We start from the raw sequence: 53,521 nt of genomic DNA, 5'->3' as shown, positions 1-53,521 counted from the left end.
GGACGGCGCCGGTATAGTGGACAAGGCGCGGAGCAAGGGCGCGTGTATCCAGACCGCTCGCGTCTGAATATGTGTTGAGAAGTAGCGCCATGGCCTCAAGATCTGACTCGTCCCACTTCCGCGCATCCGGCTTCACTGCAGCCCATCGTGCGGCGAGCGTCGCGAGGTCCCAGGTGGCATCGCCAATGCGCGCCATCTCCCAATCGACCACCATCACCCCTTCGGCCGATACCAGAACATTGTCGTGTTTGAGATCGCCATGGATCACCGTCATTTCCCGCCAAAGCCCGCGCGCGCGGCGCAGTCCCGCCACAAGGCGTTGATCGCTGCTGGCATTGGTCAAAAGGTGTCCGATAGCAGGCGACTGCCACAGTTCGGGCGAGGCGTCTTCATCCATAAGACGCAGCGGCCAGGGAACCGTTCGGGTAAAGCCGCCCTCGGTACCTTGACTCGCTGCGCTGCGTAATTGCCGGTGAAAAACCGCAAGTGGGGGAACAAGTCCTTCGATCAGAGCACTCCACGCTTGCTCCAAGCTTTTTTCACCTCCGCCTTCTGTATCAATCCGCCATGCTTCCTCTCCAGAAAAGGCGCGCGTCGCCACAATTCCACGTTCTGCTTTCCATGGCCACCGGCTGGGAACGAAACCCGCAAGTTTCGGGCGTGTTCGAGCCAGCGCAATAACGCGCGCCTCTGCCAAAGGATCGCCATCAGTCTCGCCCCGGTTTGGACCAAACTGCTTAACGAAAAACGCTGGTTTGTCTGCAATCGAAACCTTGAACACATTATGCGAGCGCCCGACCAGATCGATGCTAACGCCGCGTTCCACAACATCGCGAGCGCTCAGCGCTTCGGCCAAGAGCGCTCGCGACACCAAGTTGTCGCCGGTCAGTTCTTCTGCTTTGCCCGCATCGAGAACAAGACCGGCGACAATGGAGTTTTGCGTCACTTCGTCTGGCGCGCTTTCATTCAAGAGTCGAACTCATCGAAGTCTTCTTCGGCGAAGTCGAACCAGCTTTCATCATATTCGTAATAGCCGGAGTCAGGAAGTTGAGGTTTGATTGTGGCGCCCTGCTGCATCGCCGCTGCTTCGTCTTCGTCGTCGAAACCGAACTCCTCATCATACCCGAATTCCTCGTCGTTGCCGAAATCCTCTTCATCGAATTCGTCGAAATCGCGGCCAAATCGCGAGAACCCACCCCGACGTGGATTTATGCGAGGATCAAGCCGGGGATCGAACCGCCCACCAGGGATCCGGAAACCACCACCGGGGCGGCATCGGGCAACGCTAACGAATTGGCAGCCGCCTGGTGTGGACGGGCATCCGTCGACCACAGAAGGGCACCTTTGTGAGACTGACCGACAATTTATCGCGACGCTTGGGCGCGTTTGGCAATTCTGAATCGGAATTGTGGGACACCGCACCACAGACTGGAGACAGGTGATGCGTGGAACCGACGGTCTAGTGTTACAAAGCCGAGTGATTACGGTCGGACGGATGCTGCATGATGTGCGTGGTACACTGAGGCAGGCTGTGACCACCGATGGTCGACAAGCTGGTCCAACCAAAGACGGAAGCGGTCTGACTCCGGCCGCTGGAACACAATCCACCGCCTCTTTCGTGTCGAGTTTACCTGCACCCCAAGCCGTATTGGGAACAGGACCAGTCTGTGCATCTTGGGCCGCACTGCTGATTAGGCAATTGCGGATCTGCTCCTGATTGCGTGCTGCGTTCTTCTGGAACATCAGCGCGATGGTGCCTGTAATATGCGGCGCAGCCATCGATGTACCGCCGGTGGACCTGTACGGATCACCGCGTGAGCTTTCACCGTCGGCAGAGATTATGAACTGTCCCGGCGCCGCCAGTGTTGGAGCCGCACGCCCATCTCGCGTTGGCCCTCGGCTCGATGAGCTCGCCAAGCCACCCACACCTGAGCCACGCGTGATATAGCTTGCCGCTGTGATCACCTCTCGCGCAGTACCTGGTGTCGAAATGGTCATCGCAGCGCTTGCATGAGGTGCGATGAACGCGGGGACAACTCGTCCGCGTTGAATCCACGCATCAAATCGCCCGCCGCTCGCGGCCGAAATACCACGTAACCGGATGCTCCAGTTGCCTGAGGCCATAGATCCGGCTGTGCCGCGCAACAGTGTGACGAAGACCCGGCGGTCGCCGTTAAAAGGATCGGCGTCGCGGTGGTCAATGCGTACAATGTTGCCTGAAGGCAAAGTGGTGGTCTGCGCGCTGCCAACGTTTATGACTGGTGTAGAGTCGCCGTTTGGATCAACGATTGAGACGCTGGCAGTATCGCTCCCTTCATACCAGAGATCGATCTGGTTGGGCGTTCCGTCTCCGGCAGGCTGATTGAACCGAACGGTCTCAGTCCGGCCCGCCGTAAAGCTGCCTTGTGCATGCGTGCGCGCAAATCCTGCATTGCCCGCAGATTTGACGAACGCCCGACCATTGCGGCCAAGCAAGTTGTCGAGCCCGCGTTCCAACAAGCTGGTTCCGTCATGAGGCCCGAGATTATCACCAAGGCTCATATTGACAACACAGGGGCGGCTCAGTTCTTCTGCCCGACGGTACATATAGTTGACCGCGTCGAGTGTGCTGGCCGACGTACCAAGCCCCTCATTGCCATTGGGTGCTACAGCTACAATGATGAGATCAGCTTCCGGTGCCACTCCTACAAAGGTGTTAGCGGGTTCGCCTTGGCCCGCGACAGAACCATCACCTGCAGCGATGCCAGCGACATGTGAGCCGTGTCCGCCTGGATCGCGGTGACGCACTGAATTGAAGGGAGAAGCTGTCGCAAGCGCTGCGTCGATGTCTACCTTGTTGTATTCCACACCATAGCTAAAGCCGCTGGGTGAGCTTTCGCCGCTTTGCGGGCGCAAGCCTTGATCCCAGATAAACAAGATCCGGCTTGTGCCGTCAGCGTTGCGGAAACTAGGATGTGTAAAGTCGCATCCGGTGTCGCAAATACCAACGATTACACCTGCTCCGCGTCGACCCGGAGGGCCTGTATGGACTTCATCCGCGCGGCATTCGACGATCGAGCGATCAAGCTCAGCATGCATCGGACGGGCAGCTTCCAAGCGCTCAATCTCGGCCAGTTTAGCGAGCTTGTTGACGTCTTTCAGATGGATGAGGCCGGAAACAACGTCGCCAGCGATCGTCTGTACATCGAGACCGGCCTTGGCGAGATCGTCGTGGTCTCCATCATGCAGCGCAATAACGGATACCTTTTCAGCCGATTTGCGTTTGTCGACTTCTTCGCTCTCGGCCAAACCTAGGCCAATACCGAAGCGCCGCTTTGTCAGCGCAGTTTCTTCGGTTTCTTCGAGCTGCTTAGCTCCACCATCGATAAGAAATTGAAGTTGTGGGTCGAGTTTGGTCATGACATTACTTCCTGTCCAAGAGAAAAGTTATGGCGCGACCCAATAAGTCTGTTTTAGCTAAATAGTTAATCTATCTAAATTGATTCGATAATTGAAAGATACCTTAGTTTGACCCTTAAGATTGTATGGATCGGACTTATTTAGGAGATAATGTTTTGGCTATTCTGTAAAGTCTGACTTTTCTTCAAAGAGACCTCCTGAACCTTCAACTTTGATGACCTGATCGTAGGCGGCAATCTGCGAAACCTGCGAGTAGGCGGCTTCGCCGGTTACGATGTCGCCAAGAATGCTATTGATGGTCATGCCCCGTTTCTTGAGCTCCGCCTCAATCCGCTCATCAATTGGTTCGCGCAGGGCGATGATGATTGCTGTCTGGTCATCGGCAGACGGATCGCTGCGTTGCTCAATCTCAGCCAAAAGCCTCGGGTCAATTTTCTTCATAACTGTGTTCTCCTGATACGAATTGGAAGCCAATGCTGCCGCTATGCCTGCAACAGCCAAGGCAAAGAGGACAGCGACGGGTTGGCTGGCTTTGCTCATTCTCGCAAAACAGCAGCTGAGTAAGCTCGCGCCACATGCCCAAATATCGCCAGACACGGATTGTCCGCTGGTAGTCCAATGCGTGCCCCACGTTTGGTCGTTGCGATGCACGCTAATTGCAATGGCGGATGCTGTTCCTAACGAGCCCCAATATCCCAGTCCTGTGCAACACCGCGAACCTTGCCGTATTCAATCAAGCATCGCATGTAGCGCTTGTGGAACTCCAGCGGTTGGTCAATCGCGTCATCTTCTGCAAGCCATTCATTACATGTGCGCGCCGTCCCGAATTCCGGCAGCTGAAACGCAAATTGCGGATCTTCCAAATCCTGCTCTCCAATACGGACAAAGAACATTTGGCCAGGCAAATCCTCAGCCCGATCAGCCGCTCGCGCAATGGACAAGCGCTGGACTTGATCGGTCAACAGATCGAGCGATCGGAATGCGAGCCCCAACAAATCCCAATCCTCGCGTTGACCAATAGTCGAAGAGATCGGCGTGCAATTGGCGGGATCGACTTTGGCGCATTCTTCTTTTGATGCACCGTCGCTGTTCAGCACAATGTAGAGAGATGGGCCAATCTCTTCCAGCGTAGGATCAGGCTGACGGTCAAGCAGCAATTGACCAATTCTGTCATCAAAAACTGCGTAGCGGACACCGCCATCAACATACATGCGGTTGTCGATAAACACAGGTCGCGCACCAGGCGGAACAATCGACGAAGCCAAGAGAGCCTCAATATAGCATTCCTTGAGGCGAGCCCTCATTTCGCTGCCTTCGGGCTGCAGGGCGTATCTGCTGGCTAACTCTGTCATATCGAACGCGACAGCACGGCCCAAATCCACGTCTGTTGCCCCCGCCAGCAAATATGCTCCGCTGCCAGTCGGATTATATCGAGCCGCCACGGCCTCCAAAACCGCGGGCGTCAAAATCTCATCCAGTCGTTTGCGAAGAGGAATGAGGTCCGCAATTGCCCCATTCCTTACCGCGGTTAATGCCGGCCCCAGCCCGAAACCTTCATCCAATGCAGACCCGCTCACATATGTCTCGAGGAGGTCTCCTTCGTCATTGATCGTGTAGCCGTCGACCGTGATTTCAGGTCTGCCAATAAATGCGCCCGTCGCTTGCAGCGCTCCAGTGCTAATGCCAGTTACCAGTGCAAATTCTGGCATATCACCAGTCGAATGCCAGCCTTGCAGAAATCCCGCACCGAAAGCACCATTTTGGCTGCCCCCAGAGAGCAAGAGCATATCGCCCCGCCTGTCTCCAAGGATGCTGGTCATCTCACTCTCACCCGGGAGCGGCTGCTCCAAGACGTAGCGCTTAATCTCGCATCGTTCACTGGTTTGAGTAAGGGGCGGTGTATGCTGGCAAGCCGAAAGAGCAAGCAGGCTCAGTAGTGCAAGGATAAGGGATTTCATCTCGTCCTCCGATACGCGCATTATTGGGATAACCAGACTTCGAGAACACCCGGTCTGATCACGTCGAATTCTTTGATGACCACTCTTCGATTGAGGAGGTTCTGGGCGTTGATTGCGTCTGCAAGAGCTTGCGCGCTCGCGCCTCCATCCGTCGGATTGTAGCGAATTTCATTTTGGTTGGGAGCGGTCTTCACTCGCTCACCGCTTGGGCTTTGAATGTTCCATCCCGCCTGTTTGAGCCCAATTTGAAGATCAATGATTTCAGTACGCTCAAGCGCGCCAGCGAAATGAACATAAACAAGCTTGTCCGAAAATTGCCGTGGAGCTCTAGCAATCGTGACAGATGGCGAAGTTTGCGCTCTGATCGCAAGAGCCCGCTCAACCTCGGGTGCAATGGTCGTCTGCGGAACTACGCCAGAGTTTGTTTGGTAATCTGTCACTTGCTCCGAGTTTGCCAATACAATGTCGCTCGTGCGCTCTGCTGCGACCTCTTGTTGATCAATCGAAATTTCGAGAAGCTCGCGGGCTTCTTGGATATTCTCATCTTCTAAGGCGAACTTTACGGCTTCGAGTGTGGCTGCTGTGGAATTGGCAAGTGCCGATGTTTCGTTATGCGCCTCCTCGGCCAGCGCACGTTTTTCTTCAGCCTCTTCGCGCAGCCCATTCAGGTAGAAACTCAGGATAAGCAGCGCGGCAACAACCGCTGCTATACCCAGAATCAAGATCGGCCGTCCTAGGCGCGTCATGCGTTCAGTGCGTTCGACCCTCTCAAGGAGTTCGTCAGAGATGCTCACTCGCTACCTCCCTGACTTAGCAGGACCTCACGAAGAAGCGAAAAACTCCGATTCAGCAACAGCAGAACGGCCCCACCGGTGATCGCGAAAAGACCGCCTGAGCCAAAAACCAGACCAAGAAATTCGGTGTCTGCCTGATCTGCTTCAATTGCTTTATAAACGGCGTAGAGGAGAAGCCCCATCCCGGCAGCCGCGCCGAGAAGATAAACGATCCTCTCGAACACAAATATCCGCATTACACGTTCTATGGCTGCAAGCGCTCGTTCAACGCGCTCGGTCTCTCCGCCCATGTCAGTCTCTCCGTCAACAGTGCAGCGACCTATTGCGGAGGCTTTGGCCCCTCTCAGAGTTACCATAACAAACAATTGAGTAAAAAGCGAAGTGGAATGACAAGTTCCGATTATTTCGTTAGCTCACAAGTCTAACAACAATCAGATTTTCACAGGGATTTCGAATTTCAATTTAAAACTATAAATGATCGTAATTTTGTTATACAATTCAAAAATCAGACTAAATCAAAAAAGCAGATTTCTTTCTCGGGCCGCACTGTCAGATTTGCAGGGAACGACACCTTGGAGGGGAATATGGTATCTTTGGAGACGCAGTGGAAGCGCGCGGCCACGCGCTGGAGCAAGCACGAAGATGAGCGCGAAAAGCGCATCTATGAGCTTGAGAAAATCGGAACCGCTGAGGCATACAGCGTCGACTGGACCGCGATCGATAGCAAGGCCAGACTTCAGAACAGGATGAACAGTCTTGGCCTTTATGAAAAGGCCGAGAAGCTCGCCGACAAGGATGTGATTGAACCTGAAGTGTTCGAACGCATTTTGAATGAAGACCAACTAACGGACATTGTCTTTTTCGAACGCGGCCTGATCGCGGCGCGATCAGTAGGCAGGGTTTTGATCTTCTCCTCTCCATCCCAGCGCGAAGGTTTCGGTTCCGGTGTGCTGGTCTCTCCCCGACTGTTTCTGACTAACAATCATGTTCTGGAAAATGCAGCGGCGGCGGAAAACTCGATGGTTGAGTTTGGCTATCTGACATCTGTTGGCGGGATGAGGGAGGCCCGTTCTTTCAAGCTGAAGCCCGATGAATTCTTTATGACAGATGCCGATCTTGATTTCACGCTCGTGGCTGTTGAGACGACAAACGAGGCGGGGATTTCCCTGCGTTCGCGCGGGCATTGCCCCTTAATTCCTGCAACGGGGAAGGCAGTTGCAGGCCAGCGGGTCAACATCATCCAACACCCACGAGGCGAGCGCATGCGTGTCAGCGTGCGAGAGAACCGCATACTCGATATTCCCGGAGACTTTCTGCACTACGAAACTGACACCGAGCCGGGTTCTTCAGGAAGCCCCGTTTTCAATGATCAGTGGGAAATGGCTGCGCTGCACCATGCAGGTGTGCCCGCCCGCAATGAAAATGGGCGCATTCTGCTTAAGTCTGGCAGAGTTTGGCGCAACGCATCCGATAACAGCGAGATCGATTGGGTCGCGAATGAGGGTGCCCGCATTAGCCGTATCGTTGAGCATATTGAGAACCTGGAAATGACGGCGGCTGAGCGGCGTCTGTTTGAACAAACCACTCGGCCACCTGATGCACTGGATCTTTGGGATCTGATGGAAGGGCTCGGAGGCTCAAATGTTCTGAACCCAATCGAAATGGCCGGTTTGCCATCGGGTATGTCAGGACCAGTGCCTGACAAAGATGGCAACCTATCCTGGTTGTTTAGACTTCGCTTTGGACCGGAGGGCTCAGCATGAGACATCTGCGAACCTCATCCGCATTAGCATCCGTCATACTCCTTAGCGGATGCCACCTTTTTGATAACTCAGGGCAAAGTGCCGCCAATAGCTGCTCCTTGTCGAACACACCCTTGGCTCAAAATGTTGCGGAAAACGGCTTGGATGCCGAAGAGATGCTCAATTGGGCGCAGCAATCGCAAGGCTCACGCCTGCTTCCACGAGCTTGGTTTGATGCTCTAGAGCGACCTGAGGGCGAAAGCGGCGATTTCGCTGATCCATCCCATTTGGCTGGCTTTGGTTTTGTGACCGATGACGCGCTGTCTTACCCCATTGGTATGGCGCTTGACTGCCAGGACGAGAGCGAACTGAACAAGACAAGACTGGGTTGGTATGAAGGACAGTCGGAAACCTTCGACGAGGAAACGGGCACTGCGCCAGAGGCGTGGATCGGCCTCAACTGCGCAGCGTGTCATTCAGGTGTTGTAACAGTTGATGGGCAGCGCAGTCTGATTGCAGGTGCTCCTGCACGCTTGGATTATCAGAGTTTTGTCGAACGCCTCGATCTCGCGCTCGAACACACGAAACCGGAAAACAATCCAGATCGTTTTGCGCGCTTTGCTGATGCGGTGTTTGCGGCCAGCGACCAGCCCAACAATGAGGAAAACAGAAACAAGCTTGCTGAAGCGCTCGAACAGCTGATCGGGTGGCAAAGGCTGACTGAAGAGCGAAACTTTCCGCAAGGTGATGATCGGCCAAGGTATGGCTATTCTAGAGTCGATGCGTTTGGCCATATTTACAATAAGATCACGATGTTTGCTGGTGCGCAGGGGGTTGAGAATCCTTCCAATGCACCTGTGAGCTATCCTTTCCTTTGGGGTATTCAGGATCAAAACACAGTCCAATGGAATGGGCGCGTAGCCAATGCGCGATTGAACAATCCGCTGCCCGTCGGAAATGATGAGTTGATTGATTACGGTGCGCTGGGACGCAATGCCGGTGAAGTTCTTGGCGTATTTGGCGATCTGTCAATCACTCCGCGCCCCGGCGAGCGGCCGAACTATGCTTCAAGTGTTAGAGTAAACAATCTTATGCGGTTTGAGGAACTAGTCGGCGCTCTGACCGCACCGAAACTGTCAGACTATATGGTGCTCGCAGTGGACACAGATCAGGTTGACGCTGGCAGAGTACTGTTTGCTGACAATTGTGCATCATGCCATTTTGTTGATGGTCGTAAGAACGATGAGGGCGGAACCGAAGTCAACGTGACATTCGCGTCGATGGTGCAGGAAGACAATCTCACTGACATGGGCATGGCGTGCAATGCGATGCTGTACACCAGTTTGACCGCGACCATGATGGATACAAAAACCGAATTGGTCGGTGGGCGCGAGCTGATGGAGAACGAAGCCGTTGGCACTATGCTAGAAGTGGCTGTGAAGGGCGTGATGGTGGATCGCGTCAGCCAATTGGCAGCAGAAGCCTTAAAGAACCTGTGGGGCGTTGATCCGGGTTTTGATGAACCAGTCTTTATCGAGTCCGCGCCTAGTTTTGAGCAGACATGCCGAAGTAAGATCAACACTCCCGCTGGCATGGAAGCATTGCAGTATAAAGCACGCCCTTTGGACGGTATCTGGGCCACTGCCCCCTACCTGCATAATGGTTCAGTTCGCACACTGTATCAATTACTTCTGCCGCCTGCAGAGCGTGAGACGACTTTCTGGGTTGGAAGTACCCAGTTCGATGCGGAGCAAGTGGGCTTTGCCTCACAACCATCAAGCGATGGCACCACCTTCGAATTTGACACCCGCAAACAAGGCAACAGCAACATGGGTCATGTCTATGGTGCGGATGCCTTCACGCCTGAGGAGCGTTGGGCGATCGTAGCATATATGAAGACACTCTAGCAGCGCTTGACGCTCCGTCGCGCGTTGGAACCACCTTACGATCGCGTTGATCTCACTTCTTCGGACCATGCGCGAATATTGTAAGGATAAACCCTCCTTGGGAAGCCTTCGCGGGAACGGCCTTGCCGCCAGAAATCCTCATTTTTTAAGGGGCTAAGTGGCGGAGAGACAGGGATTCGAACCCTGGGTACTCGTGAGAGCACAACGGTTTTCGAGACCGCCCCGTTCGACCACTCCGGCATCTCTCCGCAATCCTGAACGCGATTTCGCTCGTCCGCATTTTCAAACGGCGAAAGTCGCTGTGTCTTGGTCAATCTGACGTCAGGAAGCGCGCCAGTTAGCTCAGCCCTGCTTGCTTGCCAAGACCAGAATGCAGACAAAATGCGGGCATATCTGGGGCGGGTGTGGCCTGATTTGCTTGTTTTGCGGAAGCGAAGGTCCATATTTACACCTATGGAACGCGCGAACTTCTTCTCAAGTCAGGCAGGACGCACCATCGATGCTCCTCGCCAAATTCGCAGCCGCTTTGGAATTGGTGAAGTGGTCCGGCACAGATTGTTCGATTTTCGCGGTGTCGTCTTCGATGTCGATCCGGTCTTTGCCAATAGTGAAGAATGGTATGAGGCAATTCCTGAAGAGATCCGCCCACCTCGCGATCAGCCGTTCTACCACTTGCTCGCGGAAAATGAGGAATCGAGCTACGTCGCCTATGTCAGTCAGGGCAACTTGATTGCTGACATGGATGGCGGCCCGATCGACCACCCCAAGGTGCCGCAATTGTTTGAGCAGTTCAAAGACGGGCGTTATCGTATGCGCCGCTCGCTGACGCACTGATAGGCCTTAGCTCTTTAGCTTCCAGCCGCTGCGCAGAACCATATAGACGGTAATGGCGATCACAGCGTTGAGGATTGCAAGGCCAATCGCGGCGATTACAACCGCCCCATCTGATCCAATGTCGCTTTGCCCCAGGAACCCATATCGGAAACCTGAGATTACATAGAAAAACGGATTGGCGCGGCTCACTGCTTGGAATGCAGGGGCCAGATTATCGATGACATAGAATGTGCCCGACAACAGCGAGAGCGGGGCCACGATAAAATTGCTGATGGCGGCATTGTGATCAAACTTCTCCGCCCAGATAGAAGTCGCGAGCCCTATCAGGCCGAGCATTACGCTCCCCATCAAACCGAACCAAAGCACTGCCCACATATGCTCTACAGCCAGTGAAACGCCCGGCCACAGCAGCATAGCGAGCGCAACGGCGCCGCCGACCATGATTGCGCGCGTGACAGCTGCGCCAACGATAGCTGTCATCAATTCTCCTGGCGAAAGCGGCGGCATAAGATAATCAATGATCGTCCCTTGGATCTTACCGCCGAGCAGCGAGAACGAAGAATTGGCAAAGGCATTTTGCATCATGCCCATCACGATCAGACCCGGCGCGACAAAGCTTGCAAAGTCCACGCCTAGCACTTCACGACCACCACGGCCCAATGCGACGGTGAAAATCACCAAGAACAAAAGCGTCGTGACCGCCGGTGCCCAGATCGTCTGCGTCTGGACCTTGAGAAAGCGGCGCACCTCCTTCATATAAAGTGCGAACAGCCCAGTGCGGTTCACGCCGGTGATCACCGGAACGCCGCGAGGAGGGAACCGGGTGCTTTTGGCCGGGGGTGTCATTTCGGGAGCGGTGCCCACTTCAGGGCCTGCGGAAAGCTCGTCTGCCATGTTTTTGCGCCTAAGCCCTCTGGCATGATGTGACAAGCTGCCTATGTAGGACATGCACCGGCGCGAATCAGTATTTGGTTAGGCGCGCTGAGGAAAGAACGGGAAGAATATGAGCTGGACTGACGAGCGCATTGGAACGCTCAAAAAGATGTGGGAAGGTGGTTCAACCGCCAGCCAAATCGCTGAAGAGCTAGGCGGCGTCAGCCGCAATGCCGTAATTGGCAAGGCACACCGCCTTGGCTTGAAATCGCGCCCTTCTCCGGTGAAAGCCAATGAGAAGAAGAAAGCGGCGAAGAAAGCGGCTCCAAAACCAGCGGCGGCGAAGAAGCCCGCGGCCAAGGCGACGCCAAAACCCGCTGCCAAAGCGCCTGCGCAAGCCGCAGACGCGCCAGCAGCGCGCCCTGCCGTTACAGATGGCAATTCGCAGCCTGTCCCTAATCCAACGCCCGATTTGCCAAAGATTGTATCGGTTGGCCCAGGCGGGTTCCTGCGTCAGGGCCCAGGTGATCAGCAAGCGCCGATCCCCCCTGCCCCGCCGCGCCGCTTGGTCCCGGCCAAGCCCAGCCCTGAAATTGCAGACAAAACAAGCCTGCTCGACCTATCCGACAAGGTTTGTCGCTGGCCAATGGGGCATCCGGGCGAGCCGGACTTCCATTTCTGCGGAACGCCCGTGAACCCAGGTTTCCCTTATTGCGTAGAACATTGCGGTCGGGCTTATCAGGCACAATTGCCGCGTGGTGCGCGCAGACCGCCTCCACCGCTGCCCTTTGGCGGGCCACGAGTTAGGTAAGGCGCTTTCGCAGCATCTGTTACCTCACGAAAATGCGAAAAGGGTCGGACACCAGTCCGGCCCTTTTTTACGTGTTCTTCAGCAAATACTGCAAATCGTAAGCGCATGAGAATTCTCACACTCCTTCCCGCACTCGCGCTCAGCCTTACTGGTTGCGGCGCAGCTATTGACCTAAACGATCTGGAGTTTGACGGTACGATTGAGGACCGCGCGAAGTTTATCGCGACATTCATGGAACCGATGCTTCCGATGGAAGAAGATGGGTTCAAGTTTGTCGAAATTCATCCTGAAGGCAAAGAGCTTCGCCTCGTCGTCCACACGGATATGACCGGCAATATGGGCGATGTCAGCCCGTTTGCTTTCACCAAAATGCTGCGTCCAAGCGTCTGCAACGAAGGGTATCGCGGCTTTATCGAAGCGGGCGGCGTCATCAATTTCGATGTACGCGATCCCAACACGGGCAAGTCTCTACCCCCAGGCCGTGTGGCGAGCTGTCACGGGGTCTAATCCACCTCTGTTTCCACCCCTTTCGCCTCCTTGTCTTACCGTGTAACCGCGCCTCAAATCTCAGCCGCAGATCGCGCAACTGAGCTTTCTTGAGGAGACGACTACATGGCTTTGACACTGCATGAGGCATTGATCCCCAGCTTCCGACAGATTTTGGGCGGAATGCTCGCAATGATCGACAAAGCTGAGAGCCATTGCGCCGACGCAAGCATTCCCGCCAGTGAGCTGATCGAAGCCCGATTGGCCGATGACATGTGGCCCCTGCCCTATCATGTCTGCTCTGTCTGGGTGCATAGCAAGCTGGCGCTGGAGCAAGTCCCCTCCGGTGAGTTTAGTCCTGATTTCACTCAATTGCCGCAAGATTGGGACGCGATGCGCGCTATGATTGGCGATGCGATGACAGCGCTCGACGCTGCTACGCCCGACGAGCTCGAAGCAATCGCCGACAACCGCGTATTCTTCGTGCTGGGCGGGAAGCGCCTGATGGAATTCACCGTTCAAGAATTCCTGCTCAGTTTTTCGCAACCCAATTTCTATTTCCACGCAACAACCTTTTACGACATCCTGCGCATGAAGGGGCTACCGCTGGTCAAGCGCGATTACCTTTACGCACCGCGTGTTGTCGGGAGCTAACCCTTGCCCAAATTCAAATCCATCCAAGCCGGCGTCGCCGCAACCTTGCTCGCCGCCATTCCAACGGCGGCACACGCCGAATTGCCCGCGCCAGTGCGGGCCATGATCGAGAAAGCTCAGGAAGCCGACGATATCGAAGCAATGGCCGTCATCATTGATTTGGCTGATGAGACATTTCCCGGCAATTCAGCAGAGCTAAACGCGATTATGCGCGATACCCGCGCACGCGTGGAAGCCACGCAGCTCGCCCAAGCGCAGGCGGAAGAAGCCGCAGAAGAAGAGGCAATCCGCAGCGCTGGCCTATTCGACAATTGGACCGGCCAAGGCCAACTGGGCGCGTTTCGCAGCACCGGCAATTCCTCCAACACCGGCCTCACGGCGGGCCTGACATTGGAGCGGGTCGGCATCGACTGGCGACACAAACTCACCGGCCTTGCCGATTTCCAGCGCACCAATGGCGTCACCACACGAGAGCAATTCCTCGCCGGCTATGAGGCGAACTATAACCTCAATGAGCGTTTGTTCCTGTTCGGCCTCGCTCAATATGAACGCGACGTCTTTCAGGGCTTTTCAGCGCGCTATTCCGGCTCCGGCGGCTTTGGCTACCGCGTAATTGACAGCGACAACATGCAATTGTCGATCAAGGCAGGCCCAGCTTACCGCCAGACCGAGTTTGTTGACGGCACTTCGGACAGCTCACTTGCGGGCTTGGGCGGCGCCGATTTCGACTGGCAGATCGCAGAGAACCTGAAACTAACGCAAGACCTCTCCGCTTTCATTCAGTCCGGCAATTCCACCTATACCAGCGCCACGGGCATCAGCGCGGGCCTTGGTGGAGGATTGTCAGCAAGCCTTTCTTACACGGTCGAGCATGACACCGATCCGCCATTGGGCGCGGTCCAAACCGACACGCTAAGCCGGGTGACGCTGATTTACGATTTCTAGTGGGGTGAGAAACTGCGCGCTTCGCCCACCCTACTCCGGTCCAGTCATTCTCGTGTCATCGCCCAGAAAACGATGAAGGCTGCGATAATTTGCTCAAGCCAGGCAAGTGGTAGAGCGATCCAAACAAATCGGCTCGGAGCGAGACCCATGTTTGCAATTCCGATCCAAATGAGACCGAACACGGTGACGGTGAAGCCAAATGAAGCCAAGGCCACACTTTTCCAGTTTGCGCCAAATTGCCGCATATACATCCAGTAAAAGCCGGTTGCGGCAACGATCAGGATTGCATCCCAAAGCATCCAAGAGGCAAAAATTCCCGGAGAGACAGCGCCAATATGGACAGCGCCAGGGAAGGCCTCATGGAGCATCGGCTTTATTATCGCGAAATAGCGCACGACCTCAGATGCGTTAATCCAAACGAAATTTGCAATCAGGGCCAGCCAGAAAGCTTTGGGCACTTGGTTTGTTTTTGCGTCCAATTGATTTGTCATTGGGAAAGCCTCAGGTGAATCACATTCATCAGCGTGTCGACATATCCGCGTAGGTCGCTCGCTCGCGCTACAACGCGAGACATTGACCATAAGCCTTGCGCTAGAACGGTGAGAAAAGAGCTCAGCGCCTTTAGTTCTTGCTTCGGCAGTTCAGGTGCAGCCTTACCAAGCGCCAATGCAAATGCCGCCGTCAGGCGTGCGTTGTGCGCTTCCACTTTTGCAGCAACGTCGTCCCAATGAGGAGCGGTTTCCGTCATGGCGTTGGCTACCAAACAGCCAGGCCCCGGCAAGCCTGCGCGCTCGGCAAGACTGATTTGCGCCTCAAAGTAGGCGCGAATGCCAGCTAACCCCGTTTCGGCCGACCCCATTAGATTAATGGCCGGTGCGACAATCGTTCTTTGGTAGGCGTCAAATCCTTCAAGAAACAGTTCCTGCTTGCCGCCAACATCTGAATAGATGCCGTGTCGGCTGACACCAGTGGCCCGCACAAGATCGTCCATAGAGGTAGCTTCATAACCTACGCGCCAAAACTCATGCATGGCTGCTTCAATGAGTGAGTTTCTGGAGTGCTTTTTTGGACGAGGCATGCCGCAAGCAATAACAGAACGATCATTCTGTTACAAATACGTTTTCCAGTTCATGCCAACACGGCCAGAAAATGGGGGCAAGAAGATCTGTTAAATCTCAATTCGGACAGCTTAGATTGCCGTGCTATTCATTCTGAAAACCTGGACCAATACTCATTTGCGACATACTCTGGCGCCCTTGGGATCACGCATTTTCTTACCCGTTCACACCGCGATACCGCGCTCGCCGATCACTCGTTGCAAACCGCTTCCTACATCTTGACGCATGACCACGTCTCAATCGACGTTGGCGGCTTTACGTGAGCTGGGATTGCTTTTGCGCGCTTCAGCCAAGGCATCGGAGAGATTGGTGTATCGATAGGCACCAACGGCATAGCTCCCAACCAGTGTGAGGACGATTCCCATATCACGAAGTTCGCCCATATCTTGTGCCAATGCCTCACACTGGGAAGCATCTACGCCGCCTTCCTCGCCAAGCATATGCGGGTGACAGCGCGGGAGAAATGTGTCTGGCGTCATAGTGTGTTGTCTTTCTCTTGAGGTGAAATCGCGATGAGGCGCTTCTGCTCATGCGAAGCTTTGGCTTACTAAATGCAGCTTTGGTTTGCTCTTGCGCAGGCGAGCTAACGCTTCATCACGATCCATTTCGATCAGATAGGGCGCGACGAACCCTGCGTAGTCGTCTTTGCGTTGCTGAGGCAGATCCTGCCAGCCGGTGATTGACCCGCGACAATTCGCATGGCCGCACTCGCACCGGCCGGGAAAATGTTCGATCCGGTGATTGCGCATGGCATAGTCATATGTGGCTTCGTGTGTTGGTGCGATATCGCGCATCGCAACGATATTATGACCGCCGGTTTCGTTGATCACGATGCCACAATTGGGATTACATGAATGGTTGAACTTAGGCCCCAATCCCATGTGAAATCCAAATCGGGTCTTGCTGACTTGAGAGGCATGCGAGTGATTGCTGATAGACCTTTTATCGAGCACACCCACATACAGAACATCGCCTTTGCTGAATGATTGCAAAGCAAATATGCCTTGACCGCGACCATGGGCAATTCGCTCCTCGATAGTAGGCGTCATATAAGAATCCTTTGTCAGGAGTTGGTTGAATGGTGAGATGGCGAGTGCGCAGCTTTGATCTTCGCGACGGGATATTGCGCGACGCCTAACCGCTGACGGGCCTCTTGCAGCAGTATCTCGTGATGTTGAACACAGTCGCTTTGCGCGCGCACGAACTCCGCCGATGCAGCATGCATCAAGGCTATTTGGTGATTGTATAGGAGTTTGTTGAAGCTCAATTTGCGTATCCCTAATGCGGGAGCGCAATTGTCTCTCAGTCGAAGAGGCGCATTAAGGCATGCTCCCGATAAGACTTAGGTGGGGATGATCGTTCCGGTTTACAAGCTATTGCCTGTGGCAAGTTGCCCAGTGCTTTTGGTCAAGAAGATTGGACATCGGTTTTCTCTGTTGGACACCGACCAAGCCTCCGATATTTCTACTCGCGCCCCTCACCGCACCTTTCGCCCAAACCAGATTGTGTGATGGGCACCTTTGTTGTTAGGCCGTGATCGCACGCTGCGTTCTTCAACGTCGAAGCCTGCCTCTTTCATGCGTCTGCGAAAGCCGTGATCGGGGGCGGCGGACCAGACCGAAACGATCCCGCCGACCTTTAAAGCATCGCGCGCTTTGCCAAGGCCGGTGCTGGAATAAATGCGATTATTGTCTGCTCGCACCATGCCATCCGGCCCGTTATCAACGTCGAGCAGGATGGCGTCGAATTTGTCGCAAGTCCCGTCATTTGCATCGTCGATAAGCGCTGCTACATTGCAGATCTTTAGATCAAGCTTGGGATCATCGAGGCATTCACCTGTAAGATCAGCCATCGGCCCTTGCGCCCATTCGATGATCTTGGGCGAAATCTCCGCGACTACAACCTCGCCACCCTCAGCCAGCCGCGCCAACGCAGCGCGCAGAGTAAAGCCCATGCCATAGCCACCGATCAGAATACGCGGAGTGGGATTGTCGAGCCGGTCGAGCGTCATCTCCGCCAACTGCTCTTCAGAAAAGCGCATGCGTGTGCTCATCAGCTCATTGCGTCCCAGCACGATCATAAAATCGCGCCCATGGGAGAAGAGTTCGAGCGTTTCGCCGTCTTGGATCTCGGCAGTGTCTAGGAGTTCGCGTTTGAGCATGTGCAGTCTTCTAAAGGGGCTTCGCATGAGTGCCAAAGAAAAAGGGCCGCTCTTACGAACGGCCCCTTCTCAATATTAAAGGTGAATGACTTAGTCCTTCAGGAAGTCGGGCATCGCTGCGGGGCCATCGCCGCCGCCATTGCCGCCCTTGTCGCCGCCCCGACCACCACGGTCACCGCCACGACCACGGCCACCGCCGCCGCCACGTGGACGACGATCACCGCGACCGCCCTTGTCACCGCGCGGTTCGCGTGGTGGGCGGGTGTCTTCCAGCTCTTCGCCAGTTTCCTGGTCAACGACACGCATCGACAGGCGGACCTTGCCGCGATTGTCGATCTCGAGGACCTTGACCTTCACTTCTTGACCTTCGGAAACAACGTCGGTTGGCTTTTCGACACGCTCGTTCTTCATTTCTGAGACGTGGACGAGACCGTCCTTACCACCCATGAAGTTCACGAATGCGCCAAAGTCGACGATGTTGACGACCTTGCCATTGTAGATTTTGCCAACTTCGGCTTCTTCAACGATGCCTTCGATCCACTTCTTCGCAGCTGCAATTTCGTCTGCATTGGAAGAGCTGATCTTGATCGTGCCTTCGTCGTCGATATCGACCTTCGCGCCGGTTTCAGCGACGATCTCACGGATGACTTTACCGCCAGTACCGATGATGTCGCGGATCTTCGACTTGTCGATCTGCATGGTTTCGATGCGCGGTGCGTGTTTGGAAACTTCGCCGCGTGACGCGCCGAGAGCTTCGGTCATCTTGCCCAGAATGTGCGCACGTCCAGCTTTCGCCTGATCCAGCGCCTGTGTCATGATTTCCTGCGTGATGCCGGCAACCTTGATGTCCATCTGAAGGCTGGTGATACCCTTTTCAGAGCCAGCGACCTTGAAGTCCATGTCGCCCAGGTGATCTTCATCACCCAGAATGTCAGATAGGACGGTGAAGTCTGTGCCTTCAAGGATCAGACCCATCGCGATGCCGGAAACCGGACGCTTCAAAGGAACGCCCGCATCCATCATCGAAAGCGAGCCGCCACAAACCGTCGCCATCGAAGACGAGCCATTAGACTCGGTGATGTCTGACAGAACACGGATCGTGTAAGGGAAGTCCTCAACACTTGGCAGAACCGGGTGCAGCGCGCGGAAAGCGAGCTTACCATGGCCGGTTTCGCGGCGGCTAGTAAAGCCAAAGCGGCCCACTTCGCCGACCGAATAGGGCGGGAAATTATAGTGCAGCATGAAGTTGCTGTATGAGAGGCCTTCGAGCCCATCGATCATTTGCTCAGCGTCTTTGGTGCCGAGCGTGGTGGTGCAGATCGCCTGCGTTTCACCGCGGGTGAACAGCGCTGAACCGTGGGTGCGTGGCAGCAGGCCAACCATCGCCTCAATCGGGCGAACTTCATCGGTCTTACGACCATCAATGCGCTGACCATCCTTAAGGATCGCCTTGCGAACGATGTCGCTTTCCAGCTTCTTCACGAGCTTCAGACGGCCCATATATTCAGCCGGATCGCTCTCTGCGAGGTCAGCGTAGTGATCGCGCGCCTTTTCGCGGGCCGCATTCACAGCGTCCTGACGGGCCGATTTGTCGGTGATTTTGTAGGCAGCTGCCAGATCATCACCGATAACACCGCGCAGCTCTTCCAGAGCAGCGCTCTTGTCTTCGACAGGAGCAAGCTCCCAAGGATCTTTCGCAGCCTGTTCAGCCAGATCGATGATCGCGCCGATAACCTTGCGGCTTTCCTCGTGAGCGAACATCACCGCGCCGAGCATTTGCTCCTCGGTCAGTTCTTTCGCTTCGGATTCGACCATCATCACCGCGTCTTGAGTAGCAGCGACCACGAGGTCGAGATTGCCTTCTTCGCCCAGCGCATCGGTGATGGTTGGGTTGAGGACGTATTCGCCATCATTGTCAAAGCCAACGCGCGCTGCGCCGATTGGGCCCATAAATGGCAGGCCAGAAATCGTCAGAGCAGCAGAGGCAGCGATCATCGCAAGGATATCTGGCTCAGTCTCACCATCATAAGAGAGAACTTGGCAGATCACGTTGATTTCGTTGTAGAAACCTTCTGGGAAAAGCGGACGACAAGGGCGGTCGATCAGACGGCTTGTCAGCGTTTCCTTTTCAGTCGCGCGTCCTTCGCGCTTGAAGAAGCCACCCGGAATACGGCCAGCGGCTGAGAATTTCTCTTGGTAGTGAACGGTCAGCGGGAAGAAATCTTGGCCTTCCTTCACTGATTTTGCGGCGGTCACGGCGCACAGCACCACGGTTTCGCCATAAGTGGCCAGAACAGCGCCGTCGGCTTGACGGGCAATACGGCCTGTTTCCAGAGTGAGGGTTTTTCCGCCCCACTCCAGCGATACGGTTTTCGTGTCGAACATTGATTTTCCTTTTGAACCCGCATGACGCCTGATTGCGCGGCGGGGCCTACATGTGCCGGGGATTCCGTCCCGGTCCGGTGTGGGGCGTGCTTTTCAAAGCCCCAAGGCCGATCCGCCGAATTGCAGATCATGCCCCTACTTTTTTGGCGCTGCCCGTTCATTGAGCTTACGCGCCATATACGAAAAGGCGGCCCACTTTGGAGCCGCCCCTCGAAACTCTTACTTACGCAGACCCAGTTTCTGGATCAGGGCGTTATACCGCTCAACGTCTTTCTTCTTAAGATAGGCGAGCAGGTTACGGCGCTTATTGACCATCATCAGAAGGCCGCGGCGCGAATGGTTGTCTTTATGGTTGCCTTTAAAGTGATCGGTTAGGTTGCGAATACGCTGGGTCAGGATCGCGACCTGTACTTCAGGACTTCCGGTGTCACCCTTACCTTGGGCGTTGTCCTTGATGATCTTGGCTTTTTCTTCGGCAGTTACCGACATAATATTCTCTCTTACTCAGCGACATCGGAAAGGTTAAAGCCCCTCACCACTTTCGCGGTGCCAGCCTTGAGTTCCATCAGCGCTACCGGAACATTTTCCAGCATCGCACAATAGAGCCCATCGCTTTGGGGCAGTTCAGACAAGACCCGGCCCTGTCGGACCGCCTGCGCGTCTGTCTGAGAGAGTGAAAGGGCCGGGATGTCGTCCAGCCCTGCCTCCAACGGCAGGAGTAGGTCAGATAATTGCGCGCCATTAGCGATTTCGTTCAATTTGTCCAGCGAAATCGCGTGGGTCTGGAGGAATGGCCCGGCTTTTGTCCGTCTAAGGTAAGTGACATGGCCATAGGTTCCAAGGGCGCGGGCAATATCGCGGGCAAGCGAGCGAATATAAGTGCCTTTTGAAACATGGGCGGTGAGGGTGATTTCACTCTCTTTATCGTTCGCGCCGGTCACGCCAAGCGCATGGATTGTCACTGCACGCGTTTTAAGCTCCACAGCCTCCCCAGCGCGCGCCAGATCATAGGCACGCTTACCATCCACTTTCAGCGCAGAATACGCGGGCGGCACCTGTTCGATTGGTCCGGTGAACTGAGAAAGGACGGCTTCGATGTCGGCTTGAGTGGGTCGGAAATCAGAGCGCTCGATCACCTCGCCCTCAGTATCGAGAGTGTCTGTTTCCTCACCAAAGCGGATCGTGAAATCGTAAGTCTTACTTGCATCAAGCATCCGCCCGGCCAACTTGGTCGCCTCACCTAAGGCAATCGGCAGCACTCCTTCAGCCAGCGGATCAAGCGTCCCGCCATGCCCCACCTTCGTCTTGGCATAGCCCCCTTGGCGCAGATTACGCTTCACCGCTGCAACAGCCTGTGTCGAGCCAAGGCCCCGTGGCTTATCAAGAATGATCCAGCCATTGGGTGGAGGTTTAAGGTCGCTCATGTTTGGTGCGCTAGATGCTCGAGGCATCGGCCTCAAGCCTTTGTGCGTGAAGCGCTACAAAGTTCCGTTCAATTGGGACGCCATGTGTAATTTGGGCGCGCAACTTCAATACTTTCAAACTAAAACGGCAATTAGCTGGAGTTTTTGGTCAATTCGATCGGTTGTCTCTGGCCAAACCAATGCGACTTCGCCAATAGGTTGAGCGCGATGCAGGACATATATGACCTTCTGATAATTGGCGGCGGGATCAATGGCGCAGGGATTGCGCGCGATGCCGCTGGGCGGGGCCTGAGAGTGTGTCTGGTCGAGAAAGACGACCTTGCGAACCACACATCGTCTGCCTCTACCAAGCTGGTCCATGGTGGCCTGCGCTATCTGGAACACTATGAGTTCCGGTTGGTGCGTGAGAGTCTGATTGAGCGCGAGCGTTTGCTGGCGATTGCGCCGCACATTATCTGGCCGCTGCGTTTCGTGTTGCCGCACGACAAGGGGCTGCGGCCCAAATGGATGCTGCGGCTTGGACTGTTCATGTATGACCATTTGGGCGGTCGCAAAATCCTACCACCGACGCGCGATGTGAACCTGCGCGATGCTCCGCATAGCAGCGTGCTGAAAGATCGACTGACGCACGGATTTGAATATTCCGATTGCTGGGTCGAGGATTCGCGTCTCGTCGTGCTCAATTGCATGGATGCCGCTGAAAACGGCGCAAGCATCCGAACGCGCACAGAATGTATTGGGCTAGAGCGCGCAGGCGATACTTGGAGCGCAACTCTACGCACCAGCGTTGGCGAGGAAACGATCACTGCCAAAGCGGTCGTCAATGCGGCTGGCCCCTGGGTCGACAAAGTGCTGGGCCGCGCCCTCCCGGATGAAGCGCATGCAAATCTGCGCCTGGTTAAAGGCAGCCACCTGATCTTCCCCAAACTGTTCGAGGGCGATCATTGCTACATCTTCCAGAACAAGGATGACCGGATCATCTTTGCGATCCCCTATGAGCGTGACTTCACGCTAGTGGGCACCACCGATCAGGCGTTCAAAGGCGACCCGTCAGGCATCGATATCAGCCCTGAAGAGGCGAGCTATATTTGCGACGCGGCCAATGAATATTTCAAGACCTCGCTGACGCCAGAGGGTGCCGTGGCAAGCTATGCCGGTGTTCGCCCGCTTTACGAAAACAATGCGGCAAGCAATTCAACCGTCACACGCGATTATCAATTTGAGTTGGAAGATGATGGCCCCGCCCTGCTCTCCATCTTTGGCGGAAAGCTGACAACCTATCGCAAGCTTGCCGAACATGCGCTTGAAAAACTTGAGGTTGGCGGCACGTCTTGGACGGCAGACAAGCCCCTGCCCGGTGGCGATATCGACCCAACCAAATTTGACGCCTTTGTTGAGCAGCAAAGCGCAGTCTATCCGTGGCTAGCCCCCGAAACCGTGCTGCGCCTTGCCCGCGCATACGGCACGCGAATGGACCAAGTGATCGGGGATGCGCAAGGCACCAATGATATGGGCGCGCATTTGGGCGGCGATGTCTATGCGCGTGAACTCGAATATTTGGTGCGCGCGGAGTTTGCTACCACTGCCGAGGACGTCCTGCGACGACGCTCAAAGCTCTATCTTCACCTCACGCACGAAGAGCAGGCTCGGGTTGAGCAGTGGTTCGAGCAAGTTCCAGCTACGGTCTAAAAGATACCCGGATTGTAATCGACTAGGCCAAACAGCCCCGTCATCGCCCCTTCGACCAGCGGCCAAATGGTCACTTGCAGCCAGCCGGTGCCAAAGATCCAGCTATATCCAATCACGCCCAAGATCAGCAGCATTCCCCAGCGTTGCAAGCGATACCAGTGGTAACGCAGCTTGTCCGGCAGCAGCCCGCCAACAATATGTGACCCATCGAAGGGCGGAATAGGAAGCAGGTTAAACAGTCCGATAAACAGGTTGATCAGCACGAAATAGAGCAGCCCGCTTTCCACCCATTGCACATTGCTGGCAGCATCGGTGATAAGCGGCAGGATGCCGACGATGGCGCCCACTCCTACCCCGTCTCCGAAAGCGCCGAGCAGTAGGGTGCCTGTGATTGCCAGCGCAAAGTTCACCGCCGGCCCTGCCGCAGCCACTGCCATCATGCCAAAGCGCGGATTGGAAAGCCGCATCCGATTGACCGGCACTGGCTTTGCCCAGCCAAACGGCGGTCCACCCATCAGCGCCAGACCACCGGGAACCAGCAAAGTCCCAATCGGGTCAACATGCTTGATCGGATTGAGTGTCAAGCGGCCAAGGTCACTTGCGGTGGTATCGCCCAAGGACTTTGCGGCGTAGCCATGGCCAACTTCATGGAAAACAATCGCCATAATCAGGCAAGGGACAAGCACAGCGGCGACGATAAGGGTTTCGAGCATAGCCTATAAGTAGGAAGCCGAATGCGGCTCAACCAGTCCACTCATCGCGCAGCAGCCCAAAGACAGCTGTATCGCGGCGATATCCAGTCCAGGTGACCATGTTCTGTCGCAGGGTCCCCTCCTGACGAGCACCCAGCTTCAGCACCGCCGCCATAGAGCGCGCATTGCGGGTGTCGACGCGAAATTCGATCTTTGAAAACCCGCAGGCAAAGGCGTGTTCGATCATCACCTTTTTCATCGCGCGATTGAATGGCCCGCCGCGTTTGTCTGGATGAATATAGGTGCCGCCAATCTCAACCACGCCGAACATATTGGGACGGATATAGCTGGTCATGCCGACCACTTGATCATCAGTTGCATCAGTCACGGCGAACATCAAAAAGTCAGTTGTCGCCCGCATCATCGCCAAAGATGTCTGGAAGCCCTCGCCTGCGAAATTCATCGGGTAAATGTCCCACACTTGCGGGTCGGCAGCGCAGGCAATGCGCAATCCTTCGACATGATGATCTTCAAACGGTTCGAGCCGAACGGGCCTCTCTTCAAGCACCTGCAACAAGTCGCCGGGCCTAAGATCGGGGGTAGCCTCAGCCACCGAGCGCCTCGCTGAAGTGTTTGCGGCATAATGCCACATAGCGATCATTGCCGCCCACTTCGGTTTGCGCGCCTTCGCTGACCGCGCTGCCATCTTCGCTGACCCGCAAATTCATGGTCGCCTTTCGCCCGCAATGGCAAACCGCCTTCATCTCCACCAAGGCATCAGAAATTCCGAGCAAGACCGAAGATCCGGGAAACAATTTGCCCTGAAAATCGGTGCGAAGGCCGTAACAAAGCACCGGAATGCCAAGCTCATCGGCAAGCCCTGCAAGCTGCCAGACTTGAGCTTCTGACAGGAACTGCGCCTCGTCCAAAAGCACGCAATCGAGCGGTTCGACCCTGTGCGCATCCTCCACTTCGGCGCGCAAGTCGGTATCAGGCGTAAAAAGATGCGCGCCCGCCTCCAAGCCAATCCGGCTGCGCACTTGCCCCTCTGACCGCGTATCAAGCTCAGCTGTCCAAAGCATCGTGCGCATTCCGCGCTCGCGATAATTGAAGTCCGCTTGCAACATCGAGGACGATTTCCCCGCATTCATGCTGGCATAATAGAAATAGAGCTTGGCCATGGCGCATGCCTAACGCGCAGGCCTTTTCCTTTCCAGCGCGCCTGTTGATGACTCGGTTCATTAATCCCCATGACAGGCGCAATCGGCAATGCTAGCCCTTCGCCCTTGAGGGATTTGATAACGGGGATTGAAGATTATGGCATCGGCCGCCGACGCGACCACGACGCAAGGAATGACGGGATTTTTGGGATGGGTTGAACGCAGCGGCAACCGCCTGCCCGACCCTGTCTTCCTATTCTTCTATCTGATCCTCGCACTCGTTGCGATTTCCGTGATTAGTGAACTGCTCGGCGTTTCTGCCCTGCACCCCACCAGCGTAGACGAAGCTGGCTCTCCTGAGCGAATTGCGGCGATGAGCTTGCTTGCGCCTGAGAATATTCAGAAACTCTGGGTCGAAATGCCCAAGACCTTCACCCACTTCCACCCGCTTGGCTATGTGCTCGTCGTAATGCTGGGTGCAGGCGTGGCGGAGCGTTCGGGCTTTTTTGCAGCGGGCATGGCAAAGGCGGTAAAATCTGCGCCAAAGGCACTCCTTACTCCTGTGGTGGCCTTGGTCGCCATGCTGGGCAACCACGCCGCAGATGCGGGCTATGTAGTGCTTATTCCGCTTGCAGGTATCCTGTTTGCCGCTGCTGGCCGTCATCCAATGGCGGGTATCGCAGCCGCATTTGCGGGCGTGTCTGGCGGTTTCTCTGCCAACATTTCTCCGGGTCAACTCGATGCGCTGCTGTTTGGCATCACCGAAGAAGCGGTGGGAGCCTCCGCGCTTGACCCGACATGGACCGCGAACCTTGCGGGCAATTGGTACTTTATCAGCGCGATGACTGTCATCTTCCTGCCGATCATTTGGTATGTGACGGACAAGATTATTGAACCGCGCCTCGGCCCGTGGACCGGCGGTGCGTCTGCCGGAGCAGATGGCGACAGTCCCGATCCCACCGCCGACGATGGCGGGCTGGCAAGCAAAGGTCTGCGCGCTGCGGGTCTTGCCGCATTGTTCGTAGTCGGCCTGTGGGCTCTGATGGTGTTCGGCCCCGGTACGCCGCTTGTGAATGAGGCGGCGTGTGATGGCATTCCTGCCGCTGACTGCTCAATCCACAGCCAGTTGCGGCCCTTCTACCAGTCACTCGTTGGCGCGTTCTTCCTGCTCTTCCTGCTGACCGGCTGGGCCTATGGCCGCGCGTCTGGATCGATCAAGAACCACAAAGACCTCGTCAATATGATGGGCGAGAGCATGAAGGACATGGGCTATTACCTCGTCCTCGCCTTTGCTGCGGCGCATTTCGTGGCGATGTTCAGCTGGTCAAACCTTGGCCTGATTTCAGCAGTCCACGGAGCGGCGGCGATACAATCAACCGGGTTGCCTTTGCCATTGGTCATTGGTCTGATGGTGCTGTTCGCGGCGCTGCTTAACCTCTTCGTGGGCTCTGCCTCGGCCAAATGGGCATTGCTCGCCCCAATCCTTGTGCCGATGCTGATGCTGCTTGGGATCAGCCCAGAGGGCGCAACCGCAGCGTACCGTGTGGGTGACAGCGCAACCAATATCATCACGCCGCTGATGGTGTACTTCCCGCTGATCCTGGTATTTGCGCAGCGTTGGCAGCCCAGCTTTGGGCTTGGTTCGCTCACCGCGATGATGCTGCCTTATTCGGTCTGGCTGCTGATTTCGGGCACGGCGCTGATAGTGCTGTGGTTCTATCTCGGTATTCCGCTGGGGCCTGATGCGCCGGTCGTCTACACGTTGCCATCCGGCGCAGGGTGAAACCAATCGAGCCATAATGGCGAATAGGGGATCAGGAGAGAATGAAATGATGACCTTGCTTAAACGCGCCTTATGGCTTCCCCTTTTTGCAGCCTTGCTGGCCGCCAACAGCGATGCGCCGGTGAGTTATCGCCTGGATGAGGGCAATTCGCTGCTCACGGCAAAAGTGCCATTCTTTGGCCTCTCCAGCAAAACCGCGACATTTCCCAAGATGCGCGGCACAGCGACGATCGTGGGCAACGATCCCTCTCGCGCTGAGATTGATGTGACCTTCGATGCGACTGCAATTACGGCGCCCGACACGGTTACGTTAAACCGGTTGAGAGGGGAGAAATTCTTCTGGGTCGAACAGCACCCTAGTATCCGTTTCACAGGCCGTTCGCTCAATATGACAAGCGCCACCGAAGGCTCAATGACGGGGCGGCTGACTGCGCGCGGTGTGACGCGAGATCAAACACTCAATGTCACATTTGACCGCAATCCGCTCACCTCCGGTGCAGGAAACCCGATCAGCTTCACCGCGACTGCTCGAATTGACCGCAGAAATTACGGAATGAGGAGCTTTCAACTAATCGTCGGCAACAAAGTCGATATTCGCCTGCGTGCCCGGCTGGTGCCGCGCTAAACGTTCGCTCAGTTGCTGCGCTGATTGCCAGTGCCGCGATCCTTGGGTAGCTTTTGCTAGCTAGAAAAGCGGAGACCGCGAATGCCCAGATTGCGTGAAGTTCCAAGTCACGAGCTAACCGATGACTACCTAAAGCACCTCTACGCAACTCTATTTGGGGATCGAGATCCGGTGGCCGAACCGGGCACTGCTACCGGTACACCCGGCAATTGGTGGACCGTGTTTGCGCAGGTGCCGGACGCGTTTCGGCATACGACCGAAGGGTTTGGTTTTTACCGCTCACCCAAACGCATGCTTGATGACCAATTGAGAGAGCTTGGCCAGACGCGCGCGGGATACTTGGTTGGTTCGAAATTTGTCTATTCCCAGCATATGAAAGCCGCGCGATTTTCGGGCCTTTCCGAAAAGCAGGTGCAATCCATAACCCATTGGTCCGTCGCCACCTGTTTCGACGCAAAACAGCGCGCCGTTCTGGCCTATACTGACGCATTGGTGCTGCAATTTGGCCGGGTGCCCGACGCGTTGTTTGATGAGCTAAAGGAGCAGCTCAGCGAAACTGAGATCATCGAACTCACCTACATCACCTGCACCTATATGATGCATGGCGTTATGAGCCGCGCGCTTCGCCTTGAATATGATGATGTGGATGACCGCGTCGTCGAAGTGCCCGCTCCGGAAGGCACGAGCGCGGACGTGATGGGCATGGTCGATAAACGCAAAGGTCGAAAGGGCTAGGACAATGGGCTATCATCATCTGGCATTGGCAGCGAAGAACATGGCCGAAATCCATGCTTTTTACGAAGGCGTAATGGGTTTTGAACTCGTCAAAGTCGAAATCGCCCCAATCATGGAAGGCGGATGGGGTAAGCACTTTTTCTACCGAATGGACAAAGACGACACCACATTCATCGCGTTCTGGGAATTGCATGATGTCACCGGGCAAGAGGATCACGAATTTGACCTCAACAAAGCTGCAGGCATGCCGCGGGGCACCAATCATTTCAGCTTCGATGTCTCCTCCAAAGAAGAGCTCGAGCAATGGCGCAAGCGATGGAATGCCGCTGGTCTGGATGTGCTCGAGCTGGATCACAATTGGTGCCACTCGGTCTACACTCGTGACCCCAATGGCAATATGGTGGAGTTCTGTCTGACCACGGGGAGCTTTACGAAAGGCGACCGCGAGCGCGCCATTTCGGCGCTCAAAGAGACAAAAATGAACCCCTCTCCTCCCCCGGCCATGATGAAACAATGGCTGGCAAAGGATGCGGCGTAAAGTCGGCCTTATTCTTCGTCCTCGGCCAAGTCTCGTGCAACCTTAGGATCGCGCAGCAGCGCCTCAATACGATCTGCTTCGGCAAAGCTTTCATCCTTGCGAAATTTCAGCTTGGGCGCGAATTTCAGGCCTAGCCGTTTGGCGACCTCGCGCTGGAGAAAGGCTGTGTTTTGCCGCAGCGCTTTGACCACCTCGTCCTCGCTCACTTCACCGAGCAAAGGCTTTACATAAGCGGTCGCGTTGCGCAGGTCCGGCGTCATGCGCACTTCGGTGACGGCGATGTTTGATGCGCTCACGACATCGTCATGCACCTCTTGGCGCGCGAGCAGTTCGGAAAGGATATGGCGTACCCGCTCGCTCACCTTGAGCACGCGGACGCTGGCCTGTTCTGCGGTGAAGTCGTCGCGTTTTGCCATCTCACATATCCATCTTGGACACGATGTTCTTGAGCGAGTTCATATTGCGCGCGGTCCCTTTGACCTTGAGGCGCCGCTCTAGCACCTTGTTCGAAAGGTCCGACACACCAACGCCGTGGACATAGTCAAGAAACAGAACTCGGTCACCCAGCGCAAGGCGTTCGCTACCCTTGCTCGCATGTTCTTCGATCAGCGCATCAACTGCGGTCTTATCAGGCTGTTGGCTGAGAAAGATCGAATGCACCATCTTGTCAGAGCCGTGGCTAGGGCCTGTGCCGTGAAACGGGTTTTCGTCAACCGCAGCCTGCACTTCATCGCGTGTGCGGACCATGGCGCAGCTTTTGAAGCCAAACTCGCGATCAATCACGCTTTCAAGCTGGATTTCGAGCGTGGCCGGATCGCGGTCATCTGTGAGGATGAGATTTCCACTCGCTGCAACGGTCACCAGATCCTTGAAACCCGCCTTCTCAAAAGCAGCCTTTAGATCGACCATCTTTACCCGGTTCCCACCAATATTGATGCTGCCCAAAAGCGCAAGATAGCGCGTCATGAGCGGCTCATACCCGTTTCGGTGGGCGATGGTCGCGGGGTCGGCAGCGCCGTGGATGTCGAACGGGCAAACAGTGTGCCGTCCTCGCCCAGCAATTCCCCTTCGAGAAAAACAATGCGATTGCCGCCCTTCACCACCCGGCCCTTGCCAATAATGACAGTGCCTTCAGGGATTAGCCGGATAAGGCTCATCGAAATCTCAAGATTGAGCGGTGCCATCTCGCCGCCCGTGGCCGCGACATAGGCATAGCCCATCACATCATCGAGATAGCCCGCAACCAATCCGCCCTGCACACCGCCGCGCCACGTGCACATTTCACGCTTCACGGTAAAGCGCATGGTCGCAGTGGCCGTCTCCTCATCAAAGGAAACGAATTCAGAACCAAGCAGGTTCGAATGCGGAGAGCCTTCAGCCCCTGCTTGAATTTGGCTTTCCCAGCTCATGCGTGATGTCAGGCCTTAGCCTACCTCCAGCTTACGCTCGCGCTCTTCGACTTCGAAGACTTCGAGCTGATCGCCCGGTTGGATGTCGTTCGTGTCTTCGAGAACCACGCCGCATTCGAGGCCTGAGCGGACTTCATCCACGTCATCCTTAAAGCGCCGCAGCGATGCGATGGTCGTGGCAGAGACAATGACATCTTCGCGGGTGAGACGTGCGAACAGGCCTTTGCGGATAACACCCTCTTCGACGAGGAGACCAGCGGCCTTATCCTTCTTGCCCGATTTGAAGACCTCTTTGACTTGCGCCCGGCCAACGACGGTTTCGATCCGCTCTGGGCCGAGTTCGCCGGCCATTTCCTTGGCGACGTCTTCGGTCAGGTGATAGATCACATCGTAATACATCATGCGAACGCCATCGCGTTTCACTAGCTCGCGCGCTTTCGCATTCGGACGCACGCCAAAGCCGATGATCGGCGCGTTGGAGGCTGCTGCCAGCGTCACATCGCTTTCCGTGATCGCGCCAACGCCTGCATGCAGGACGCGCGCTTTGATATCGTCGGTAGAGATATTGTGGAGCGCGTTGACGATGGCTTCGACGCTGCCTTGCACGTCCGCTTTGACCAGAACCGGCCATTCGATGACGTTGCTCGCCAGATTGTTGAACATCGTATCGAAGCTGGTTGGTGCAAGCGCAGTGCGCTTTTCTGTCGCCTTTTCCTGACGATAGGCAGCCACTTCGCGGGCGCGCTGTTCATTTTCAACCACGGTGAGCTGATCGCCAGCTGACGGCACACCGCCAAGGCCCAAAACCTCAACCGGCATGGATGGACCAGCTTCTTTGATCTGCTTGCCCTGATCATTGACGATAGCGCGCACACGGCCGCTTTCAGTGCCGACCACAAAGGTATCACCACGCTTCAATGTGCCGCGCGTGACCAGAACAGTTGCAACAGGACCACGGCCCTTATCGAGCTGCGCTTCGATCACGGTTGCATCCGCATCGCGATCCGGACGCGCTTTCAATTCCAGCAATTCAGCCTGAAGGGCGATTTTCTCAAGCAGATCATCGAGACCTGTTTTCTTGGTCGCCGACACTTCCACGTCCTGAACGTCACCCGACATCGCCTCTACGATCACTTCGTGTTCGAGCAAGCGGCTGCGGATATTATTTGGATCGGCTTCAGGTTTATCCATCTTGTTGATCGCAACGATCATCGGGACACCTGCGGCCTTGGTGTGATTGATGGCTTCAATCGTCTGCGGCATGATGCCGTCATCAGCTGCCACAACCAGCACCACAATATCGGTCACATTAGCACCGCGCTGACGCATTTCGGAAAATGCTGCGTGGCCCGGCGTATCGAGGAAGGTGATCTTCTGCTTGCTCTTGGTCGTGATCTGATAGCTGCCGATATGTTGAGTGATGCCGCCGGCCTCACCCTTGGTCACATTGGCACCGCGCAGAGCATCGAGCAGCGAGGTCTTACCATGATCGACATGGCCCATGATCGTGACGACCGGTGGGCGTTCTTTCAGGGTTTCTTCTGGATCGACATCCTCTTCAGCAACAATGTCGATATCAGCCTCTGAGACCTTCTCGATATTGTGGCCAAATTGCTCGACCAGCAGCTCTGCTGTGTCCTGATCTATGGTCTGGTTGACTGTGACCATCATATCGAGATTGAACAATTCTTTGACGAGGTCAGCGCCCTTTTCACCCATACGTTTGGCTAGCTCGCCAACCGTAATGGCTTCAGGGACGACAACGTCGCGCACTTGCTTTTCACGCGGCTGATTGCTGCCACCGCCTTGCAGACGGCGCTCTTTCTCACGCGCACGTTTAAGCGCGGCGAGGCTGCGAGCCCGGCGGCCTTCATCCTCGTTAAGCGCTTTGGTAACGGTCAGCTTACCAGAGCGGCGTTTGTCCTTGCCGCCGCTGCCAGTGTCCTTGGCCGCGCGCTTGTCTTCTTTCTTCTTCTTTTCTGGACGCTTGGGCTCAGGCCGAGCAATCGGTGTGAATTTGCGAGCCGCGGGCGCAGGTGTGCCTTTTTCAGCGGGAGCATCTGCCGCTGGTTCGGCTTCAGGTTCAGCGTTAGCAGCAGCTTCTGCGGCCTTGGCTTCTTCTGCGGCGCGCTTTTCGGCTTCTTCTTCAGCCTTGCGGTTTTCCTCAGCGCGCTTTTTCTCGTCCTCAGCGTTCTTCTTCGCCTTTTGATCGTCGCGCTTACGCGCTTCTTCGGCGAGCTTCAGACGCTCTTCCTCAGCCTCACGCTGCATACGAGCAACGCGTTCCTGCGGGGTTTCCGCATCGGCGGCCTTGGGTGCAGGTTTCTTGGGCGCAGGCGCTTTTGCTGCCGGAGCAGGCGCAGGCGCTGGTTCCGGCGCAGGTGGTGGTGGAGGCGGTGCCTCACCCGGTTTTACGAGTTTACGGCGCCGCTTCACTTCAACCGCAACCTTATTGGTGCGGCCATGGCTAAAGGTTTGCTTCACCTCGCCAGGCTGCGCGCCTTTGAGGCTCAGCGGTTTACGTGCCGGTTTTTTCTCTTCGTCGCTCATCTAGCTCGTATGTCCTTCAAATAATCTTGTATCGCGCCGTGCAGAATTGCCCCGCACGCATGCGTAAATTCGTATGTTAGGGCCGCATGTTAGGGAGGATCGCTCCCCATGAAACGTGACAAGCGTGTAATCGCCTGCCCTACCCGGCCCGATGCCGACGCAGTTGATGCCCCTTTGCGCCTGCCGGTTTGGCCTGAAACGCCCAAATGGACGACATTTTCGCGGCCCAATGCCACAGACAGAGCATCGCGGTCCAGTGGCAAGACACATCCGCGCTTACCCGAACCTTCTTCATCCAGCCCCACACGCCATGCCTGATCGAGCTTTTTGCGCCCGTCTTCGCTCGCATCACTCGCGTGTAACAGCATTTCAATTCGGCCTGTGCGCGCCTGCTCTTCGATCCGCGAAGAGCCGAGCACAATATTGCCGCCGCGCATTTCCAATCCCAAGCGATCCAGCGTGTGCCGGGTCAAAGCGGTTTCAACCTGTTGAGGCAAATCGTCCGAGTAGGAAAGCTTTGCGTCTTTTGGTCCGCCCTTAAACGCGCGCATCAATGCCCGTTTGAAATGGCCATCTGCCATGGCAGTTTCAAGCGCAGGCCGATCAGGCGCAATCCATGCGCCGCGCCCGGGAGCTTTGCCTGCAGGATCGGGCAGCACCTCGCCGTCTGGCGAAATGGCAAGCCGAATTAGCTCTTCGCGCGGGAAACTCTCACCCGAAAGCACACACTTTCGAACAGAGCAGGACCGCTCACTCCCGGAAGCCTTGTCGGCATTCTCGGGAGCTGGCGTCTCAGCGATGGCGGAACTTACGCGCTCATTGGGTGGAGTCCGCATCAGCGGCCTCCTCGGGTTCTGGCTCAGCAGGAGCCGCCGCAGCGGGCTCCTCGTCTTCAAACCAGTGCGCGCGAGCAGCCATAATGATCTCGTTGCCCTGCTCTTCGGTCAAACCGTATTCGCCAAGCACACCGCCTTTGTCCTGCTCGCGCTGCGGACGACGCTGTGGCGGACCATCAGTGTTGTTGCGGCGACGCGGTGCTTCACGCTTCTTCGCGATCAGTTCGTCAGTGGCGAGGTCAGCCAGATCGTCGAGCGTCTTGATGCCGGCCTTACCAAGAACCACCAGCATAGCCTCGGTGAGATGCGGCATAGTGGCCAGGTCATCCTCAACGCCCAGTTCGCGGCGAGCGGTGCGGTGCCCTTCTTCGGCGCGCTCAATCGCTTCCAAAGCACGGCTTTGCAGCTCTTGGCCCAGCTCTTCGTCAAAGCCTTCGATCGCAGCAAGCTCTTCGAGTTCGACGTATGCGACTTCTTCAAGCTCTGCGAAGCCTTCGGCAACGAGCAGCTGAGACAGCGTTTCGTCGACGTCCAGCTCTTCTTCGAACATCTTAGAGCGCTCAGCGAATTCTTTCGAGCGCTTCTCTGATGCCTCTTCTTCGGTCATGATGTCGATCTGGTTAGCCGTCAGCTGGCTTGCGAGACGCACGTTTTGACCACGGCGACCAATCGCAAGGCTGAGCTGATCGTCAGGCACAACCACTTCGATGCGGCCATCTTCTTCGTCGAGAACAACGCGGGCAACCGTTGCAGGCTGCAATGCGTTCACGATGAAGGTCGCCGTGTCTTCTGACCACGGAATGATGTCGATCTTCTCGCCCTGAAGCTCCTGAACGACAGCCTGAACGCGGCTACCTTTCATACCCACACAGGCACCGACCGGATCGATTGAGCTATCGTGGCTGATCACGCCAATTTTGGCCCGGCTGCCCGGATCACGGGCGGCGGCTTTGATCTCGATAATACCGTCGTAAATCTCTGGCACCTCCTGCGCAAACAGCTTGCGCATAAAATCAGGCGCGGCGCGTGAAAGGAAGATTTGCGGACCGCGATTGTTGCGCTCGACCTTAGTGATGAGAGCACGAACACGCTCACCCACACGGGCAGCTTCGCGAGGGATTTGCTGGTCGCGGCGGATCACGCCTTCGGCGCGGCCAAGGTTTACAATCACATGGCCGAATTCGACCGACTTGATCACACCGGTGATGACTTCGCCTGCGCGATCCTTGAACTCTTCGAACTGACGCTCACGCTCAGCATCGCGGACCTTTTGGAAGATCACCTGCTTGGCAGATTGCGCATCAATGCGGCCCAGATCAACCGGAGGCAGAGGGTCGACGATAAAGTCACCCAGTGCAGCGCCATCTTGCAGCTTCTGAGCTTGCTTCAGATCGACCTGCTTGAAGTAGTCTTCGACCTCTTCAACCACCTCAACAACGCGCCAAAGCGTCAAGTCGCCCGTTTGCGGATCGAGCTTTGCGCGGATGTCGTTTTCCGCGCCATAGCGGTTACGAGCCGATTTCTGGATCGCTTCTTCCATCGCTTCGATCACGATGCTCTTGTCGATCATCTTTTCGGACGCAACGGCGTTTGCGATTGCGAGCAATTCAGCCTTGTTGGCGGAAATGGCACTGGCCATCAGTCGTCTGCCTTCTCTTCGTTAGTGTCTTCAACAATATCTTCAGCGCCGCTTGTATCGAGCGGCTGTGTCGCAGCGATCAACGCGTCTGTCAGGACGAGCTTTGCGCTATGAATTTCATTACGGGGCAGACTGGCTGCGCCCGTCTTGGCGTCCTCAATCTGCACCATACCATCGCTGATGCCGGAAAGCTCGCCCTTATATGTGCGCTTGACCCCTGCCTCTTCGGCATAGCTCTTGCGCAGCACGATCCGCGCCTCGTGCCCTGCCCAGTTTGTGAAGTCTTTTTCACGGGTCAATGGACGGTCAATGCCGGGAGAGGACACTTCAAGATGATATGCGCCCTCAATCAACACTTCCCCTGCCTCTTCACGTGCGTCCATCGCGGCAGAAACACGGCGTGATAGCTCAGCGCATTGTTCGATCACCAGCTGGCCCGTGGCAGGGTCTTCGGCCATGATCTGCAAAGCATCTCCGCCATCGCCCGCCTCAGAAGGCATCATGGCAACGCGCACCAGTTCAAAACCCAAAGCCTTTGCTTCGGGTTCTACAAGCTTAGTAAGGCGCGCAATATCGCTCACGGATATCCTTCGTAACAGGCATATATGACAAAGCCGATCGGTGCCGGCCCCGGTTGGCGCCAGCCCCTTCAAAGTTTCGACGATGTCGGGATGAGTGAGCAGATAGGCGGGCCGACGCGGTTTGGCAAGCCTTCAAAAGGGGCGTTAGTCCAAACCCGTAACCCATGCTTGGACTTCGCGTCGTAACGCACGGTTGGTCTCGTTCTGAAAGCTCTCAGCATAGTGGCGCATCGCGATCACTTCTTCATCGCTGAGCGGCTCCTCAAACTTGATCCCATTTAGGCCGCCTCTCAAACCTCGCGCCCTGCGTATCACAGTGCCGAATTGATCAAGACTGGCGATCTGGAGGAAAATGTCTGCTCCTTCGCGCAACGGTTCCTCCAAGCCAACTTGCGCACCGGTCCGTGACAGGTCGATCAGGATGCAGCGCCGCGTTTCGCTGATTGTGACGATGCGCGCTGGCAAAGACAGCCGTAGACGCGGGGCTGCCCGCCGCCCCATTGGCAGCGCTTCATCGTCAAAGTTTCCGTCTTTTGATAGCGCAAAGGCCCGGTGCATAATGCAATGGGACTACGCAGATATGACCAATGAAAAATCAGGAGGTGCCTCAGGCTTATCCCTTAGGCAAAGTGGCAATTACCAGGCCTTGTCTTCCTGCCCCAAAGCCCAGTCGCGCGCCGTCATGGCCATGTCTTCCAATTCGCGATCGGCAAATTGTTCTTGATAACGCCGGATGCCAAAGACGAATGCATCGCTGACGGGGATATCAAACTCAACTGCATTCAGCCCGTTTTCCTTCCTCGCGACAGTCACGAAGTGATCGATTGGACCGCAGCGCAGATAGCCTTGCCCACCCACATTAAGCGGATCTTCGATCGCTATCAGCACGCCGGTGCGTGAAAGGCTGGTTACAATGCAAGTGTGATTGGCGTGAACGGCGATCAACTTCCCCGGCAGGCTCAAAGCCATTCTTGGGGCCGTGCGGCGATTGGTCTGCAGTTCGTCTTTGGAAGCTTGAGGGAGCGCTTCCAGCTTACTGCGCATCGTCACTCCAGCCGGAATTGTCATCTTCGGACTGGTAGTCAGAGAAAGGATCCTCACCATAATCCGCGCTGGCTGGGCGAGATGAACGACCATTATTGGACGCCTCGATACGTTGAAATTCTTCGTCCATCGCCTGATCGACCGCATAGCTGCCCACGCTAACAAGGCCCACGCATCCAACCATCGTTAGCAGCACCAGAGCGCCGCAACCCATCAGCAGTGTTTTGACAATTTCCACGTCGTGCGTCCCTTTGTAACTGCACCGGTCAAAATCGGCGAAGTTACAGGTGTTTACCAGCAAGGTGTAAACAGAGCGTTGAGCCTATGATCCCCAGCCAGAATTGCGGCGAGCCTGCGTGGCTCTTAGGTCGTCCAATGCTTCATCGCGGCGGCGATCAGCGTCGGTCTTTTCAGCCACGGGGGCAGAATTGCCCCACCCATCTTTTCGCAAATTGCGCTCGCTTTCGAGGTCGATCTTGCGTTGCTCAGCATCAGCACGGCGTTCTGCCGCTTGCGCACGGGCTTCTGCCGCTTTGGGTGAATTGGCGCTGAGGTGCATTGAATAGGTCAACGCGCTCGCTCCGAACCCCAAGAGTATGACGAGCCCAAACCACATAAGCGCGCCGAAGCGCAACAGATTGGCCATCGCGCCGAAAATATCTTGAACTGCCCTCATGCTGCCCTCCTATTGCTCGCCAACACGCCTTTAGCGCTGACCCCAGCCCCGGCTGTCATCTTCAGGATTGCCCCAACCATCATCGGCCATTTCTACCGCGTGCGCGGCCTCATCAGCTTCAGGTGAGCCTGATGTATCCGCCAATTTGCGTGCCGATGCGGTCACGGGTTCGCTGGGTGCCAGCCAATATGTGACAGTGGTGATAAGCCCTGCGGAAAGCAGACCGCCAATCGCAATCACAAGCCAAACGGAATCCGCAAGGTCGAGCCCCCGGTTGATGCCTTCCCAAGCCTGCCCAAAGGGCGAAGTCTTGCTCTGTCTGTATCCACGCCTAGTCATGATGCGCTATTTAACGACTGTCAGTAAACAATCGGTTGAGTTCGGTGAGGCTGCACCAAGGGGCGCTAATCTCCCCAGCCATTGCTTACACCGCCATTGTCGCTCCATTTGTCTCGCGTGGCGCGCGAAGAGCTGTTTTGCCGGAGCCGCGACTTTTCCGCCTCGCTCAATTCTTCTTTCTCGCTCTGGGCGGTCTGGTGCGAAGAATTGCGCTCATGATCGATCTGGTATGAGAGGTAGCTCGTCCCAAAGAAGAAAAGCCCCATCAAAGCAATCATACCCCAGATAAACAAACCGAATATCAGTTTGAGAGGGCTAGCAAAAATGGACTGACTGTTGTTCGACATTTCGTGGACATCCCGGCCTAAGGGTACGAGATTGCTATTAGCATCAGTGTCTTAAGCTAAAGTTGCAGGTGCTGCGAAACGGTCACTCCGCTTCTTCCATCAGGCCGTGTTTTTTGATCGCGTGGCGCAGTTGATCGTAGCTCAGGCCGAGCGCTTTGGCGGTCTGGCGCTGGTTCCAGCGATGTTTGCCCAAAGCGTGTTCGACGATAGCGCGTTCATGCGCATCCACAGCAGATCGCAGATCATCGACCGCTTCAAAATCAACGCCAGGTGGCACAACGGCATTGGGCTGAACCCCGCCCGCTGGCGCATGACCTGCTGACGAAGAGGCCGCAGGCGCACCTGTTTCGGACCGCCTGTGCGAGGGCGCAGCTGGTTTCCAGGGGCTGTCAAAGGGGTCAAACTGCACATGAGCAATCGGTGCCTCGGGATCATCCCAGCGATAGACCGCACGCTCGACCACATTGCGCAATTCGCGGACATTGCCCGGCCAGCCATATTTGTCGAGCTGGCCCATCACATGATCTGCAAAGCCGGGCCAAGCATGCCATTCCAGCTCCGCTGCCATGCGCCGCGCGAAATATTCAGCCAACACACCAACATCGCCTTCGCGCACTCGCAAGGGCGGCAGAGTGATAACTTCGAAACTCAGCCGGTCGAGCAGGTCAGCGCGAAACTCACCGCTTTTGGCTAATGCAGGCAGGTCATCATTTGTCGCGGCCACAATCCGCACATCCACACGAACCGGGCGGGAGGAACCAATGCGCGTTACTTCGCCATATTCGACGGCTCTCAGCAGCCGTTCTTGCGCGCCCATCGACAGCGTGCCCAATTCGTCGAGGAATAACGTGCCCTTGTCGGCTTCTTCAAACCTACCTGCGCGCGCTTTGGTAGCACCCGTGAACGCGCCCGCCTCGTGACCGAACAATTCGGCCTCGATCAGGGTTTCGGGCAGAGCGGCGCAGTTCATTGTGACAAGCGGCTCTCCCCAGCGGCTGGATAGGCGGTGAAGACGCTCGGCGATCAGTTCCTTGCCGGTCCCACGCTCACCGATGATGAGGACGGGACGACTCATCGGGGCGGCTCTGGATGCCCGTTCGACCGCATCCAGAAAGGCGCCGGATTGGCCGATAAATTGGTTTTCGCGCTCCAGCCTTCCCTCCTATATCGCGGCTACACCCAACCTATAGTGAAATTTCCCAATGTTTGGCAATAGAAACCATTGGACTCATTTGTGGGTAACGCGGAAATGGCGGAATTCTGCGGTTTTTCGAGTTTGGCACGCCGGTTGCAAAACTGGATACAACAACTTGCAACTGACGAATTCTCGAAAGGCCCATCATGTACAACCGCACTTTCTTCGGCACCAAACTAGGCCAAGCCTCTCTCGCCAGCATCGCTGCAATGACTGCGATGATCGCGCTTTCCAGCCAAGTCACTTTGGCAACTCAGGATGCCAATATTGCCCAACCACAAGGCGGCAATACCTTCCTGGTTGAGCTTGCCTGAGACCGGCCTTGACCAAGCCTAACGATCTTCCCCTCGGGCCGGAGCGTGCTGCTCCCGCTGCGACAACCCCAACAGCTGACGCGCTTTCCCCGGAGCGTTCAGCCAAGGCGAGCAGCACTCCGGCCCACCCCTCTAAGAGTGTGCTTTCGCGCCTCGATGCAGAGATTGAAGCTTTGCGGACCAGTCCGATCCCAACTCAACAGGCGACCAGCCAGGCCTTGACGCCAGCCGATTGGACTGATCCAGATAAGGTCAACGCCAAGATAAACGAATTTATGTCAGGAGCACCCTTCATGGGCATTTTTAGCCGCACGCGTGACATCATCGCTGCCAACTTCAACGACCTGCTCGACAATGCCGATGATCCTTCAAAGATGATCCGCATGATCATCCTCGAAATGGAGGAAACGCTGGTTGAAGTTCGCGCGAGCGCGGCACGCACTATCGCTGATCAAAAAGAAATGCATCGCCACGTTGTAAAGCTCGACCGGCTTGAGGCGGACTGGGCAGAAAAAGCGCAGCTGGCGCTTTCGAAAGATCGCGAAGATCTGGCGCGTGCGGCGCTGGTTGAAAAGAAGAAGGCAAGCGGAATGGGCGAGCAATTGCGCGCTGAGATTTCGGTGCTGGATGATGCTCTTCGCGCTTACGAAGTGGACATTCAAAAACTTCAGAGCCGCCTGCGTGAAGCGCGCAGCCGCCAGTCGCAGATCGCAGCGCGCCTCGAAAGCGCTGAGAACCGCGTCAAATTGCGCACGCTGATGACGACCGAGCGCACCGATGAAGCGCTCGCCAAGTTCGACCAGCTCGAACGCCGGGTGGATTACGCCGAAGGCCGCGCTGATGCGATTTCAATTGGCGGCGACGGCCCACCATCGCTTTCAGAAGAGATTGCCGCGCTCGAAGGGGCAGATGCGATCGATGATGAGCTTGCAGAAATGAAAAAGGCGCTCGGCAAAGACAGCGCTGGTAAGAAGGATTAAGACCGATGTTCCCCTCAGAAATCGTAATTGTTCCCATCGTTCTCATCGGCCTGCCGTGGTTGATCCTGCACTATGTAACCAAGTGGAAGACAGCCGCGACGATCACCTCTGACGATGAAGTGCTGCTGGAAGAGCTTTATAACCTCGCCAAGCGCCTTGATGAACGGATGGACACAGTTGAGCGTTTGGTCGCGACCGATGACCCCGCATTCAACCCTGTAAAGCGCCTTCAGGCGGATCAGGAAACCGACAACCAGCAACTGCGTGAGCTTGAACAATTGCTCGCCGAGAAAAAAGGAGCCAAGCAATGAATAGCCCGCGCACAACCCTTTACCGCGATCCCGCTAATGCCAAACTTATGGGCGTCTGCTCTGGCATTGCTGAATATACCGGCGTCAACACGTTCTGGCTGCGCCTTGGCATGGTGGTTCTCACCGTCGCATTTGGCTGGCCGCTGCTCGCCTATTTCATCGCCGGTTTCGTGCTGAATAAAAAGCCCGAGCACCTTTATGTGGACCGCCAGGAACAGCAATATTGGCAGGGCGTGCGCCAAAGTCCGAAGCGCACCACCCGCGAAATCCGCGCCCGCTTCCGCGATATCGACCGGCGGCTGGCGGATGTGGAGACCTATTATGTCAGCAACAATCCGCGCCTGACCGCAGAGATCGAAGAGCTGCGCTGAGCTGCGAGCAGAGGGGACCAATACCATGCCGATAGAAGAAATGATCCTCAACATTCTGGTGATGGTTGCAGTCCTCACCGGTGTGCTGGGCCTGACCAGTATGTTTCTGAGCCATCGCCGACACATGGCCAGCATCAAGCATGAAAAAACCGGCAACGAGGCCATCGCTCGTGAGAATAACGAGCTGCATGAAACCGTCAGCCTTATGCAGGATCGGATCGTCGTCCTCGAACAGATCGCTACCGATCCAGCGAAGCGCACCGCGCTCGAAATCGAACAGCTGCGCTGAGCCGCCAACCCAGTGTGAAGGACCAAGAGCATGGAAACAGGAATTATGCTGGGGCTGATGTTTGCAGGCGTAGGCGTTCCGGCAGCTATCTATGGCATGTGGGACAGCTGGCTCAGGCATAAAGAACGAGCCATCGAGTTCACTCATAGCCGCCAGGTTGAGCGGCTCACTGACGAAAAGGCTCAGATGCAAGAACGCATGGAAATGATGGAGGACCGTCTCGCTGTGCTTGAAACAATCGCCACCGATCCGGCTCGCCGGACGGCCAAAGAAATCGAAGACCTGCGCTAAGCGCATTCGACAATATCAAGGGGTATTAAATGTTAGACGCAGGAACACTGGCACTCATGATCCCGATTATCGGGGTCAGCATCCCAGTTGTCGCGATCTGGGCCAAACATCAGCAGAAGATGGCCGAAATCAAGATGGACACTACCGCAGATGCGACCGCTGAAAAGGCTGCGCAATATGCCGCCAACATGAAAGCGCTCGAAGACCGCGTCCAAGTGCTCGAGCGCATTGTCACCGACCGCGGTTATGACATCGCGACCCAGATCGAAGCCTTGCGCGACATCAAAGAGGTCGAAGAGCAAACCAGCGGCGTGCCTCTCAACATCGAGAAGAAGGAACAAGTATAATGGATTGGGGTGGGCCCTCTTTCGTCATCGCTATCATCGCCGTGTCGTATGGCGCGTGGATCATCAACAATTGGATCCGCGCCAAGCATGGATACGAGCTTGAAGATGAGTGGGGCGGAAAGTCAGCAAAGAAGGAAGATACTCAGGAAACCAAGCGCCTAAAGGCCGAGAACCGCGAACTTCACGAGAAGCTCGACCAAGTTCAAGACCGCATGGTGGTGCTGGAAAAGATCGTGACTGATCGCGGATACTCGCTTTCAGAAGAGATCGAAGCTTTGCGTGATGTGCCCTCGTCCAAATCGGATAGCGGCGTGCCTCTAAACATCGGAAAACAGGAAAAGGCATGATGGGCGATTTCTTCGAATTCTTGCTTTTTGCCGTGCCGATTGGCGGCGCCGCGATTTACGGCGTCTATGCTGTGAACCGGCGGATCACGGGCCTGCGTGTTGAACTGGCTGAACAGCGCGGTTCCAACCGCACCGCGCAGATCGCGACCGAAAAGTCGGAATTGGAAGAACGCGTTCGAGTGCTGGAGCGGATTGTCACAGACAAAGGCTATTCGCTCTCTGAAGAAATCGAAGGCCTGCGCAATAGCCCAGTTGCAGTCGCCAATAACGGCACCCCCCTCAATATTCGCCAAAAGGAAACCCAATCATGAGCGTCGATGCCGCAGCCATTATCGTCCCTAACTTGCCGTGGATTATTGGTGGTGCCTTGGCCCTGGGTGCGATGAGTGTTGGTGGGTGGATCCACACCACTCGTCTTCGGATCAAGCATGGCTACCCACTCGAAGGGGCATGGGGCCAGACCATTAAACCATCGACGGACAACGAAGCCAAACAACGCGTCGCGCTTCTAACGCAAGAGAATGCGGAGCTGCGTGCTGAGCTGGGCTCGGTCAAGGATCGCCTCGCCAATGTAGAGCGGATTGTGACCGATGGCGGCTTCACGCTGACCAGCGAAATCGATGCGCTGCGTGACCGCGCGCTGGAACATCGCACGGATAAAGGAAACGCCTGATGTTCGGAGCAGACACCGCGCTTGTCTTTGACGCTTTGCAAATGGTCGGCGTTGCCGTGCTGGCGACTGGCGCGACCGTCTATCTGGTGATGCGTCGCCGCAAGCACGACCGCAACCGCGCGGCTATCGAGCGGGCCTCCACCGCAAGCCTCGAAGAGCGTGTGCAAGTGCTGGAACGCATCGCAACCGACCGGTCGATTGACCTTGCCGAAGAAATCGAGGCGCTGCGCGAGCCCTCCACCCCGACACATGCCAAACTGAGAGGGCAGAATTAATGTTTGACTGGTCCATCGTTGCCATTGTCGCGATTGTAATTTGGGGCGTGGTGAACATTGCCAAAGCGCGCGCCGGAATCATTTCCGACGAAGACGGCAACGAGACATTTGTTGGCCGCGAAGAACCGCAATCGCGCGCAGAACTGGAAGAGACGCGCCGCGAAATCGAGCAATTGCGTGAACGACTGCACGTTCTGGAACGCATCGCGACCGATGCAAACAATCCCGATGCGCGTGAACGTGCGCGCATCGCCTCTGAAATCGAAGCTTTGCGTGCGCCTCACGAACCCGCACTCAAACCACGGATCCCATCGCCTCAATTGGAACCCAAGGGGGAGTAAGCCAAATGATGATGTCACCTACCCTCGTCGTTGCAGTCACCTGCTTTTTTGGAATGTGCGTAGTCGCCTTTGTGGGCCTGCGCGCGTGGCAAGGCTGGCTTGAGCTAAAGCGTCAAGAGATCGAGCGCGTTGGCCATCATCAGGCAGGTCCCGCGCAAGAGATCGAAGGCGGCGCTGGCGTCGGAGCGGCACGTATTGAACTCGCCGACATGAAAGAGCGGATCAAAAAGCTGGAAGCGATTGCCAGCGGAGTTGAGTTGTAAGGCGCGCTTTTCGCGCACAAGCCTGGTCGCCCGCTCCACTGCGTCTAGGCAAACGTGAGCGCGGCCACTACATGGCCCGCATGCGAACTCTCGAAGACATTTTAGAAGAATATGAATTCCTCGAAGGCGATGAACGCTATTCGCTTTTGATTGAGCTCGGCCGAGAGCTGGAGGATATGCCCGGAGCGCTGAAGACCGATGCGACACTGGTGCGGGGATGTTCTGCCGCCGTGTGGGTCTACCCGACCGAGCAAACAGAGAGCTTGCACTTCCTGGCCGACAGCAACGCCGCGATTACCAAAGGGATTGTCGCACTGGTTATCGCCGCTGTGCAGGACAAGCCCGCTGGCGAAGTCGCAAATATGGATGTGATGGGCGCGCTCGCCCCGTTTGATCTCAAAAATCAGCTTTCCAGCAATCGCACGCAGGGCGTGCCCAATATGATCGCTTTGGTGAAAGAGCACGCGGCGCGGCTGGCAGCGGCATAGCCCCTTTCGCTTGGCCCATCATGCTTGGGCGCTGAGCGTTTTCCTACTTGCAATGCAGACCGTATGTTGAGGGTTTGTCCTCCTCACAGTGGTGGTGCGCGCGCTTGCGATACAGCTGGAAATTGGAAGGTTACAGTTACGCAGAGCAGATTGCGCCAAGAAGGCCGGTTTTCTGCGGGTTTGCGGGCATTCTGGATTTTTTCAAAGCGTACACTTGCGTGTCACACAGCCTCGTTCTGGACAGCCTCGTTCTGCACGGTGGCCTCTTCTACGCACACATCTTCGGAAACGGCGCGCATATTGCGGACCATCTCAAAGGTTCCGCGCCAATGGCCGATGCTCCATTCGCCCGTGATCATTTCGCCGTCTTCGCTGAGCGCGCCGTGATAGAGCACGGTTTCACGGTACTCCTCGCCCGCTTGCACATAGTCCTTGGCAAAGTGAACTGCGCCGCCAATGCGTTGACCCAGAATGACGGCATGAGCAGTGGTGCCACTGTCGAACTCATGTGGTTCGATCACGGTGCCCTCGATGACACCAGCACGATCGGTGATGGTCGCAAGGAAGGGCGTGATTGGCCCGGCTTCTGGCACGTCGGGATAGGCAAAAGTGCCATCCCAAGTACCGCTCAGATTTCGCTGTCCCCCCGACACGCCGCAGCAACTGGGCTATTCGGGCCGGGACATAGAGAACGTCCCGCTGTCATCGGGCAATGCCCAAGTGCCAGAGATCGTCACGCCATCCGCAGACAGCTCTCCGGTGTACACAACCGCGCGGCTATAGTCTGTTCCGGCTTCGGCGTAGCGTTTGGTGAAGCGCAGAATGCGACCGTTGAACTCGCCCGCAATCTCAGCCTTGATCGGCTGGCCAGAGATGTGATGATCTTCGATGATAAGGCCGCTAAGCGCGCCGTCGGTCACGCCAATGCGAGCCTTGAACGGGGTTTCGCCAATCTCCGCACTCGCGGAATAGCCGTATTGGCCCTGCCACAAACCCTTGATGTCTGGTGCGTCGTCCACGCCTCGGTAAGCCTGCGACTAGACCGAGGCGCTGTCGCGCAGTTGAGCGGTGCCCGCCTCGCGCTGCTCGCGCAGTTCTGCTTTGAGCTTGGCCGGATCACGCGCGAACACAAAGCCAAAGCTGACCCCGCCTTCCTTGCCGATGGTTGCATGGTGCAGCTTGTGCGCTTGCACCAGACGTTTGGCATAGCCGCCTTTGGGCACGTAGCGGAAGAAGCGTTGGTGCACGAGGCCATCATGGATCACGGCATAGACCACGCCATACAGGTTCACGCCAAGCGCAGCCCACCACAGCCATTCCCAATAGAGCGAACCGAAGATGTACATGGTCGCATTGATCGTACCAAAAACGACAGCGAACAGGTCGTTCTTCTCAAAGGTGTTGTCATGGGGTTCGTGATGGTCCTGGTGCCATCCCCAGCCCCAGCCATGCATGATGTACTTATGCGCGTACCAGGCGAACAGCTCCATCCCGATAAGAGCAGCCAGGGTAACAGCGATGCATTCGGCCCACGTCATACAGCAGGCACCTCCTTCTCGCTCGACTCCTGTCCCCTGAAGTCTGATCCAATACCAGCCGACTTTGCTCCCGGTAATGCCCACCATGGCACGTCTGGGCGGCGGTGATGTTCCAAGTGATAGCCGAAATGGAAGCACGTTGCGAGGCTTACAAACGAGCTGAAGGTCTCGCTACGCGCGTTGTTGCTATCTACGAAGGGTTTGTCGTCGGCGTGGTGATGCGGGCGATACGTGCCAAAGTAGAACAGCTGCAACGAGGACAGCAGTGCGGGCGCACCGTAAAGCAAGACGATTTGCATCATCGGTATGTCCAGAATCAACCAATACACACCCACGACCGCATGCACGAACAACAGGGATTGCCAGCCGAAATAGCGTTTGAAGAACGTCCAATACCACTTGACGAAATGCGAAGGGTTGTGCTCGTCAAAGTCAGGATCACCGGCATGCCCGGCAAGGCGATGATGCGTGTGATGGGCATCGCGCAATCGTTTCCATTCGAACCCTGCGTAAAGAAAGAGCAGCACCGCCGCGATGCCAGCGCTCAATCGTTTGTTCGATGGTGTGAGAGTGCCGTGCATGGCATCATGGCACAGGATGAAGACGCCGACCGAAAGCCAGCATTGTACCGCCGCCATCAGCAAAGCGTAGGGAAGCGTCGCCCAGCTCAGCTCAAACACAAACATCGCAAAGGCGTGGATACCAAGCCAACCGCCTGCAATCGCCGCAGTCAGCGCCAAACCGATGCGGGTCTGAGTCTTGGCATCAGGCAGTGTAAAGTCGCTGCGTGTCATAGTGTTAGATACGCTTTGGAAGAGCATTCGGGTGCGTATAGGTCAGACTGTGGCGCTCGCATAGAGGCAAGCATGGTTGCTGGCGTGCTTACTCGCCATCGGGGAAGAAGAATTCGCGCAAATGCTCACCAATGCGGGCAGGTCGCAGCGTCTTTGCATCAATGCAGCACCAGCTCGATTGCACCTCTGCCAGCACGTCCTCGCCGCGCCGGATTACGGTTCTGTAGAAAGCGCGCGCGCCGTTATATCGTTCAAGCACAGTCTGCGCGATCACGTCGTCTTCCAGAAAGGCGGGTTTGCGATAGGTAATCTCATGCTTGAGCGCGACCCACGCCTTTTCCGCCACATCCTCAGCTGGCGCAATCTTGTTCCAATGCGCAAGCACGGCATCCTGCACCCAATTGAGGTAACGAGCATTGTTCACATGCCCCATGAAATCGATGTCTTCGGGGGCGACAGTGATCGGGAAACTGAACGGCGTTGCTGACATGAGTGTAAGTTAGAGGATAATCTCTTTCAAATCTATAACCAATCAGACCAATTTCGTCCTATAGCTTGCCAGCCGCCCCCAGCCCCAGCTAATCGCATCACAAAGACGCAAACGAGTATTCAAAATGGCCAGCCGCCCCCGCACGCTTTACGACAAAATCTGGGACGATCATGTCGTCGAAACCCGCGATGATGGCACTGCGATCATCTACATCGATAGGCACCTTGTGCATGAAGTGACCAGTCCGCAAGCGTTTGAGGCTTTGCGAATTGCTGGCCGCAAAGTGCGCCGCCCTGAGCTAACATTGGCGGTACCTGACCACAATTTGCCCACAACCGCGCGGCGCGATGCGACAGGAGCCAAGGTTCCAATCGAAGATCCGCAAAGTGCAGCGCAATTGGCCGCGCTGGAACGCAATGCTCCCGAATTCGGCATTCGATATATCGGCGATGCTGATGCCGAGCAGGGGATTGTGCATGTTGTCGGCCCCGAACAAGGCTTCTCCTTGCCTGGCACCACGATCGTATGCGGGGATTCGCACACGGCGAGCCACGGGGGATTAGGTGCGCTTGCATTCGGTATTGGCACCAGCGAAGTCGAACATGTGCTCGCCACGCAAACGCTGCTGCTCCAACGCTCGAAGAGTATGGAGATCAGGGTCGAGGGAGAGCTTGGCCCCGGCATCACTGCGAAAGACGTAATTCTCCACATTATCGGGGTAATCGGCGCTGCCGGTGGCTCAGGCCATGTGATCGAGTATCGCGGCGCGGTATTCGAGGCGATGAGTATCGAAGAACGCCTTACGGTTAGCAATATGAGTATCGAGGCAGGCGCGCGCGCTGGACTTATTGCGCCCGATGAAACCACATTCGACTACCTCAAGGGCCGTCCTATGGCACCCAAGGGAGCGGCTTGGGACGCGGCAATCGCTTATTGGAAAACGCTGCACAGTGATACAGGTGCCCAATTCGACAAGTCAGTTACTATCGACGCTGCTGACATCGAACCGACAGTCACGTGGGGAACCAGCCCTGAAGACGTAGTGCCAATCAGCGGCGCTGTGCCTGCACCGTCAAGTTTTGCTGATGAGAGCAAGCAAGCCGCAGCCGCCAAGAGCTTAGACTATATGGGCCTGGCCGCTGGAACTGCGATGAATGCTGTGCCGATAGAAAACGTTTTTATCGGTTCTTGCACCAATAGCCGGATCGAGGATCTGCGTTCGGCAGCCAAGGTGCTCAAAGGCCGTAAAAAAGCGGACAATGTGCGCTGGGCGATTGTAGTGCCTGGTTCAGGCTTGGTGAAGCGTCAGGCAGAAGAAGAGGGCCTTGACCGTATCTTCACTGAGGCAGGCTTTGAATGGCGCGAACCGGGTTGCTCGGCCTGTCTTGGCATGAACCCCGACAAAGTACCTTCAGGAGAGCGCTGCGCATCGACAAGCAATCGCAATTTCGTTGGGCGACAAGGCCCGGGTGCCCGCACTCACCTCCTCTCGCCTGCCATGGCAGCGGCAGCGGCAGTCAAAGGACGACTAACTGACGTGCGTGAGCTTATTTGAGGCAAAACTCATCTACCCTTACTTGCATCATCCGCAAGGGGGCCCCAAGAGTATGGTATGACTGATAAAACCCCTCCTGAAAAGGCAGGCTCTGAGGAGCCAAAATCCTCCACCGCCCGCAATGCTGCTATCGGTGCAGCCGCAACCATTGGATCAGCGGCCATTGCAGCAGCGCTGCTCTATGCAGGCAAGCGCTTTCGCGAGAAATCCAAGAGCGGTGCTCTGGGCCCTGATCAGGCAAAGACGCCACCATCCGGTGAACCGCCCGAAACCGATTAAGGATCTAAAAATGGATGCTATCTCGCGGGTCTCAGGCCGCGCCATTCCACTGGCCGCGAAGAATGTTGATACGGATATCATCATTCCTGCCAAGTGGCTCAAAACGATCACCCGCGAAGGTTTGGGTGAAGGTGCTTTTGAGACGATCCGCGAACAAGATGGAAACGTGTTTGACGACCCAGCTTTCGCAGGCGCACCGATCCTAATCGCAGGCGATAATTTTGGCTGTGGATCGAGCCGTGAACATGCTGCCTGGGCGATGCTTGATCTTGGCATACGCGCGGTCATCGCCCCAAGTTATTCCGACATCTTTTCGGGCAATGCGGTGAAGAACGGCATTTTACCTATCGTCCTACCGCAAGATGCGGTGGACCGCCTGCTGGAGGTGGCTCGCGATGGTCACGAAATCGATATTGATCTGGACACGCAATCGGTGACCACGCCATTCCAAGATCGATTTGCCTTCGAAATTGACCCATTTCGCAAACACTGCCTGATGGGCGGCCTTGATGAAGTGGCGCTTACTTTGGAACGGCAAGAAGCCATCGGAACTTACGAAAATCGCCGGAAAGCCACGCAAGACTGGCTGATGACCGGAACCAACATTTAAGGGAGAGAACTCGCCATGAAAGCCATCCAAACGCACGAAGTGGGCGGCCCAGAAACACTCACATTAGATGAGATCGAGGTCCCAACCCCCGGCAAGGGTGAAGTGCTTGTCGCGGTAAAGGCTTGCGCGATCAACTATCCCGATACGCTGATGATCCGCGATCTCTATCAGTTCAAGCCAGAGCGTCCATATTCCCCTGGTGGGGAGCTCGCTGGCGTAGTCGAAGCGCTTGGCGAAGGGGTAGAAAACTTTAAGATTGGCGACCGCGTCATGGCAGGCATGGGCAATGGCGGATTGCGCGAAAAAGCGATCGTCCCTGCAAACCGCATGTTCCCAATTCCTGACAGCGTACCGTTTGAAAAAGCAGCATCATTGCTGATGACATACGGCACAACCATCCACGGCTTGAAAGATCGCGGCCACATCCAAGAAGGCGACGTGGTCCTTATCCTTGGCGCGGCTGGCGGTGTAGGGCTTTCCGCAATTGAGCTCGCAAAGGCGTTTGGTGCACGCGTTGTGGCTGCTGTCTCTAGCGAGGCGAAAGGCGAAGTGGCTCGCAAGGCTGGCGCGGACGAGGTTGTGATTTATCCGCGCGAGGAAATGGACAAAGCTGCTTCAAAGGAACTGGCAAATGCGTTCAAAGCAGCTTGCGGTCCAACGGGCGCGAACATCGTCTATGATATCGTAGGTGGCCAGTATTCAGAGCCAGCATTGCGCGCCATCGCTTGGGAGGGACGCTTCCTCGTAGTTGGCTTCCCGGCGGGCATTGCAAAAATGCCGCTCAATCTGACGTTGCTCAAGTCTTGCGACATTTGCGGCGTTTTCTGGGGCGCATTTACTGCGCGCGAACCGGCGAAGTTTGTGGAGCAGGTGAAGGAACTCTTCGGGCTTATGGCTGCAGGAAAGATCGATCCCCTTGTCTCAGAAACCTTCCCACTGGAACGCGCCGGCGAAGCAATTGCCAAGCTTGAGAATCGCGAAGCGGTTGGCAAGTTGGTTGTGACAATGGACTAATGCCCCATGCAGCGCTTGCCGCTGGCGGCGCTGCACCCTACTTTAGTCCCAACACTTTTCTAAGGGATCTGACCAATGACTGATTTCAAAGATCGCCAACGCGGCGAAGAAGCCAAATTCGCGATGGACGAGGAAACTGCCTTTAAAATCGCGGCCCGTCGCAACCGGCTGCTCGGTGAATGGGCCGCTAGTGAAATGAAACTCACGCAAGAAGAAACCGACGCCTACAAAAAGGCTGTTGTGCAAGCCGATTTTGAAGAAGCTGGTGATGAAGACGTGATCCGAAAACTGCTCGGCGATCTAACCGCAGCGGATACCGACATTTCAGAATCTGATATTCGAACAAAGCTTGAAGAAATGAGCATTGAGGCCAAACGCCAGCTAATGAGCGAGAGCTGATCCATCATGCCAATGGCAGGACCAGATATCAAAGCAGCGATCTTGGCTGCTATGCCCGGATCAATTGTGGAATTGCGGGACTTGGCCGGTGATGATGATCATTGGGCAGTCACCGTCACCTCTGCGGAATTCGCGGGCAAGAGCCGCGTGCAACAGCACAAAATGGTCTACGCCGCGATTGGTGAGAAGATGGGCGGCGAGCTACACGCCTTGCAAGTCACTACCGTGCTCCCCACCTAAATATCAGAATTACTCAACAAAACACCGAAGGCCCAAACCATGGCTGATGAAACCAATACCCGGATCGAAACCGTCGTAACCGGCAATGATGTTGTCCTTTTCATGAAGGGCACTCCGCTCTTCCCGCAATGCGGATTTTCAAGCCGCGCTGTGGCGATACTTGATCATTGCGGCGTTCAGTATGAAAGCGTTGATGTCCTACAGGACATGGAAGTCCGCCAAGGCATCAAAACTTATTCGGATTGGCCCACTATCCCGCAGCTTTATGTGAAGGGTGAATTTGTTGGCGGCAGCGATATCATGATGGAAATGTTCGAGGCTGGCGAGCTTCAGCAGATGATGGATGAAAAGCAGGTCGCCAAGATCGAAGGCTGACTATTTTCACCTCCCAGCGCAACGACGTTCGGCAAAGGTTCGATACAAAAAGAAAAACCGCCCCGTTGTACCAGACGGGGCGGTTTTCTCTTGCACGGGGAGGTGAGACCCAGAGACCAGGAAGGGCCCACCTCTAAAAATTGAAGACCACTTTCTTCACGACCTACTATGCACCGCGCGTGCCAAAAATGAATTTCTTCATACTTTCAATCGCTTGGTTGGTTTCCAGTAATTAACTTATTGCGGACTTGTAAGGTTTACCGACAGGCCTTGCTATTGCATTTCCCGCTGGCCCTTGGCTTTCCGATGCCAGATCGGCATCACCTACTAATGACCAGCGAATCTGCAACGCCGCTTGAAGCCGCACCTAAGGGTATTCCCGCAGCAACGATCATAATTTTTCGCGATGCCCCTGATGGCGGCGTGCCTGAGATATTGATGACAGTGCGTTCGCGCACAATGACCTTTGCTGGCGGCATGGCGGTGTTTCCCGGTGGCCGGGTTGATGATGCGGACTTTGGGTTAGGCGAGCAGCTTGTCGCCCAATCTAATTTGGCCATCGCATCGGACGAGGCTGCTCATCAAATTGCTGCGATCCGCGAGACACTTGAGGAAACTGGCCTTGCGCTGGGCTTGAGCGGTGAGCTGACAGCCCGGCGTGCAAATGAAGCCAGAGCGTTGCTGGCCGAGAAATCCGCATTGGCTCCTGTGTTAGATCACTTTGGTTGGCAGATCGACCTTGATCAAATCACGCCGTTTGCTCGCTGGTATCCCAAGAACGAGAACATTTCTCGCGTATACGACACGCGCTTTTACCTCGCCAATTTGGGCACGGGCGATGTAGAGGTTTCAGCTGACGAATCCGAAACGGCAAAGCTATTTTGGACAACAGCGCAAGGCGCTCTCGACATGGCAGAACAAGGCGAGATTAAGCTGATTTTCCCAACTCGTCGCAATCTTGAGCGGCTCGCCCTGTTCGCAAACTTCGAAGAAGCCCGCGCACATGCCGAAGCCATTCCCGTCAAAACGATTATCCCACAGATCGACACGAGCGGTGAAGCACCCATGCTTACAATAATGAGGGATGCCGGATACCCGATAACTTCCGAACTCTTGGAAACGGTTGCCCGAGGTTGATCCCGCACACGGTCCAACGACGATAAAAATGGCGCGCCCTGCAGGAGTCGAACCTGCGGCCTCAGGATTAGAAGTCCCGTGCTCTATCCAGCTGAGCTAAGGGCGCGCAGCCACACGCCCATAGCGATCTTTGCGAGGCTTTCAAATCACGCTAATGCCCTCACCCATGGAAAAGATCGATCCTGCCGCCGAATTTGACCAAGACCCCCATGATGGGATCCAGGCAACGAGCTACGCGCCTGTGACATTCCGATACTACGAATATGTCATGGCCGCCTTTGTCGCGATCCTGCTGCTGTCCAACATCATCGGTGCAGCCAAGCTTACATTTATCGAAATCAGTTGGTGGCCATCAGGTATGTGGCCCGCTCCCGATGGCGTGTTCATCTATGGCGCAGGGATTCTGTTTTTCCCATTGGGCTATGTGATTGGCGACATCCTGACGGAGATTTACGGCTTCGCGAGAGCCCG

Annotated in this window: 72 protein-coding genes and 2 tRNA genes (2 of these 74 cut by a window edge); 35 read left to right on the top strand and 39 right to left on the bottom strand. The window is 55.9% G+C overall.

The genetic code is table 11. The annotated features are described in order from the left end of the window. From AC0V6N_RS02405 to AC0V6N_RS02380, 6 genes are all read right to left on the bottom strand, one after another. Positions 1–970 carry the 5' portion of a phosphotransferase gene (locus tag AC0V6N_RS02405; protein ID WP_486169996.1) on the bottom strand. It extends 137 nt beyond the left edge of the window, so 970 of the gene's 1,107 nt are visible here — the first part of the coding sequence; it begins with the start codon at positions 968–970; the stop codon falls past the left edge of the window. Beyond that, positions 967–3,399, bottom strand: a complete 2,433-nt coding sequence (locus AC0V6N_RS02400; protein WP_486169995.1) for a S8 family peptidase — start codon at positions 3,397–3,399, stop codon at positions 967–969. Before AC0V6N_RS02400 ends, AC0V6N_RS02405 begins: the two co-directional genes overlap by 4 nt. Before the next feature lie 159 nt (positions 3,400–3,558). Next, entirely contained in the window at positions 3,559–3,840 is a 282-nt protein-coding gene (locus AC0V6N_RS02395; RefSeq protein WP_486169994.1) for a hypothetical protein, read from the bottom strand. 236 nt (positions 3,841–4,076) lie between these two features. After that, complete coding sequence (locus AC0V6N_RS02390) at positions 4,077–5,249, bottom strand: patatin-like phospholipase family protein (protein ID WP_486169993.1); 1,173 nt, start codon at positions 5,247–5,249, stop codon at positions 4,077–4,079. A gap of 128 nt (positions 5,250–5,377) precedes the next feature. Then, positions 5,378–6,151 (bottom strand): hypothetical protein, encoded by a 774-nt coding sequence (locus tag AC0V6N_RS02385; protein ID WP_486169992.1) that lies wholly within the window; start codon positions 6,149–6,151, stop codon positions 5,378–5,380. Then, positions 6,148–6,441: a hypothetical protein gene (locus tag AC0V6N_RS02380; protein WP_486169991.1), complete on the bottom strand. Its 294-nt coding sequence runs from the start codon at positions 6,439–6,441 to the stop codon at positions 6,148–6,150. The genes AC0V6N_RS02385 and AC0V6N_RS02380 overlap by 4 nt, the downstream gene beginning before the upstream one ends. A 294-nt stretch (positions 6,442–6,735) precedes the next feature. Between AC0V6N_RS02380 and AC0V6N_RS02375 the strand changes: the two genes are divergently transcribed. Both AC0V6N_RS02375 and AC0V6N_RS02370 read left to right on the top strand, forming a co-directional pair. Continuing rightward, positions 6,736–7,914, top strand: coding sequence for a trypsin-like serine peptidase (locus tag AC0V6N_RS02375; protein WP_486169990.1), 1,179 nt, complete (start codon positions 6,736–6,738; stop codon positions 7,912–7,914). A gap of 98 nt (positions 7,915–8,012) precedes the next feature. After that, positions 8,013–9,800 carry a di-heme-cytochrome C peroxidase gene (locus tag AC0V6N_RS02370; RefSeq protein ID WP_486169989.1) on the top strand — a complete coding sequence of 596 codons (1,788 nt, stop codon included), beginning with the start codon at positions 8,013–8,015 and terminating at the stop codon, positions 9,798–9,800. A gap of 158 nt (positions 9,801–9,958) precedes the next feature. On the opposite strand, the gene AC0V6N_RS02365 is transcribed toward AC0V6N_RS02370, so the two are convergent. Next, a tRNA-Ser gene (locus AC0V6N_RS02365) sits at positions 9,959–10,048 on the bottom strand. A gap of 205 nt (positions 10,049–10,253) precedes the next feature. Between AC0V6N_RS02365 and hspQ the strand changes: the two genes are divergently transcribed. Further along, positions 10,254–10,634, top strand: a complete 381-nt coding sequence (gene hspQ, locus AC0V6N_RS02360) for a heat shock protein HspQ (protein WP_486169988.1) — start codon at positions 10,254–10,256, stop codon at positions 10,632–10,634. Positions 10,635–10,640: 6 nt separating this feature from the next. Here the strand turns inward: hspQ and AC0V6N_RS02355 are convergent, their stop codons facing one another. Further along, on the bottom strand, positions 10,641–11,528 hold the full coding sequence (locus AC0V6N_RS02355; protein WP_486169987.1) for an ABC transporter permease: 888 nt from the start codon (positions 11,526–11,528) through the stop codon (positions 10,641–10,643). Between the two features lie 109 nt (positions 11,529–11,637). Between AC0V6N_RS02355 and AC0V6N_RS02350 the strand changes: the two genes are divergently transcribed. The 4 genes from AC0V6N_RS02350 to AC0V6N_RS02335 all read left to right on the top strand — a co-directional run bounded on the left by AC0V6N_RS02350 (position 11,638) and on the right by AC0V6N_RS02335 (position 14,403). Continuing rightward, positions 11,638–12,318, top strand: coding sequence for a GcrA family cell cycle regulator (locus AC0V6N_RS02350; protein ID WP_486169986.1), 681 nt, complete (start codon positions 11,638–11,640; stop codon positions 12,316–12,318). A 105-nt stretch (positions 12,319–12,423) separates the two neighbouring features. Next, on the top strand, positions 12,424–12,825 hold the full coding sequence (locus tag AC0V6N_RS02345) for a hypothetical protein (protein WP_486169985.1): 402 nt from the start codon (positions 12,424–12,426) through the stop codon (positions 12,823–12,825). A gap of 105 nt (positions 12,826–12,930) precedes the next feature. Beyond that, positions 12,931–13,458: a DUF1993 domain-containing protein gene (locus AC0V6N_RS02340; RefSeq protein WP_486169984.1), complete on the top strand. Its 528-nt coding sequence runs from the start codon at positions 12,931–12,933 to the stop codon at positions 13,456–13,458. Positions 13,459–13,461: 3 nt separating this feature from the next. Continuing rightward, a complete protein-coding gene (locus AC0V6N_RS02335) occupies positions 13,462–14,403 on the top strand; it encodes a DUF481 domain-containing protein (RefSeq protein WP_486169983.1) in 942 nt (313 codons plus the stop codon). Positions 14,404–14,447: 44 nt separating this feature from the next. On the opposite strand, the gene AC0V6N_RS02330 is transcribed toward AC0V6N_RS02335, so the two are convergent. The 8 genes from AC0V6N_RS02330 to truB form a co-directional block, all read right to left on the bottom strand. Next, complete coding sequence (locus AC0V6N_RS02330; RefSeq protein WP_486169982.1) at positions 14,448–14,894, bottom strand: hypothetical protein; 447 nt, start codon at positions 14,892–14,894, stop codon at positions 14,448–14,450. Then, a complete protein-coding gene (locus AC0V6N_RS02325; protein WP_486169981.1) occupies positions 14,891–15,481 on the bottom strand; it encodes a TetR/AcrR family transcriptional regulator in 591 nt (196 codons plus the stop codon). The genes AC0V6N_RS02330 and AC0V6N_RS02325 overlap by 4 nt, the downstream gene beginning before the upstream one ends. A gap of 276 nt (positions 15,482–15,757) precedes the next feature. After that, complete coding sequence (locus AC0V6N_RS02320) at positions 15,758–16,000, bottom strand: hypothetical protein (RefSeq protein WP_486169980.1); 243 nt, start codon at positions 15,998–16,000, stop codon at positions 15,758–15,760. A gap of 48 nt (positions 16,001–16,048) precedes the next feature. Then, positions 16,049–16,570, bottom strand: coding sequence for an SET domain-containing protein-lysine N-methyltransferase (locus AC0V6N_RS02315; protein WP_486169979.1), 522 nt, complete (start codon positions 16,568–16,570; stop codon positions 16,049–16,051). A gap of 428 nt (positions 16,571–16,998) precedes the next feature. Next, on the bottom strand, positions 16,999–17,682 hold the full coding sequence (locus AC0V6N_RS02310; protein WP_486169978.1) for a spermidine synthase: 684 nt from the start codon (positions 17,680–17,682) through the stop codon (positions 16,999–17,001). Positions 17,683–17,772: 90 nt separating this feature from the next. Beyond that, positions 17,773–20,067: a polyribonucleotide nucleotidyltransferase gene (pnp, locus tag AC0V6N_RS02305; protein ID WP_486169977.1), complete on the bottom strand. Its 2,295-nt coding sequence runs from the start codon at positions 20,065–20,067 to the stop codon at positions 17,773–17,775. Positions 20,068–20,286: 219 nt separating this feature from the next. Further along, positions 20,287–20,556, bottom strand: a complete 270-nt coding sequence (rpsO, locus tag AC0V6N_RS02300) for a 30S ribosomal protein S15 (protein ID WP_298468140.1) — start codon at positions 20,554–20,556, stop codon at positions 20,287–20,289. 11 nt (positions 20,557–20,567) lie between these two features. Further along, positions 20,568–21,491 carry a tRNA pseudouridine(55) synthase TruB gene (gene truB / locus AC0V6N_RS02295; protein ID WP_486169976.1) on the bottom strand — a complete coding sequence of 308 codons (924 nt, stop codon included), beginning with the start codon at positions 21,489–21,491 and terminating at the stop codon, positions 20,568–20,570. A gap of 207 nt (positions 21,492–21,698) precedes the next feature. Between truB and glpD the strand changes: the two genes are divergently transcribed. Further along, positions 21,699–23,180: a glycerol-3-phosphate dehydrogenase gene (gene glpD, locus AC0V6N_RS02290; protein ID WP_486169975.1), complete on the top strand. Its 1,482-nt coding sequence runs from the start codon at positions 21,699–21,701 to the stop codon at positions 23,178–23,180. On the opposite strand, the gene AC0V6N_RS02285 is transcribed toward glpD, so the two are convergent. From AC0V6N_RS02285 to AC0V6N_RS02275, 3 genes are read right to left on the bottom strand one after another with little or no spacing between them, the layout of a single operon-like run. Beyond that, complete coding sequence (locus AC0V6N_RS02285) at positions 23,177–23,893, bottom strand: site-2 protease family protein (protein ID WP_486169974.1); 717 nt, start codon at positions 23,891–23,893, stop codon at positions 23,177–23,179. The genes glpD and AC0V6N_RS02285 overlap by 4 nt on opposite strands. A 28-nt stretch (positions 23,894–23,921) precedes the next feature. After that, positions 23,922–24,485: a GNAT family N-acetyltransferase gene (locus AC0V6N_RS02280; RefSeq protein ID WP_486169973.1), complete on the bottom strand. Its 564-nt coding sequence runs from the start codon at positions 24,483–24,485 to the stop codon at positions 23,922–23,924. After that, entirely contained in the window at positions 24,478–25,053 is a 576-nt protein-coding gene (locus AC0V6N_RS02275) for a thymidine kinase (protein ID WP_486169972.1), read from the bottom strand. The genes AC0V6N_RS02280 and AC0V6N_RS02275 overlap by 8 nt, the downstream gene beginning before the upstream one ends. 136 nt (positions 25,054–25,189) lie before the next feature. Here AC0V6N_RS02275 and AC0V6N_RS02270 point away from each other — a divergent pair, with 136 nt between their 5' ends. From AC0V6N_RS02270 to AC0V6N_RS02255, 4 genes are all read left to right on the top strand, one after another. Beyond that, complete coding sequence (locus AC0V6N_RS02270; RefSeq protein ID WP_486169971.1) at positions 25,190–26,815, top strand: AbgT family transporter; 1,626 nt, start codon at positions 25,190–25,192, stop codon at positions 26,813–26,815. 46 nt (positions 26,816–26,861) lie between these two features. Continuing rightward, on the top strand, positions 26,862–27,440 hold the full coding sequence (locus AC0V6N_RS02265) for a YceI family protein (protein WP_486169970.1): 579 nt from the start codon (positions 26,862–26,864) through the stop codon (positions 27,438–27,440). Between the two features lie 81 nt (positions 27,441–27,521). After that, the gene (locus tag AC0V6N_RS02260) at positions 27,522–28,175 is read left to right on the top strand and encodes a carboxymuconolactone decarboxylase family protein (RefSeq protein ID WP_486169969.1); all 654 of its coding nucleotides are present in this window, start codon (positions 27,522–27,524) and stop codon (positions 28,173–28,175) included. A gap of 4 nt (positions 28,176–28,179) precedes the next feature. Further along, positions 28,180–28,713 (top strand): VOC family protein, encoded by a 534-nt coding sequence (locus tag AC0V6N_RS02255; protein ID WP_486169968.1) that lies wholly within the window; start codon positions 28,180–28,182, stop codon positions 28,711–28,713. Between the two features lie 8 nt (positions 28,714–28,721). Here AC0V6N_RS02255 and rbfA read toward each other — a convergent pair whose 3' ends face one another. From rbfA to pspF, 14 genes are all read right to left on the bottom strand, one after another. Further along, positions 28,722–29,129, bottom strand: coding sequence for a 30S ribosome-binding factor RbfA (gene rbfA, locus AC0V6N_RS02250; RefSeq protein WP_486169967.1), 408 nt, complete (start codon positions 29,127–29,129; stop codon positions 28,722–28,724). 1 nt (position 29,130) lies between these two features. Then, positions 29,131–29,679: a DUF1697 domain-containing protein gene (locus AC0V6N_RS02245; RefSeq protein ID WP_486169966.1), complete on the bottom strand. Its 549-nt coding sequence runs from the start codon at positions 29,677–29,679 to the stop codon at positions 29,131–29,133. Beyond that, positions 29,676–30,122, bottom strand: coding sequence for a PaaI family thioesterase (locus tag AC0V6N_RS02240; RefSeq protein WP_486169965.1), 447 nt, complete (start codon positions 30,120–30,122; stop codon positions 29,676–29,678). Before AC0V6N_RS02240 ends, AC0V6N_RS02245 begins: the two co-directional genes overlap by 4 nt. A 15-nt stretch (positions 30,123–30,137) precedes the next feature. Continuing rightward, positions 30,138–32,672, bottom strand: a complete 2,535-nt coding sequence (gene infB, locus AC0V6N_RS02235; protein ID WP_486169964.1) for a translation initiation factor IF-2 — start codon at positions 32,670–32,672, stop codon at positions 30,138–30,140. A gap of 89 nt (positions 32,673–32,761) precedes the next feature. Continuing rightward, positions 32,762–33,508 carry a DUF448 domain-containing protein gene (locus AC0V6N_RS02230; RefSeq protein WP_486169963.1) on the bottom strand — a complete coding sequence of 249 codons (747 nt, stop codon included), beginning with the start codon at positions 33,506–33,508 and terminating at the stop codon, positions 32,762–32,764. After that, the gene (nusA, locus tag AC0V6N_RS02225; RefSeq protein WP_486169962.1) at positions 33,489–35,147 is read right to left on the bottom strand and encodes a transcription termination factor NusA; all 1,659 of its coding nucleotides are present in this window, start codon (positions 35,145–35,147) and stop codon (positions 33,489–33,491) included. The genes AC0V6N_RS02230 and nusA overlap by 20 nt, the downstream gene beginning before the upstream one ends. Continuing rightward, positions 35,147–35,728, bottom strand: a complete 582-nt coding sequence (gene rimP, locus AC0V6N_RS02220; protein ID WP_486169961.1) for a ribosome maturation protein RimP — start codon at positions 35,726–35,728, stop codon at positions 35,147–35,149. Before rimP ends, nusA begins: the two co-directional genes overlap by 1 nt. Positions 35,729–35,872: 144 nt before the next feature. Further along, complete coding sequence (locus AC0V6N_RS02215; protein WP_486169960.1) at positions 35,873–36,286, bottom strand: PilZ domain-containing protein; 414 nt, start codon at positions 36,284–36,286, stop codon at positions 35,873–35,875. 78 nt (positions 36,287–36,364) lie between these two features. Then, positions 36,365–36,772: a hypothetical protein gene (locus AC0V6N_RS02210; RefSeq protein WP_486169959.1), complete on the bottom strand. Its 408-nt coding sequence runs from the start codon at positions 36,770–36,772 to the stop codon at positions 36,365–36,367. After that, positions 36,762–37,010: a hypothetical protein gene (locus tag AC0V6N_RS02205; protein WP_486169958.1), complete on the bottom strand. Its 249-nt coding sequence runs from the start codon at positions 37,008–37,010 to the stop codon at positions 36,762–36,764. The genes AC0V6N_RS02210 and AC0V6N_RS02205 overlap by 11 nt, the downstream gene beginning before the upstream one ends. A gap of 84 nt (positions 37,011–37,094) precedes the next feature. Further along, on the bottom strand, positions 37,095–37,448 hold the full coding sequence (locus AC0V6N_RS02200; RefSeq protein WP_486169957.1) for a hypothetical protein: 354 nt from the start codon (positions 37,446–37,448) through the stop codon (positions 37,095–37,097). Between the two features lie 30 nt (positions 37,449–37,478). Further along, complete coding sequence (locus AC0V6N_RS02195; protein ID WP_486169956.1) at positions 37,479–37,787, bottom strand: hypothetical protein; 309 nt, start codon at positions 37,785–37,787, stop codon at positions 37,479–37,481. A gap of 65 nt (positions 37,788–37,852) precedes the next feature. Further along, positions 37,853–38,134 (bottom strand): hypothetical protein, encoded by a 282-nt coding sequence (locus AC0V6N_RS02190; protein WP_486169955.1) that lies wholly within the window; start codon positions 38,132–38,134, stop codon positions 37,853–37,855. Between the two features lie 82 nt (positions 38,135–38,216). After that, the gene (gene pspF, locus AC0V6N_RS02185) at positions 38,217–39,287 is read right to left on the bottom strand and encodes a phage shock protein operon transcriptional activator (protein ID WP_486172409.1); all 1,071 of its coding nucleotides are present in this window, start codon (positions 39,285–39,287) and stop codon (positions 38,217–38,219) included. A gap of 188 nt (positions 39,288–39,475) precedes the next feature. On the opposite strand from pspF, the gene AC0V6N_RS02180 reads away from it, so the two are divergent. From AC0V6N_RS02180 to AC0V6N_RS02115, 14 genes are all read left to right on the top strand, one after another. After that, positions 39,476–39,643, top strand: coding sequence for a hypothetical protein (locus tag AC0V6N_RS02180; RefSeq protein ID WP_486169954.1), 168 nt, complete (start codon positions 39,476–39,478; stop codon positions 39,641–39,643). A gap of 140 nt (positions 39,644–39,783) precedes the next feature. Beyond that, positions 39,784–40,623, top strand: coding sequence for a phage shock protein PspA (gene pspA, locus AC0V6N_RS02175; RefSeq protein WP_486172408.1), 840 nt, complete (start codon positions 39,784–39,786; stop codon positions 40,621–40,623). Between the two features lie 5 nt (positions 40,624–40,628). Then, complete coding sequence (gene pspB, locus AC0V6N_RS02170; protein WP_486169953.1) at positions 40,629–40,934, top strand: envelope stress response membrane protein PspB; 306 nt, start codon at positions 40,629–40,631, stop codon at positions 40,932–40,934. Further along, positions 40,931–41,305, top strand: a complete 375-nt coding sequence (pspC, locus tag AC0V6N_RS02165; RefSeq protein ID WP_486169952.1) for an envelope stress response membrane protein PspC — start codon at positions 40,931–40,933, stop codon at positions 41,303–41,305. Before pspB ends, pspC begins: the two co-directional genes overlap by 4 nt. Positions 41,306–41,330: 25 nt before the next feature. Further along, positions 41,331–41,594 carry a hypothetical protein gene (locus tag AC0V6N_RS02160; protein WP_486169951.1) on the top strand — a complete coding sequence of 88 codons (264 nt, stop codon included), beginning with the start codon at positions 41,331–41,333 and terminating at the stop codon, positions 41,592–41,594. Positions 41,595–41,624: 30 nt separating this feature from the next. Continuing rightward, positions 41,625–41,885, top strand: a complete 261-nt coding sequence (locus tag AC0V6N_RS02155; protein ID WP_486169950.1) for a hypothetical protein — start codon at positions 41,625–41,627, stop codon at positions 41,883–41,885. Between the two features lie 29 nt (positions 41,886–41,914). Next, the gene (locus AC0V6N_RS02150; protein ID WP_486169949.1) at positions 41,915–42,232 is read left to right on the top strand and encodes a hypothetical protein; all 318 of its coding nucleotides are present in this window, start codon (positions 41,915–41,917) and stop codon (positions 42,230–42,232) included. Further along, complete coding sequence (locus tag AC0V6N_RS02145; protein WP_486169948.1) at positions 42,232–42,579, top strand: hypothetical protein; 348 nt, start codon at positions 42,232–42,234, stop codon at positions 42,577–42,579. The genes AC0V6N_RS02150 and AC0V6N_RS02145 overlap by 1 nt, the downstream gene beginning before the upstream one ends. Further along, the gene (locus tag AC0V6N_RS02140) at positions 42,576–42,890 is read left to right on the top strand and encodes a hypothetical protein (RefSeq protein ID WP_486169947.1); all 315 of its coding nucleotides are present in this window, start codon (positions 42,576–42,578) and stop codon (positions 42,888–42,890) included. The genes AC0V6N_RS02145 and AC0V6N_RS02140 overlap by 4 nt, the downstream gene beginning before the upstream one ends. Further along, a complete protein-coding gene (locus AC0V6N_RS02135; protein WP_486169946.1) occupies positions 42,887–43,252 on the top strand; it encodes a hypothetical protein in 366 nt (121 codons plus the stop codon). The genes AC0V6N_RS02140 and AC0V6N_RS02135 overlap by 4 nt, the downstream gene beginning before the upstream one ends. Next, positions 43,252–43,527, top strand: coding sequence for a hypothetical protein (locus tag AC0V6N_RS02130; protein ID WP_486169945.1), 276 nt, complete (start codon positions 43,252–43,254; stop codon positions 43,525–43,527). Before AC0V6N_RS02135 ends, AC0V6N_RS02130 begins: the two co-directional genes overlap by 1 nt. Further along, a complete protein-coding gene (locus AC0V6N_RS02125; protein WP_486169944.1) occupies positions 43,527–43,868 on the top strand; it encodes a hypothetical protein in 342 nt (113 codons plus the stop codon). The genes AC0V6N_RS02130 and AC0V6N_RS02125 overlap by 1 nt, the downstream gene beginning before the upstream one ends. 8 nt (positions 43,869–43,876) lie before the next feature. Then, on the top strand, positions 43,877–44,131 hold the full coding sequence (locus AC0V6N_RS02120) for a hypothetical protein (protein ID WP_486172407.1): 255 nt from the start codon (positions 43,877–43,879) through the stop codon (positions 44,129–44,131). A gap of 80 nt (positions 44,132–44,211) precedes the next feature. Next, positions 44,212–44,619, top strand: coding sequence for a SufE family protein (locus tag AC0V6N_RS02115; protein ID WP_486172406.1), 408 nt, complete (start codon positions 44,212–44,214; stop codon positions 44,617–44,619). A gap of 221 nt (positions 44,620–44,840) precedes the next feature. On the opposite strand, the gene AC0V6N_RS02110 is transcribed toward AC0V6N_RS02115, so the two are convergent. The 5 genes from AC0V6N_RS02110 to AC0V6N_RS02090 all read right to left on the bottom strand — a co-directional run bounded on the left by AC0V6N_RS02110 (position 44,841) and on the right by AC0V6N_RS02090 (position 47,441). Continuing rightward, positions 44,841–45,272: a hypothetical protein gene (locus AC0V6N_RS02110; protein WP_486169943.1), complete on the bottom strand. Its 432-nt coding sequence runs from the start codon at positions 45,270–45,272 to the stop codon at positions 44,841–44,843. A 15-nt stretch (positions 45,273–45,287) separates the two neighbouring features. Further along, positions 45,288–45,638 (bottom strand): hypothetical protein, encoded by a 351-nt coding sequence (locus tag AC0V6N_RS02105; protein WP_486169942.1) that lies wholly within the window; start codon positions 45,636–45,638, stop codon positions 45,288–45,290. A gap of 18 nt (positions 45,639–45,656) precedes the next feature. Beyond that, the gene (locus AC0V6N_RS02100) at positions 45,657–46,157 is read right to left on the bottom strand and encodes a sterol desaturase family protein (RefSeq protein ID WP_486169941.1); all 501 of its coding nucleotides are present in this window, start codon (positions 46,155–46,157) and stop codon (positions 45,657–45,659) included. Further along, the gene (locus AC0V6N_RS02095) at positions 46,154–46,951 is read right to left on the bottom strand and encodes a fatty acid desaturase (protein WP_486169940.1); all 798 of its coding nucleotides are present in this window, start codon (positions 46,949–46,951) and stop codon (positions 46,154–46,156) included. Before AC0V6N_RS02095 ends, AC0V6N_RS02100 begins: the two co-directional genes overlap by 4 nt. Before the next feature lie 88 nt (positions 46,952–47,039). After that, the gene (locus AC0V6N_RS02090; RefSeq protein ID WP_486169939.1) at positions 47,040–47,441 is read right to left on the bottom strand and encodes an acyl-CoA thioesterase; all 402 of its coding nucleotides are present in this window, start codon (positions 47,439–47,441) and stop codon (positions 47,040–47,042) included. A gap of 124 nt (positions 47,442–47,565) precedes the next feature. On the opposite strand from AC0V6N_RS02090, the gene leuC reads away from it, so the two are divergent. From leuC to AC0V6N_RS02050, 8 genes are all read left to right on the top strand, one after another. Continuing rightward, positions 47,566–48,996, top strand: coding sequence for a 3-isopropylmalate dehydratase large subunit (gene leuC / locus AC0V6N_RS02085; RefSeq protein ID WP_486169938.1), 1,431 nt, complete (start codon positions 47,566–47,568; stop codon positions 48,994–48,996). A 57-nt stretch (positions 48,997–49,053) separates the two neighbouring features. Further along, positions 49,054–49,275: an isopropylmalate isomerase gene (locus AC0V6N_RS02080; protein ID WP_486169937.1), complete on the top strand. Its 222-nt coding sequence runs from the start codon at positions 49,054–49,056 to the stop codon at positions 49,273–49,275. Between the two features lie 10 nt (positions 49,276–49,285). After that, positions 49,286–49,885, top strand: coding sequence for a 3-isopropylmalate dehydratase small subunit (gene leuD / locus AC0V6N_RS02075; RefSeq protein ID WP_486169936.1), 600 nt, complete (start codon positions 49,286–49,288; stop codon positions 49,883–49,885). 15 nt (positions 49,886–49,900) lie between these two features. Then, complete coding sequence (locus AC0V6N_RS02070) at positions 49,901–50,899, top strand: NADPH:quinone oxidoreductase family protein (protein WP_486169935.1); 999 nt, start codon at positions 49,901–49,903, stop codon at positions 50,897–50,899. A gap of 75 nt (positions 50,900–50,974) precedes the next feature. Next, complete coding sequence (locus AC0V6N_RS02065) at positions 50,975–51,298, top strand: DUF1476 domain-containing protein (RefSeq protein WP_486169934.1); 324 nt, start codon at positions 50,975–50,977, stop codon at positions 51,296–51,298. Positions 51,299–51,304: 6 nt separating this feature from the next. Continuing rightward, a complete protein-coding gene (locus tag AC0V6N_RS02060) occupies positions 51,305–51,538 on the top strand; it encodes a BolA/IbaG family iron-sulfur metabolism protein (RefSeq protein WP_486169933.1) in 234 nt (77 codons plus the stop codon). A gap of 39 nt (positions 51,539–51,577) precedes the next feature. Next, the gene (gene grxD / locus AC0V6N_RS02055; protein ID WP_486169932.1) at positions 51,578–51,913 is read left to right on the top strand and encodes a Grx4 family monothiol glutaredoxin; all 336 of its coding nucleotides are present in this window, start codon (positions 51,578–51,580) and stop codon (positions 51,911–51,913) included. Positions 51,914–52,243: 330 nt separating this feature from the next. Continuing rightward, the gene (locus tag AC0V6N_RS02050) at positions 52,244–53,050 is read left to right on the top strand and encodes an NUDIX hydrolase (RefSeq protein ID WP_486169931.1); all 807 of its coding nucleotides are present in this window, start codon (positions 52,244–52,246) and stop codon (positions 53,048–53,050) included. A gap of 29 nt (positions 53,051–53,079) precedes the next feature. Here the strand turns inward: AC0V6N_RS02050 and AC0V6N_RS02045 are convergent. Continuing rightward, a tRNA-Arg gene (locus AC0V6N_RS02045) sits at positions 53,080–53,156 on the bottom strand. A 60-nt stretch (positions 53,157–53,216) separates the two neighbouring features. Between AC0V6N_RS02045 and AC0V6N_RS02040 the strand changes: the two genes are divergently transcribed. Further along, positions 53,217–53,521, top strand: partial view of a queuosine precursor transporter gene (locus AC0V6N_RS02040; protein WP_486169930.1) — the start only. Its footprint extends 568 nt past the window's final position; only the first 305 of its 873 coding nucleotides appear in the window; the start codon lies at positions 53,217–53,219; its stop codon lies off the right edge, out of view.

The sequence above is a fragment of the Erythrobacter sp. S57(2025) genome (assembly GCF_057365055.1).
The sequence above is the reverse complement of the archived record's forward strand: the minus strand, read 5'-3'. Positions and strand labels throughout refer to the sequence as shown.

Coding starts and splice junctions, on each gene's coding strand:
- AC0V6N_RS02400 (WP_486169995.1), bottom strand. CDS start 3,399: ATGACCAAACTCGACCCACAACTTCAATTTCTTATCGATGGTGGAGCT.
- AC0V6N_RS02395 (WP_486169994.1), bottom strand. CDS start 3,840: ATGAAGAAAATTGACCCGAGGCTTTTGGCTGAGATTGAGCAACGCAGC.
- AC0V6N_RS02380 (WP_486169991.1), bottom strand. CDS start 6,441: ATGGGCGGAGAGACCGAGCGCGTTGAACGAGCGCTTGCAGCCATAGAA.
- AC0V6N_RS02375 (WP_486169990.1), top strand. CDS start 6,736: ATGGTATCTTTGGAGACGCAGTGGAAGCGCGCGGCCACGCGCTGGAGC.
- hspQ (WP_486169988.1), top strand. CDS start 10,254: ATGGAACGCGCGAACTTCTTCTCAAGTCAGGCAGGACGCACCATCGAT.
- AC0V6N_RS02355 (WP_486169987.1), bottom strand. CDS start 11,528: ATGGCAGACGAGCTTTCCGCAGGCCCTGAAGTGGGCACCGCTCCCGAA.
- AC0V6N_RS02350 (WP_486169986.1), top strand. CDS start 11,638: ATGAGCTGGACTGACGAGCGCATTGGAACGCTCAAAAAGATGTGGGAA.
- AC0V6N_RS02345 (WP_486169985.1), top strand. CDS start 12,424: ATGAGAATTCTCACACTCCTTCCCGCACTCGCGCTCAGCCTTACTGGT.
- AC0V6N_RS02340 (WP_486169984.1), top strand. CDS start 12,931: ATGGCTTTGACACTGCATGAGGCATTGATCCCCAGCTTCCGACAGATT.
- AC0V6N_RS02330 (WP_486169982.1), bottom strand. CDS start 14,894: ATGACAAATCAATTGGACGCAAAAACAAACCAAGTGCCCAAAGCTTTC.
- AC0V6N_RS02325 (WP_486169981.1), bottom strand. CDS start 15,481: ATGCCTCGTCCAAAAAAGCACTCCAGAAACTCACTCATTGAAGCAGCC.
- AC0V6N_RS02320 (WP_486169980.1), bottom strand. CDS start 16,000: ATGACGCCAGACACATTTCTCCCGCGCTGTCACCCGCATATGCTTGGC.
- AC0V6N_RS02315 (WP_486169979.1), bottom strand. CDS start 16,570: ATGACGCCTACTATCGAGGAGCGAATTGCCCATGGTCGCGGTCAAGGC.
- AC0V6N_RS02310 (WP_486169978.1), bottom strand. CDS start 17,682: ATGCTCAAACGCGAACTCCTAGACACTGCCGAGATCCAAGACGGCGAA.
- pnp (WP_486169977.1), bottom strand. CDS start 20,067: ATGTTCGACACGAAAACCGTATCGCTGGAGTGGGGCGGAAAAACCCTC.
- rpsO (WP_298468140.1), bottom strand. CDS start 20,556: ATGTCGGTAACTGCCGAAGAAAAAGCCAAGATCATCAAGGACAACGCC.
- truB (WP_486169976.1), bottom strand. CDS start 21,491: ATGAGCGACCTTAAACCTCCACCCAATGGCTGGATCATTCTTGATAAG.
- glpD (WP_486169975.1), top strand. CDS start 21,699: ATGCAGGACATATATGACCTTCTGATAATTGGCGGCGGGATCAATGGC.
- AC0V6N_RS02285 (WP_486169974.1), bottom strand. CDS start 23,893: ATGCTCGAAACCCTTATCGTCGCCGCTGTGCTTGTCCCTTGCCTGATT.
- AC0V6N_RS02275 (WP_486169972.1), bottom strand. CDS start 25,053: ATGGCCAAGCTCTATTTCTATTATGCCAGCATGAATGCGGGGAAATCG.
- AC0V6N_RS02270 (WP_486169971.1), top strand. CDS start 25,190: ATGGCATCGGCCGCCGACGCGACCACGACGCAAGGAATGACGGGATTT.
- AC0V6N_RS02265 (WP_486169970.1), top strand. CDS start 26,862: ATGATGACCTTGCTTAAACGCGCCTTATGGCTTCCCCTTTTTGCAGCC.
- AC0V6N_RS02260 (WP_486169969.1), top strand. CDS start 27,522: ATGCCCAGATTGCGTGAAGTTCCAAGTCACGAGCTAACCGATGACTAC.
- AC0V6N_RS02255 (WP_486169968.1), top strand. CDS start 28,180: ATGGGCTATCATCATCTGGCATTGGCAGCGAAGAACATGGCCGAAATC.
- rbfA (WP_486169967.1), bottom strand. CDS start 29,129: ATGGCAAAACGCGACGACTTCACCGCAGAACAGGCCAGCGTCCGCGTG.
- AC0V6N_RS02245 (WP_486169966.1), bottom strand. CDS start 29,679: ATGACGCGCTATCTTGCGCTTTTGGGCAGCATCAATATTGGTGGGAAC.
- AC0V6N_RS02240 (WP_486169965.1), bottom strand. CDS start 30,122: ATGAGCTGGGAAAGCCAAATTCAAGCAGGGGCTGAAGGCTCTCCGCAT.
- infB (WP_486169964.1), bottom strand. CDS start 32,672: ATGAGCGACGAAGAGAAAAAACCGGCACGTAAACCGCTGAGCCTCAAA.
- AC0V6N_RS02230 (WP_486169963.1), bottom strand. CDS start 33,508: ATGCGGACTCCACCCAATGAGCGCGTAAGTTCCGCCATCGCTGAGACG.
- nusA (WP_486169962.1), bottom strand. CDS start 35,147: ATGGCCAGTGCCATTTCCGCCAACAAGGCTGAATTGCTCGCAATCGCA.
- AC0V6N_RS02215 (WP_486169960.1), bottom strand. CDS start 36,286: ATGCACCGGGCCTTTGCGCTATCAAAAGACGGAAACTTTGACGATGAA.
- AC0V6N_RS02210 (WP_486169959.1), bottom strand. CDS start 36,772: ATGCGCAGTAAGCTGGAAGCGCTCCCTCAAGCTTCCAAAGACGAACTG.
- AC0V6N_RS02200 (WP_486169957.1), bottom strand. CDS start 37,448: ATGAGGGCAGTTCAAGATATTTTCGGCGCGATGGCCAATCTGTTGCGC.
- AC0V6N_RS02195 (WP_486169956.1), bottom strand. CDS start 37,787: ATGACTAGGCGTGGATACAGACAGAGCAAGACTTCGCCCTTTGGGCAG.
- AC0V6N_RS02190 (WP_486169955.1), bottom strand. CDS start 38,134: ATGTCGAACAACAGTCAGTCCATTTTTGCTAGCCCTCTCAAACTGATA.
- AC0V6N_RS02180 (WP_486169954.1), top strand. CDS start 39,476: ATGTACAACCGCACTTTCTTCGGCACCAAACTAGGCCAAGCCTCTCTC.
- pspB (WP_486169953.1), top strand. CDS start 40,629: ATGTTCCCCTCAGAAATCGTAATTGTTCCCATCGTTCTCATCGGCCTG.
- pspC (WP_486169952.1), top strand. CDS start 40,931: ATGAATAGCCCGCGCACAACCCTTTACCGCGATCCCGCTAATGCCAAA.
- AC0V6N_RS02160 (WP_486169951.1), top strand. CDS start 41,331: ATGCCGATAGAAGAAATGATCCTCAACATTCTGGTGATGGTTGCAGTC.
- AC0V6N_RS02155 (WP_486169950.1), top strand. CDS start 41,625: ATGGAAACAGGAATTATGCTGGGGCTGATGTTTGCAGGCGTAGGCGTT.
- AC0V6N_RS02150 (WP_486169949.1), top strand. CDS start 41,915: ATGTTAGACGCAGGAACACTGGCACTCATGATCCCGATTATCGGGGTC.
- AC0V6N_RS02145 (WP_486169948.1), top strand. CDS start 42,232: ATGGATTGGGGTGGGCCCTCTTTCGTCATCGCTATCATCGCCGTGTCG.
- AC0V6N_RS02140 (WP_486169947.1), top strand. CDS start 42,576: ATGATGGGCGATTTCTTCGAATTCTTGCTTTTTGCCGTGCCGATTGGC.
- AC0V6N_RS02135 (WP_486169946.1), top strand. CDS start 42,887: ATGAGCGTCGATGCCGCAGCCATTATCGTCCCTAACTTGCCGTGGATT.
- AC0V6N_RS02130 (WP_486169945.1), top strand. CDS start 43,252: ATGTTCGGAGCAGACACCGCGCTTGTCTTTGACGCTTTGCAAATGGTC.
- AC0V6N_RS02125 (WP_486169944.1), top strand. CDS start 43,527: ATGTTTGACTGGTCCATCGTTGCCATTGTCGCGATTGTAATTTGGGGC.
- AC0V6N_RS02120 (WP_486172407.1), top strand. CDS start 43,877: ATGATGTCACCTACCCTCGTCGTTGCAGTCACCTGCTTTTTTGGAATG.
- AC0V6N_RS02115 (WP_486172406.1), top strand. CDS start 44,212: ATGCGAACTCTCGAAGACATTTTAGAAGAATATGAATTCCTCGAAGGC.
- AC0V6N_RS02100 (WP_486169941.1), bottom strand. CDS start 46,157: ATGACGTGGGCCGAATGCATCGCTGTTACCCTGGCTGCTCTTATCGGG.
- AC0V6N_RS02095 (WP_486169940.1), bottom strand. CDS start 46,951: ATGACACGCAGCGACTTTACACTGCCTGATGCCAAGACTCAGACCCGC.
- AC0V6N_RS02090 (WP_486169939.1), bottom strand. CDS start 47,441: ATGTCAGCAACGCCGTTCAGTTTCCCGATCACTGTCGCCCCCGAAGAC.
- leuC (WP_486169938.1), top strand. CDS start 47,566: ATGGCCAGCCGCCCCCGCACGCTTTACGACAAAATCTGGGACGATCAT.
- AC0V6N_RS02080 (WP_486169937.1), top strand. CDS start 49,054: ATGACTGATAAAACCCCTCCTGAAAAGGCAGGCTCTGAGGAGCCAAAA.
- leuD (WP_486169936.1), top strand. CDS start 49,286: ATGGATGCTATCTCGCGGGTCTCAGGCCGCGCCATTCCACTGGCCGCG.
- AC0V6N_RS02070 (WP_486169935.1), top strand. CDS start 49,901: ATGAAAGCCATCCAAACGCACGAAGTGGGCGGCCCAGAAACACTCACA.
- AC0V6N_RS02065 (WP_486169934.1), top strand. CDS start 50,975: ATGACTGATTTCAAAGATCGCCAACGCGGCGAAGAAGCCAAATTCGCG.
- AC0V6N_RS02060 (WP_486169933.1), top strand. CDS start 51,305: ATGCCAATGGCAGGACCAGATATCAAAGCAGCGATCTTGGCTGCTATG.
- grxD (WP_486169932.1), top strand. CDS start 51,578: ATGGCTGATGAAACCAATACCCGGATCGAAACCGTCGTAACCGGCAAT.
- AC0V6N_RS02050 (WP_486169931.1), top strand. CDS start 52,244: ATGACCAGCGAATCTGCAACGCCGCTTGAAGCCGCACCTAAGGGTATT.